General features: G+C 64.9%; 63 protein-coding genes (1 of these 63 cut by a window edge). 52 read left to right on the forward strand and 11 right to left on the reverse strand.

Going from position 1 to position 55,447, the window contains the following annotated elements; translation table 11 throughout:
- Positions 1–228: hypothetical protein (locus ACEK02_RS07995; RefSeq protein ID WP_371421255.1), on the forward strand; the 228-nt coding region annotated here is incomplete at its 5' end.
- Between the two features lie 378 nt (positions 229–606).
- On the opposite strand, the gene ACEK02_RS08000 is transcribed toward ACEK02_RS07995, so the two are convergent.
- Positions 607–993 (reverse strand): hypothetical protein, encoded by a 387-nt coding sequence (locus ACEK02_RS08000; RefSeq protein WP_209516744.1) that lies wholly within the window; start codon positions 991–993, stop codon positions 607–609.
- A gap of 166 nt (positions 994–1,159) precedes the next feature.
- On the opposite strand from ACEK02_RS08000, the gene ACEK02_RS08005 reads away from it, so the two are divergent.
- Positions 1,160–4,135 carry a TrlF family AAA-like ATPase gene (locus tag ACEK02_RS08005; protein WP_209516741.1) on the forward strand — a complete coding sequence of 992 codons (2,976 nt, stop codon included), beginning with the start codon at positions 1,160–1,162 and terminating at the stop codon, positions 4,133–4,135.
- A gap of 31 nt (positions 4,136–4,166) precedes the next feature.
- On the opposite strand, the gene ACEK02_RS08010 is transcribed toward ACEK02_RS08005, so the two are convergent.
- From ACEK02_RS08010 to ACEK02_RS08020, 3 genes are all read right to left on the reverse strand, one after another.
- Entirely contained in the window at positions 4,167–4,844 is a 678-nt protein-coding gene (locus tag ACEK02_RS08010) for a nucleotidyl transferase AbiEii/AbiGii toxin family protein (RefSeq protein ID WP_209516738.1), read from the reverse strand.
- A 4-nt stretch (positions 4,845–4,848) separates the two neighbouring features.
- Positions 4,849–5,115: a hypothetical protein gene (locus ACEK02_RS08015; protein ID WP_371421290.1), complete on the reverse strand. Its 267-nt coding sequence runs from the start codon at positions 5,113–5,115 to the stop codon at positions 4,849–4,851.
- Positions 5,116–5,225: 110 nt separating this feature from the next.
- Entirely contained in the window at positions 5,226–5,468 is a 243-nt protein-coding gene (locus tag ACEK02_RS08020) for a hypothetical protein (RefSeq protein WP_209516735.1), read from the reverse strand.
- A 314-nt stretch (positions 5,469–5,782) separates the two neighbouring features.
- On the opposite strand from ACEK02_RS08020, the gene ACEK02_RS08025 reads away from it, so the two are divergent.
- From ACEK02_RS08025 to ACEK02_RS08045, 5 genes are all read left to right on the forward strand, one after another.
- Positions 5,783–6,787, forward strand: coding sequence for a zincin-like metallopeptidase domain-containing protein (locus tag ACEK02_RS08025; protein ID WP_209516732.1), 1,005 nt, complete (start codon positions 5,783–5,785; stop codon positions 6,785–6,787).
- Positions 6,784–7,185, forward strand: coding sequence for a DUF2958 domain-containing protein (locus ACEK02_RS08030; RefSeq protein WP_209516729.1), 402 nt, complete (start codon positions 6,784–6,786; stop codon positions 7,183–7,185). Before ACEK02_RS08025 ends, ACEK02_RS08030 begins: the two co-directional genes overlap by 4 nt.
- Positions 7,185–8,417: a hypothetical protein gene (locus ACEK02_RS08035; protein ID WP_209516726.1), complete on the forward strand. Its 1,233-nt coding sequence runs from the start codon at positions 7,185–7,187 to the stop codon at positions 8,415–8,417. The genes ACEK02_RS08030 and ACEK02_RS08035 overlap by 1 nt, the downstream gene beginning before the upstream one ends.
- 206 nt (positions 8,418–8,623) lie before the next feature.
- The gene (locus ACEK02_RS08040; RefSeq protein ID WP_310066616.1) at positions 8,624–8,800 is read left to right on the forward strand and encodes a hypothetical protein; all 177 of its coding nucleotides are present in this window, start codon (positions 8,624–8,626) and stop codon (positions 8,798–8,800) included.
- Between the two features lie 57 nt (positions 8,801–8,857).
- Entirely contained in the window at positions 8,858–9,067 is a 210-nt protein-coding gene (locus ACEK02_RS08045) for a hypothetical protein (RefSeq protein WP_209516720.1), read from the forward strand.
- Here the strand turns inward: ACEK02_RS08045 and ACEK02_RS08050 are convergent.
- Entirely contained in the window at positions 9,051–9,215 is a 165-nt protein-coding gene (locus ACEK02_RS08050; RefSeq protein WP_371421256.1) for a DUF6771 family protein, read from the reverse strand. The two genes, ACEK02_RS08045 and ACEK02_RS08050, sit on opposite strands and share 17 nt — an antisense overlap.
- 216 nt (positions 9,216–9,431) lie before the next feature.
- On the opposite strand from ACEK02_RS08050, the gene ACEK02_RS08055 reads away from it, so the two are divergent.
- The 13 genes from ACEK02_RS08055 (at position 9,432) to ACEK02_RS08115 (ending at position 22,791) form a co-directional block, all read left to right on the forward strand.
- Positions 9,432–11,579 carry a ParB/RepB/Spo0J family partition protein gene (locus tag ACEK02_RS08055; RefSeq protein WP_209516714.1) on the forward strand — a complete coding sequence of 716 codons (2,148 nt, stop codon included), beginning with the start codon at positions 9,432–9,434 and terminating at the stop codon, positions 11,577–11,579.
- Positions 11,580–11,645: 66 nt separating this feature from the next.
- Positions 11,646–11,840 (forward strand): hypothetical protein, encoded by a 195-nt coding sequence (locus tag ACEK02_RS08060; protein WP_209516712.1) that lies wholly within the window; start codon positions 11,646–11,648, stop codon positions 11,838–11,840.
- A gap of 85 nt (positions 11,841–11,925) precedes the next feature.
- Positions 11,926–12,393 (forward strand): DUF6878 family protein, encoded by a 468-nt coding sequence (locus ACEK02_RS08065; protein WP_209516709.1) that lies wholly within the window; start codon positions 11,926–11,928, stop codon positions 12,391–12,393.
- A 10-nt stretch (positions 12,394–12,403) separates the two neighbouring features.
- Positions 12,404–12,787, forward strand: coding sequence for a hypothetical protein (locus ACEK02_RS08070; RefSeq protein WP_209516706.1), 384 nt, complete (start codon positions 12,404–12,406; stop codon positions 12,785–12,787).
- Positions 12,784–13,005, forward strand: coding sequence for a hypothetical protein (locus tag ACEK02_RS08075; protein WP_209516703.1), 222 nt, complete (start codon positions 12,784–12,786; stop codon positions 13,003–13,005). The genes ACEK02_RS08070 and ACEK02_RS08075 overlap by 4 nt, the downstream gene beginning before the upstream one ends.
- Before the next feature lie 78 nt (positions 13,006–13,083).
- Complete coding sequence (locus tag ACEK02_RS08080) at positions 13,084–13,830, forward strand: hypothetical protein (protein ID WP_209516701.1); 747 nt, start codon at positions 13,084–13,086, stop codon at positions 13,828–13,830.
- Positions 13,831–13,916: 86 nt separating this feature from the next.
- The gene (locus ACEK02_RS08085; protein ID WP_371421257.1) at positions 13,917–14,381 is read left to right on the forward strand and encodes a hypothetical protein; all 465 of its coding nucleotides are present in this window, start codon (positions 13,917–13,919) and stop codon (positions 14,379–14,381) included.
- Positions 14,378–14,668 (forward strand): hypothetical protein, encoded by a 291-nt coding sequence (locus tag ACEK02_RS08090; protein WP_209516695.1) that lies wholly within the window; start codon positions 14,378–14,380, stop codon positions 14,666–14,668. Before ACEK02_RS08085 ends, ACEK02_RS08090 begins: the two co-directional genes overlap by 4 nt.
- A complete protein-coding gene (locus tag ACEK02_RS08095; protein WP_209516692.1) occupies positions 14,665–15,468 on the forward strand; it encodes a hypothetical protein in 804 nt (267 codons plus the stop codon). The genes ACEK02_RS08090 and ACEK02_RS08095 overlap by 4 nt, the downstream gene beginning before the upstream one ends.
- Before the next feature lie 213 nt (positions 15,469–15,681).
- A complete protein-coding gene (locus tag ACEK02_RS08100) occupies positions 15,682–15,981 on the forward strand; it encodes a DUF4326 domain-containing protein (protein WP_209516689.1) in 300 nt (99 codons plus the stop codon).
- A 124-nt stretch (positions 15,982–16,105) separates the two neighbouring features.
- Complete coding sequence (locus ACEK02_RS08105) at positions 16,106–20,455, forward strand: strawberry notch-like NTP hydrolase domain-containing protein (protein WP_209516686.1); 4,350 nt, start codon at positions 16,106–16,108, stop codon at positions 20,453–20,455.
- A gap of 11 nt (positions 20,456–20,466) precedes the next feature.
- Positions 20,467–21,531, forward strand: coding sequence for a toprim domain-containing protein (locus ACEK02_RS08110; protein WP_209516683.1), 1,065 nt, complete (start codon positions 20,467–20,469; stop codon positions 21,529–21,531).
- 318 nt (positions 21,532–21,849) lie between these two features.
- On the forward strand, positions 21,850–22,791 hold the full coding sequence (locus tag ACEK02_RS08115; protein ID WP_371421258.1) for a DUF2493 domain-containing protein: 942 nt from the start codon (positions 21,850–21,852) through the stop codon (positions 22,789–22,791).
- 27 nt (positions 22,792–22,818) lie between these two features.
- Here ACEK02_RS08115 and ACEK02_RS08120 read toward each other — a convergent pair whose 3' ends face one another.
- Positions 22,819–23,106 (reverse strand): hypothetical protein, encoded by a 288-nt coding sequence (locus ACEK02_RS08120; protein WP_371421259.1) that lies wholly within the window; start codon positions 23,104–23,106, stop codon positions 22,819–22,821.
- A 91-nt stretch (positions 23,107–23,197) separates the two neighbouring features.
- Here ACEK02_RS08120 and ACEK02_RS08125 point away from each other — a divergent pair, with 91 nt between their 5' ends.
- The 3 genes from ACEK02_RS08125 to ACEK02_RS08135 all read left to right on the forward strand — a co-directional run bounded on the left by ACEK02_RS08125 (position 23,198) and on the right by ACEK02_RS08135 (position 25,075).
- Positions 23,198–24,061, forward strand: coding sequence for an HNH endonuclease signature motif containing protein (locus tag ACEK02_RS08125; protein ID WP_209516677.1), 864 nt, complete (start codon positions 23,198–23,200; stop codon positions 24,059–24,061).
- Positions 24,062–24,374: 313 nt separating this feature from the next.
- Positions 24,375–24,695, forward strand: a complete 321-nt coding sequence (locus tag ACEK02_RS08130) for a DUF736 family protein (RefSeq protein WP_209516674.1) — start codon at positions 24,375–24,377, stop codon at positions 24,693–24,695.
- Between the two features lie 71 nt (positions 24,696–24,766).
- Positions 24,767–25,075: a hypothetical protein gene (locus ACEK02_RS08135; RefSeq protein WP_209516667.1), complete on the forward strand. Its 309-nt coding sequence runs from the start codon at positions 24,767–24,769 to the stop codon at positions 25,073–25,075.
- A gap of 48 nt (positions 25,076–25,123) precedes the next feature.
- On the opposite strand, the gene ACEK02_RS08140 is transcribed toward ACEK02_RS08135, so the two are convergent.
- Positions 25,124–25,399, reverse strand: coding sequence for an HU family DNA-binding protein (locus tag ACEK02_RS08140; RefSeq protein WP_209516665.1), 276 nt, complete (start codon positions 25,397–25,399; stop codon positions 25,124–25,126).
- 452 nt (positions 25,400–25,851) lie between these two features.
- Between ACEK02_RS08140 and ACEK02_RS08145 the strand changes: the two genes are divergently transcribed.
- The 15 genes from ACEK02_RS08145 (at position 25,852) to ACEK02_RS08215 (ending at position 37,288) form a co-directional block, all read left to right on the forward strand.
- On the forward strand, positions 25,852–26,013 hold the full coding sequence (locus tag ACEK02_RS08145; RefSeq protein WP_209516662.1) for a hypothetical protein: 162 nt from the start codon (positions 25,852–25,854) through the stop codon (positions 26,011–26,013).
- Between the two features lie 142 nt (positions 26,014–26,155).
- Positions 26,156–26,605, forward strand: coding sequence for a hypothetical protein (locus ACEK02_RS08150; protein ID WP_209516659.1), 450 nt, complete (start codon positions 26,156–26,158; stop codon positions 26,603–26,605).
- Positions 26,606–27,109: 504 nt separating this feature from the next.
- Positions 27,110–27,427 (forward strand): DUF736 family protein, encoded by a 318-nt coding sequence (locus ACEK02_RS08155; RefSeq protein ID WP_209516656.1) that lies wholly within the window; start codon positions 27,110–27,112, stop codon positions 27,425–27,427.
- 132 nt (positions 27,428–27,559) lie between these two features.
- Positions 27,560–27,775, forward strand: coding sequence for a transcriptional regulator domain-containing protein (locus ACEK02_RS08160; protein WP_209516653.1), 216 nt, complete (start codon positions 27,560–27,562; stop codon positions 27,773–27,775).
- Positions 27,776–27,818: 43 nt separating this feature from the next.
- Complete coding sequence (locus tag ACEK02_RS08165; RefSeq protein ID WP_371421291.1) at positions 27,819–28,373, forward strand: DUF2285 domain-containing protein; 555 nt, start codon at positions 27,819–27,821, stop codon at positions 28,371–28,373.
- A 90-nt stretch (positions 28,374–28,463) separates the two neighbouring features.
- Positions 28,464–28,721 (forward strand): helix-turn-helix transcriptional regulator, encoded by a 258-nt coding sequence (locus ACEK02_RS08170; protein ID WP_371421260.1) that lies wholly within the window; start codon positions 28,464–28,466, stop codon positions 28,719–28,721.
- Between the two features lie 9 nt (positions 28,722–28,730).
- Positions 28,731–29,612 (forward strand): replication initiator protein A, encoded by an 882-nt coding sequence (locus ACEK02_RS08175; protein ID WP_209516650.1) that lies wholly within the window; start codon positions 28,731–28,733, stop codon positions 29,610–29,612.
- Between the two features lie 211 nt (positions 29,613–29,823).
- Entirely contained in the window at positions 29,824–30,594 is a 771-nt protein-coding gene (locus tag ACEK02_RS08180) for a site-specific DNA-methyltransferase (RefSeq protein ID WP_209516647.1), read from the forward strand.
- Complete coding sequence (locus tag ACEK02_RS08185) at positions 30,591–31,109, forward strand: DUF2840 domain-containing protein (RefSeq protein ID WP_310066599.1); 519 nt, start codon at positions 30,591–30,593, stop codon at positions 31,107–31,109. Before ACEK02_RS08180 ends, ACEK02_RS08185 begins: the two co-directional genes overlap by 4 nt.
- Positions 31,106–31,690 (forward strand): S26 family signal peptidase, encoded by a 585-nt coding sequence (locus ACEK02_RS08190; RefSeq protein WP_209516644.1) that lies wholly within the window; start codon positions 31,106–31,108, stop codon positions 31,688–31,690. The genes ACEK02_RS08185 and ACEK02_RS08190 overlap by 4 nt, the downstream gene beginning before the upstream one ends.
- Before the next feature lie 2 nt (positions 31,691–31,692).
- Positions 31,693–32,028 (forward strand): DUF736 family protein, encoded by a 336-nt coding sequence (locus tag ACEK02_RS08195; RefSeq protein ID WP_209516641.1) that lies wholly within the window; start codon positions 31,693–31,695, stop codon positions 32,026–32,028.
- Between the two features lie 102 nt (positions 32,029–32,130).
- A complete protein-coding gene (locus tag ACEK02_RS08200) occupies positions 32,131–32,790 on the forward strand; it encodes a lytic transglycosylase domain-containing protein (protein ID WP_310066596.1) in 660 nt (219 codons plus the stop codon).
- Between the two features lie 244 nt (positions 32,791–33,034).
- Complete coding sequence (locus ACEK02_RS08205; RefSeq protein ID WP_209516638.1) at positions 33,035–34,780, forward strand: DUF3363 domain-containing protein; 1,746 nt, start codon at positions 33,035–33,037, stop codon at positions 34,778–34,780.
- A 34-nt stretch (positions 34,781–34,814) separates the two neighbouring features.
- On the forward strand, positions 34,815–36,860 hold the full coding sequence (locus ACEK02_RS08210; RefSeq protein ID WP_209516635.1) for a conjugal transfer protein TraG: 2,046 nt from the start codon (positions 34,815–34,817) through the stop codon (positions 36,858–36,860).
- Entirely contained in the window at positions 36,857–37,288 is a 432-nt protein-coding gene (locus ACEK02_RS08215; protein ID WP_209516632.1) for a ribbon-helix-helix protein, CopG family, read from the forward strand. The genes ACEK02_RS08210 and ACEK02_RS08215 overlap by 4 nt, the downstream gene beginning before the upstream one ends.
- Positions 37,289–37,336: 48 nt before the next feature.
- Here ACEK02_RS08215 and ACEK02_RS08220 read toward each other — a convergent pair whose 3' ends face one another.
- On the reverse strand, positions 37,337–37,993 hold the full coding sequence (locus ACEK02_RS08220) for a hypothetical protein (RefSeq protein WP_371421261.1): 657 nt from the start codon (positions 37,991–37,993) through the stop codon (positions 37,337–37,339).
- 208 nt (positions 37,994–38,201) lie between these two features.
- Here ACEK02_RS08220 and trbB point away from each other — a divergent pair, with 208 nt between their 5' ends.
- The 14 genes from trbB (at position 38,202) to ACEK02_RS08290 (ending at position 50,654) form a co-directional block, all read left to right on the forward strand.
- A complete protein-coding gene (gene trbB / locus ACEK02_RS08225; protein WP_209516625.1) occupies positions 38,202–39,188 on the forward strand; it encodes a P-type conjugative transfer ATPase TrbB in 987 nt (328 codons plus the stop codon).
- The gene (locus tag ACEK02_RS08230; RefSeq protein WP_209516622.1) at positions 39,185–39,520 is read left to right on the forward strand and encodes a TrbC/VirB2 family protein; all 336 of its coding nucleotides are present in this window, start codon (positions 39,185–39,187) and stop codon (positions 39,518–39,520) included. The genes trbB and ACEK02_RS08230 overlap by 4 nt, the downstream gene beginning before the upstream one ends.
- Positions 39,520–39,792, forward strand: coding sequence for a VirB3 family type IV secretion system protein (locus tag ACEK02_RS08235; RefSeq protein WP_209516619.1), 273 nt, complete (start codon positions 39,520–39,522; stop codon positions 39,790–39,792). The genes ACEK02_RS08230 and ACEK02_RS08235 overlap by 1 nt, the downstream gene beginning before the upstream one ends.
- On the forward strand, positions 39,789–42,254 hold the full coding sequence (gene trbE, locus ACEK02_RS08240; RefSeq protein ID WP_209516616.1) for a conjugal transfer protein TrbE: 2,466 nt from the start codon (positions 39,789–39,791) through the stop codon (positions 42,252–42,254). Before ACEK02_RS08235 ends, trbE begins: the two co-directional genes overlap by 4 nt.
- Positions 42,251–42,973, forward strand: coding sequence for a P-type conjugative transfer protein TrbJ (gene trbJ, locus ACEK02_RS08245; RefSeq protein WP_209516614.1), 723 nt, complete (start codon positions 42,251–42,253; stop codon positions 42,971–42,973). Before trbE ends, trbJ begins: the two co-directional genes overlap by 4 nt.
- Positions 42,974–43,022: 49 nt before the next feature.
- Positions 43,023–43,217, forward strand: a complete 195-nt coding sequence (trbK-alt, locus tag ACEK02_RS08250) for a putative entry exclusion protein TrbK-alt (RefSeq protein ID WP_371421262.1) — start codon at positions 43,023–43,025, stop codon at positions 43,215–43,217.
- A complete protein-coding gene (gene trbL / locus ACEK02_RS08255; protein WP_209516608.1) occupies positions 43,214–44,515 on the forward strand; it encodes a P-type conjugative transfer protein TrbL in 1,302 nt (433 codons plus the stop codon). The genes trbK-alt and trbL overlap by 4 nt, the downstream gene beginning before the upstream one ends.
- A 3-nt stretch (positions 44,516–44,518) precedes the next feature.
- Positions 44,519–45,202: a conjugal transfer protein TrbF gene (gene trbF / locus ACEK02_RS08260; RefSeq protein WP_209516606.1), complete on the forward strand. Its 684-nt coding sequence runs from the start codon at positions 44,519–44,521 to the stop codon at positions 45,200–45,202.
- Positions 45,199–46,218 (forward strand): P-type conjugative transfer protein TrbG, encoded by a 1,020-nt coding sequence (trbG, locus tag ACEK02_RS08265; RefSeq protein ID WP_209516604.1) that lies wholly within the window; start codon positions 45,199–45,201, stop codon positions 46,216–46,218. Before trbF ends, trbG begins: the two co-directional genes overlap by 4 nt.
- Positions 46,215–47,459, forward strand: a complete 1,245-nt coding sequence (locus ACEK02_RS08270) for a TrbI/VirB10 family protein (protein WP_209516601.1) — start codon at positions 46,215–46,217, stop codon at positions 47,457–47,459. The genes trbG and ACEK02_RS08270 overlap by 4 nt, the downstream gene beginning before the upstream one ends.
- The gene (locus ACEK02_RS08275; RefSeq protein WP_209516598.1) at positions 47,456–47,680 is read left to right on the forward strand and encodes a DUF2274 domain-containing protein; all 225 of its coding nucleotides are present in this window, start codon (positions 47,456–47,458) and stop codon (positions 47,678–47,680) included. The genes ACEK02_RS08270 and ACEK02_RS08275 overlap by 4 nt, the downstream gene beginning before the upstream one ends.
- A gap of 314 nt (positions 47,681–47,994) precedes the next feature.
- Complete coding sequence (locus ACEK02_RS08280) at positions 47,995–48,129, forward strand: benenodin family lasso peptide (protein ID WP_209516595.1); 135 nt, start codon at positions 47,995–47,997, stop codon at positions 48,127–48,129.
- Positions 48,130–48,237: 108 nt separating this feature from the next.
- Positions 48,238–48,816 (forward strand): lasso peptide biosynthesis B2 protein, encoded by a 579-nt coding sequence (locus ACEK02_RS08285; protein ID WP_209516591.1) that lies wholly within the window; start codon positions 48,238–48,240, stop codon positions 48,814–48,816.
- A gap of 68 nt (positions 48,817–48,884) precedes the next feature.
- Positions 48,885–50,654: an asparagine synthase-related protein gene (locus ACEK02_RS08290; protein WP_209516588.1), complete on the forward strand. Its 1,770-nt coding sequence runs from the start codon at positions 48,885–48,887 to the stop codon at positions 50,652–50,654.
- Here ACEK02_RS08290 and ACEK02_RS08295 read toward each other — a convergent pair.
- The 3 genes from ACEK02_RS08295 to ACEK02_RS08305 all read right to left on the reverse strand — a co-directional run.
- On the reverse strand, positions 50,560–52,623 hold the full coding sequence (locus ACEK02_RS08295) for an Atxe2 family lasso peptide isopeptidase (protein ID WP_371421263.1): 2,064 nt from the start codon (positions 52,621–52,623) through the stop codon (positions 50,560–50,562). The genes ACEK02_RS08290 and ACEK02_RS08295 overlap by 95 nt on opposite strands.
- Positions 52,624–52,626: 3 nt before the next feature.
- Positions 52,627–55,230 (reverse strand): TonB-dependent siderophore receptor, encoded by a 2,604-nt coding sequence (locus ACEK02_RS08300; protein ID WP_209516582.1) that lies wholly within the window; start codon positions 55,228–55,230, stop codon positions 52,627–52,629.
- A gap of 96 nt (positions 55,231–55,326) precedes the next feature.
- Positions 55,327–55,447: the 3' end of a FecR domain-containing protein gene (locus tag ACEK02_RS08305; protein ID WP_209516579.1), read on the reverse strand. The gene runs 872 nt beyond the window's last position; the window shows 121 of its 993 coding nt (coding positions 873–993); its start codon lies off the right edge, out of view — the gene reads right to left on this strand; it ends in the stop codon at positions 55,327–55,329.

Consider the following 55,447-nt stretch of genomic DNA (forward strand, 5'->3'; position numbering starts at 1 on the left):
CTGCGAGTTTATAGTTTTGGGGCGTGGCTTGGCGTTGCGCACCTTCGCATCGGTAAGCATGGTTCGGTCTCCAAAAATACCAGACATCACTTCCACATGCATTATAACATACTGAAATCACGATTGAAATCCTCAATTTCTGGCAAGGCAATTTCGATCCAGCAATCATATAGCAAACATCGCAAAAGACTGCCGTATAGTGTCGCCCGCCGGGTCGTAGCTCCGTAAAGCGATTAGGCCTTTCCAGCGCGTTAGCCACCTAGATTGCCAACCGTTCAAACGGCGCAGGCTCGGGGGCGGGGGAAGCAGAGAGCGACGGGCACGCTCGCGGTTTGGGCATCGGTCGCCAACGCCGGGCGGCTCGCCTCCCGTCGGCACATGAAGGTCGCCCAGCAGACTGGCCAGGTCCAGCTTGACCATTTCGCTGACCGCTCCCCGATCGGCGGCAAGCCCGGTTTTCAGGCCGCCCAAGTGCTGCGCGTGGCCGACAGGACGCAGAGAAGGCACGACTGCCGAGGGCGAAAGAGTCGATCGGCCAAGGCCCCACGACGAAGCCCAAGGGCGCGCCGAAACCGCCCACAACCGCACAAGGTTGCGGGCCTGGCATTATCCTTCAGGCTGATCAGCAATCTGTTGGGCTTGTGCGCGCGCCACGGCCGCCAATTGCGGTGGCCGGAAAGCGCAGTCTCGCAACGTCTTGGCCCAACCGTCGTTGTGCGCGCACCACCGCGCAGCCCGCATAGGATCAATGCCGACATGGTCGAGCCAGAAACGGTTACTGATCAACGCGGGTAGCGCCCGGCTCAACCGACCACGATCCCGCCAATGGAGATTGCCGTGGATCACGATCGCCCAACCGGCCTCTTCGACGAGGCCGCCGGAAAGAAGCCCCGACACCTCATCCAGAGTCGCGCCGCAATGGCAGACGTATTGAGGAGAGCCGGCCTTCATTGCGGCAACTAGGATGCGCTGGATTTGCATCATCTCAGTCATAGGTAAGTCCTTCAATCGCACCGCGCGTCGATGCACGGCACAAGAAATTGAGAAGCTCGGTCGCGCTTCCGGGCCAAAACCGAGCAATTCAGACGACTTGCCGGTTTTGTGGGACGAGCTGATCCGCTACCCTGCGATCGATAATCGTTCCGGAGGCTGGTGGGGCATGGCGTCGAGAGGATCTGAATGGCGGCGATGGGAGCCGCATATCCACGCGCCCGGCACCGTTCTCAACAATCAGTTCGGCGGCCCCGATCCTTGGGAAACCTGGCTGGCGACGCTGGAGGGCGTTGCTCCTCGTATCGAGGCGGTCGCCGTTACCGACTATTATGTGACCGACACCTACGAGACGGTGCTGCGCCACAAGGCCGCAGGGCGGCTCGGCGCGATCGAACTCGTCTTCCCCAATATCGAGCTACGCCTCGATGTCGCGGCGCGGACGGGCTTCGTGAACATTCACCTGCTCGTCAGTCCGGAAGATCCCGACCATCTCACGAACGTGCGGCGGATCCTCGGTCGGCTCCACTTCCAGGCGTTCAATTCGCAATTCGACTGCACGCGCGACGAACTGATCCGGCTTGGCTGCACCGCCAACCCCGCGCTTACCGACGATCGCGCTAAGCTCGCGCATGGCGCCACCCAGTTCAAGGTGAACTTCCGCCAACTGCGCGAGGTCATCCACAGCAACGAATGGGCGAAGAAGAACATCCTCATCGCGGTCGCCGGCAGCGCTGACGATGGCACCTCGGGAATGCGGCAGGCGGCCGACGCGACGATGCGCCAGGAAATCGAGCGCTTCGCCCATATCATCTTCTCGAGCGCGCCTTCGTCGCGCGACTTCTGGGCGGGCCGTCGAAACCTGTCGCCCGAAGAGCTGCGTGTCCAATATGACGGCTGCAAGCCCTGCCTCCATGGCAGTGACGCTCACCAGCCGGCGCAGATCGGGCAACCTGCCGGGGATCGCTACACTTGGATCAAAGGTGCGCTTACCTTCGACGCGCTGCGCCAGGCCTGTATCGATCCCGAAGGGCGCGCCTTTGTAGGCACCCTGCCGCCGAGCACCGCCATGCCGTCCCAGGTGATCGCGGAGGTCAGCCTTTCAGATGCACCTTGGGCGGCGACGCCAACCATGCCCCTCAACCCGGGACTCGTCGCGATCATCGGTGCACGCGGTTCGGGCAAGACCGCGCTAGCCGACGTCATTGCCGCTGCGTGCGATGCGATCCCCGCCACCACCTGGAATGCCAATCCGGACCTCAGCCCATCCTTCCTGGTCCGTGCCCGGCCGCTCCTGGGCGCAGGCAAGGCGACACTGCGCTGGGGTGGGGGAGCTACAACCGATCGCTTCCTCGACGGCCGCGATGCCAATGGCGCCTTCGCCTTTCCTCGCGCACGCTATCTCTCCCAGCAGTTCGTGGAAGAGCTGTGCTCGGCCAAGGGAGCCTCGGACGGTCTCATCCGCGAGATCGAGCGCGTCATCTTCGAGGCGCATCCGCCGGCCGACCGCGACGGTGCCATCAGCTTCGAAGAACTGCGCGAACGCAAGACGCTGCGATTCCAACAAGCAAGGGCGCGCGAGGCTGAGGCGATCGCCGACATCTCCGAGCGGATCTCGGAGGAGTTCGAGAAGGAAGCGTTGATCGGCATGCTCGCCCAGCAGGTCAATCAGAAGAAGCAGGTGATCGCAGGTTATAATGCCGATCTTGCCAAGCTCGTGCTCAAGGGCACCCCCGCGCAGGCCCAGCGCCATGCGGCCCTAACGCAAGCCGTGCAGGCGCTCGACACGCGGCTCCAGCAGCTCGGCAACCAGCGGCGGGCTTTCCTCGCCATGCAGGATGAGGTTCGCAGCACGCGCGCAACCAAGGCACCGGAAATGCTGCGCCAGACCCAGGCGCGCCACCTCGCCAGCAGTCTCGATCAGGCCCAATGGCAGGAGTTCCTTCTGGTCTACCAGGGCGACGTCGATCAGAGCCTCGCCGGCTACGTCCGGTGGGCCGATGGCCAGATCTCGGATCTGCAAGGCGTGCCGCCGGTGCCTGGTGATCCCGCGACATCGCTGATCGCCGACGGCGCCGATCTCGCGACCGTGAAACTCGCCATCTTGCGCGCCGAAATGACCCGCCTCGAGGCGCTGTTCAGTGCCGACCGGGTCGTGCGCGAGCAATATAGCGCGTTGACCGCCCGCATCGCGCAGGAAAACTCTGCCCTCCAGACGCTTGAGGCCCGCCTTGCCGATGCTCAAGGCGCTGCCGCCCGGCGCAAGGACCTTCAGACCGAACGGGACGCAGCCTATGGCCGGGTGTTCGGCGCCGTAGTCGACGAGCAGAATGCGCTGGCGGCGCTTTATGCCCCGCTCATGACCAAGCTCGCGGCGGCCTCGGGTACGCTCCGCAAGCTGAGCTTTTCCGTCCGGCGCGCCGCCGATGTCGAGGGCTGGGGCGGCTTTGCCGAGGAGCAGTTGCTCGATCGGCGCAAGAGCGGTCCGTTCAACGGGCGCGGCGCGCTGATCGGTGTCGCCAACACGGCGCTTCGGCCCGCCTGGGAAACCGGCAGTGCCGCCCAGGTGCAGGCGGCAATGAGCGGCTTCATCGCGAACTATACCCAGTCATTGTTCGAACATGCCCCCTTCGCACCGACCCAGCAGACCGAGTTCCGCGCCTGGTCGAAACGCTTCGCCCACTGGCTTTTCCGCACCGATCATATCAGCGTGCGCTACGAGATCGCCTATGACGGTGTCGATATCGGCAAGCTGTCGCCCGGCACGCGCGGGATCGTCCTGCTGCTGCTCTATCTTGCGCTCGATGATGGCGACGATCGTCCGCTGATCATAGATCAGCCCGAGGAGAATCTCGACCCCAAATCGGTGTTCGACGAACTCGTTTCGTTGTTCATCGCCGCCAAGGCGAAACGCCAGGTTATCATGGTCACCCATAATGCCAATTTGGTGATCAATACCGACGCGGATCAGATCATCATCGCCGAATCCGGGCCGCATCCGGCTGGCGGGCTACCGCCTATAACCTATGTTTCAGGCGGTCTTGAAGATGCCGAGATCCGGCGCAGCGTCTGCGACATTTTGGAGGGTGGTGAACAGGCCTTTCGCGAACGTGCCCGGCGGCTTCGCGTCCACCTTGATCGATGATGGACGGGGTTTGCCGATGCAACCGCCCAATCTAGAAGGTCTCAATGGTGCGTTTAAGCAGGTCGTTGCTCAGTCCCTGAGCACGGCCGATCAGAGGGCGGGTCGTATCCCGTACCATCAGTTGGGCATTAATCGCCTCAACCGCTGCCGCCGTTGCCTTCTCGACGGTTTCGAGCGCCGTGCGGCACCGGTTCATGCCGCACGCGCGTAACGCAGCAATCACATAGTCCGCGCCATAGCTTTCAGCCACCGTCGCAAGGTCGAACATGTCGCGCGGCTGAAAATTCCAGCCGCGGAAGTAGACCTTCTTGGCGATGATCTCTGCAGGCGTTTCCAACCAGACCGTCCGCCCGCGGACGTCGCTCGAAGTGACCGGGTCATCGGTGATGCTGGGCGCGCAAATGAAGTCGATTTCGCCGAGATCCCGATAGGCCAGCTTCAGGACACCGCTGCCGTCGCTGTCATAGCTCTCCGGCCGCCTCTCGAGCTGCATCCCCTGCGTCTCGGGGTTGAGGAAGGGTAGAATCTGCGGGTCGTCGAGGAACAGATCGATATCGTGGCTTTCACGATGGTCGATCTGAAGCATCAGCGCGGTGCCGCCGCCAAAACTCCAGTCCGGTGCAAAGCCGTTGGTTTGCTCGAAATGATCGAGAATGGAGGTCGCCAGATCGAAAAGGACCGGCCATTCGCTTGGCCGCCCGGCCGACACCCGATCAGACCGCCAGCGGCAGCGTGTAGCCCGACAGCTTGGCGAACTGGCCGGCGACCTTGCTCGCCTGACCCAAATCCACGTCCATACCCTTCAGAAACTGCTTCTGAACAGCGGCGGGAACCTCGGAAAAGAACGAAAAGACCGGCGCATTGAACTCGACCGCGCTCTGGGGATCGGCAACCATCGCGGCGAGTTGATGCACGGACAGGTCCGCCCCATAAGGGGCGTTGACCGTCGTCATCACCTGTGTCGCCACATTCGTCATCATCGAACCCACAACGCGATCCGACATGGATCGTTGCCACTATATAGCCCCGAGGGCTTATCAAAACAAGAATCGGTGCCGGCGCGGTCCCTTCGCCCTTCCGGCCGCATTACTCAATCACCGGGTTCGAATGTCACCAGGACCAGATCGATCAGCCCGCGCCCGTGGTCGCTCGACGGATGCGCCTTATGGACGCGGTAACCATCGCCCTCATGGTTGTGAAGATCACGTACCACTGATTGGAACGCTTCGAGATCCGAAGATGAATCTCCTGCGGGCCTGAAAGATGCGCTGTTGGTCTTGCGATCGACCCGGAAATTGGTGCCGTTCGCGATGAGATTCTCGATATAGTTCAACGTAACCCCCTCCCGACGCCTCTTTATCACAGCTGATAAGGTAGCCGACACTCAGCTACCGATTTAATTCCGCTGCTGCGATGGTGTGCGCCAGCTGGCCGCGCAGGCTGCGGCCGCAGACAAACCTAAGGCAAGTGACTCGGGAGGGGAATGCCTTCCCCTGCCAGTGAGCCGCTCAGCTAGCGTCTCTCCGGACCCCTTCTGCCGGGCTGCCGCCTCGCGCCATCCCAGGAGAGTGAGAGGAATGCCGACCCGCCATGACGGGTTGAGGGTGGCGAGAGAGGCTCGGCGCCGGCCCGTCCTGGAGACAGGCCATGGCACGGACACGCCGCACCCGCCCGACCGAACGGGCGAACCTCTATGAGCAGATCACCCACCGCATCATCGCCGAACTCGAAGCCGGGCGCGTTCCCTGGGTCCAACCCTGGGGCTCGTCCCGCGCCTCGATCGGCATGCCGTACAATGCCGTCAGCAATCGCCGTTACAGCGGCCTCAACATTCTCACGCTCTGGAATGCCGTCATCGAACGCGGCTTCTCCGTGCATGCCTTCCTGACCTTCCGCCAGGCGGTCGCGCTCGGCGGCTCGGTGCGCCGCGGCGAACATGGCGTCGGCATCATCTACACCCGCCGCTTCATCCCCGGTGAAGAGCGTCGCCGCGCCGAAAACGAGGGCCGCGAGCCCTCGGGCGGCATTCCCTTCCTCAAGAGCTTCACCGTCTTCTCGGTCGAGCAATGCGACGGGCTTCCAGCGAATATCTGCGAACCGCCCCCGCCGATTCCCGAGGGCTTGATCCTCCCGCAAGCCGAGGCACTGATCGCGGCGACCGGCGCCGACTTCCGCATCGGCGGCGGACAAGCTTATTACTCACCCCGCCACGACTACGTCCAGGTACCGAGACCGGACGATTTCTTCGATCCCGTGAACTGGCACCGGACGGCTTTTCATGAGCTAGGTCATTGGGTTGGCGGCTCTGCCCGATTGAACCGTGACCAGACCGGCAGTTTCGGATCGGTCGCCTACGGGAAGGAAGAGCTGGTCGCCGAAATGACCGGCGCCTTCGTCTGCGCCGCCCTCGGCATCGTGCCGACCGTCCGGCATACCGACTACCTCGGATCCTGGCTGGAGATCATCCGAGAGGACAGCCGCGCGATCCTGCGCGCCGCCAGCGCTGCCTCCAAGGCAGCCGACCATCTCCTTGCCTTCCGGCCGGATGCGGTGCCGCATGCCGTGAATGATGACGATGATCCGGACCACGATCCGGCACCGGCGCTCGATGGGAGGCTGACCGCAGACACGCGGCTGCGGTCAGCGGCATGATCCTCCTCACCCCCGAGCTGCGCGAGCAGCTTCGTGCCAACGATCGTGCCCACCATGAGGCCCAGGCCCGCAATGGGCGCGAGCCCGATCCCGTTCCGGTCGTTCGCTTCTTCAACCCCGTGGGTCAGGCGACCTGGCTTGCAACCGAAATTGACCAGGACGGGATTCTGTTCGGACTTGCCGATCTCGGCTTCGGCTGCCCGGAATTAGGCAGCTTTGCGCTCGAGGAGCTGGAAGCGATCCGGCTCCCGTTCGGGCTTGGTATCGAGCGGGACATCCTGTTCGAAGGCGCTTTCCCGCTGTCGGTCTATGCCGAGGCAGCGCGTCGTGCCGGCTCTCTGGTCCTGGCGGAAGGAATTCTCCGCAAGGCGCAGGCGTCTTTGCGGGGAGGGCGGTGATGCGCTTCCGTAAATGGCCGAGGCCCGCCGCCTATGAGGAGACAGCGCGCAAGCGCGCCGCCTTCGCGACGAAACAGCGCCGCGAACGCGAGGCGCTGCCGCTGTTTGCCAACATGATCGCCGCGGGGCAGCATAGCGTGGAGGAAGAGATGGCCGACCGCGCCGTCTGGTGGCCCCAGCAGCAGCGGCGGCTCCGGGACGAACGCGCGGCTGTGTGGCGACAGGCGCGGACGCGATTGTTCGAGTTCTCCGAGCAAAAGCGGGGTGCAATCCGACGCGCTTGGCGGGATTGCCCCTATCCCGCCGACCCCTACAGCCTTGTCGACTTCCTCTATCAGATCGCCGTCGGCAAGGTCGATCCCGAGCGGCCGCCCTGGAGATATCATGCGCGCGCGCAGGCCCGCACGACGATCAATCCCACGAGCTTCGACGAAGCATTCAAGCGTATCGGGCAGCGCAAGATCGAAACCGCGCCGGGGCTGCCCGTCGTCGAGGTGCCCCACTATTGCGGCAATCTCGGCCACGGCATCCTGTTTCTCGATGCCATGCCGCCGCCGCGCGATGGCGATCCGATTGCCATTCATGTGCGCGGGGTCTGCACCGATGCCGACATCGCGCTGATCGGCCGGCTCGCAGAAGCTGCCGAGCAGCGCCCGGTGAAGGTGATCCGTGTCGACGTGCTGCAGACGCGCGCGACGGGCTTTTCGCACCGCCTGCTCATTCTCGGCTGCTCGGCGACCAAGCGGAATGATCCGGGCTGGATGCCGGCTTGGGAGCGCTACGACGGGCCGCTCTGGCGGACCTGGCGCACGGTCGACCCTGGTCGTCGGCTCGCCCGCGTCGGCTTCCTGTCCGCGCGCTACGGATTCGGTAGTGGCGATCGGCCGATCGAGGATTACGACGCCCGCCTGACCTCCGACCTCGCCGACCGGATGATCGCTGGCGGCATGACGACGCGCTGGCCGCGCCCGCCATCCGCGAACAGGCCCGACAATTATGGTTCGCATCCCGGCTGCGAGATTGCGAGCCTAGCCTACCACGGCACGCGGCCATTCACGGACGTCGCGCTGGTCGGGGGTGGGCTCTACCTCAAGGTCATGCGCGCCTTTCTCGACGGCTTTCGGGAGATGCGCTGCGTCGCGCCCGACGCGGAGATCACCGAAATCAACGCCGGGATCGGTGTCATGCGTCAGCGGCTGCGGGCATGGCTCGAAGGGGGACGCGGATCATGAGCGATCGGTCGCCAACCCTAGGCCACAATGGTGGACCCTCCCTCAATGACGATTCTGACCCGGCGCCGCCCGGCCCGCGCTATTGCAAGTATTGTTGCCACTGGTCGCCGCCCTCGGATTACGAGGTTCGCGATCATGAGGCGTTCCGGCTGGGTTTGTCGCGGCGTCGGGTCAAACGCCCGACCGGCACATGCGATCGAGTCCTCATGCGGCCTGGTAAGCCGCTCGCCTTTTCCGCCACCAGCGACACCTTCGGCTGCCTCAACTTTTCGGCCAAGCCGCCACCACCGATCACGCCAGGGCGCGGCTTCGTCACCGTCTATGAGGGTGACCGGATCGTCTGGCAGGGCCATGAGGAAGACCTGCCTGAAGAGCATCGCTGAATATGTCCGCTCCATATCATGCTATGAACGGGGCCTGTTTCGGATGGAGTCGCGCCGATGCCCAAAAATCGTCAGACCTTCCACGACCCGCTGGGTGAACTGGCGCCGGTTACGATCGAAATCCTCAAAGGCGATATATTGCGCTTCACCCAGGTCGACAGCAGCGGACGCACCAATGTCGTCACCTTCAGCGACCGTCTCGCTGTTCGACGCGATAGCCTCGCACCTGGACAGTGGAGGGATGTCGGGGTCAGAGCGGAAGCGTAAACTGGTTCACGTCGGCCTCCGGGCAGCCCTCCAGCTTCTCGATGATCGTTATGGCCAATGTCTCGGCCGCACGCTCGCGCATCCGCTCGTCCGGCATCGTCAATCCGACACGCGCCCAGCCCGGTGCCGCAAGCAGGATCGCGGACAATATTTGCGGCTCGATTCGTTCCATAGGCGCATGAGAACATAACGGGAACTTCTGGGCAAGGCCTCCGAGATGTGGTGGCGCGGCGTTGCGACGGACGCCGCCACCGCCGTCGCGGCCAGCCTGCGGCCGGCCGCAAGAGCTAGAGGGAAGCCGGGGCTTCATGACGGGCAAGGAGCCGAGAGAGAGTCTCGCGGCGGCCCGTCATGGAGAAGTCCCATGGCCAAAGCGCCTCAGAAGATCAGCCTCAGCGGTTCGCGCGACATTCCGTTCGACCGCTTGGCGCTGTCCCAGTCCAACGTTCGTCGGGTGAAGGCGGGCGTCTCGATCGGTGAACTGGCGGATGACATCGTCCGCCGCACCTTGCTCCAGAGCCTGAACGTGCGTCCCATCCTGGATGGCGAGGGCCAGGAGACCGGCCAATTCGAGGTGCCGGCCGGTGGCCGGCGGTTCCGCGCGCTGGAATTGCTGGTGAAGCAAAAGCGGCTCGCGAAGGATGCCCCCATCCCATGTGTCGTGAAGGCGGCCAATGACGTCGTCACCGCCGAGGAGGACAGCTTTGCGGAAAACACTTTCCGCGAGCAGCTCCACCCCCTCGACCAGTTCCGCGCCATGCAGGCGATGGTCGACAAGGGCGAGGGGATCGAGTCGATCGCCGCGCACTTCCTGGTGACCCCGGCGGTCGTGAACCAGCGGCTGCGACTCGCCAAGGTCAGCCCCAAGCTGCACGACATCTATGCCGAGGATGGCATGACGCTCGAGCAGTTGATCGCCTTCGCCGTCTCGGACGATCACGAGCGCCAGCAACAGGTCTGGGAGATGCTCGCCCATAGCTACAACAAGTCGGCCGCCTTCATCCGCCAGAAGCTCACCGAGGATACGGTGCGCGCGGCGGACAAGCGTGTGCGCTTCGTCGGCATCGACGCTTATGTCGCCGCGGGCGGCGCGGTCCTGCGCGACCTGTTCGAGCCGGACGACGGCGGCTGGCTCACCGATCCCACTCTGCTCGACCGACTGGTGGCCGAGAAGCTTCAGGCCGAAGGCGAGACGATCGGGGTCGAGGGTTGGAAGTGGGTCGCGACCGCGGTCGACATGCCGTGGAACGTGACCGCGGGCCTCCGCGAGATCGACGGCGTCGAGCTTGCGATGACCGCAGAGGAGGAAGCCACGCTCGCCAGGCTTCAGGCCGAGATCGAGGAACTCGAAGCCGAATGGGCCGATGCCCCTGAGGTGCCCGATGAAATCAGCGAGCGGCTGGACGCCATCGACGAAGCAATCGGCGCGCTTGTCGAACGGCCGATGATCTTCAGGGTGGACGACATGGCGATCGCCGGCGTGTTCGTGTCGATCGAGGTCGATGGCACGCTATCCATCGAGCGCGGCTATGTCCGACCCGAGGATGAGCCGGCGGTTGCTACGGAGGATACGGACACCGGTCGGGACCCCGACGCCTCGGACGAGGATCGCATCGACGGCGCGAGGGCTGCTTCGCCCCGGCCGCTCACGTCCAACGTCGTGCCGATCGGCGCGGCTTCGGACGATGATGAGGATGAAGACGGGGAGCTTGTGAAGCCGCTGCCCGACCGGCTCGTCGCCGAACTGACCGCTTGGCGGACGCTAGCGCTGCAGGATGCCTTCGCGCGTCAGCCGTCCACGGCTTTCGCGGCGGTCCTCCACGCTTTCGTACTCGATTGCTTCTACTCCTCGACGCGCGATTCCTGTCTCCAGATCTCGCTGCACGACGTGACGTTCGGGCATTCGGTCACGGGCTTGCGCGACAGCGCACCGGCGAAGGCGATCGACGAACGCCACAAGCGTTGGGCCGACCGGCTTCCCGATGACGACAAGACGCTGTGGGACGCGCTGCTCCTGTTCGACGGCAACGAACAGGCGGCGTTGTTCGCACATTGCGCGTCCCGGGTGCTGAACGCCCAGGTCGAAATGGTCCCGAAGTACGACAATGGCCGGGTCTCGAAGTCGATGGTCGAACGGCGCGTCGCGCATAGCCACGTGCTGGCGCGTGCGGTCGGGCTCGACCTGGTCGAGGCGGGTTGGCGCCCGACGGTCGCGGGCTACCTCGGCAGCGTCACCAAACAGCGGATCGTCGCCGATGTGGCGGAGGCGAAGGGCGCCAAGTTCGCCGGCATGATCGACCATCTTAAGAAGGCCGACATGGCCCGCGAGGCCGAGCGGCTGCTGGAGGATTCGGCCTGGCTGCCCGAGCCGATGCGCACGCCTGTCCCGCTCGACGCGCTCACGAACGACGACGGTAACGCCGACGAGATCGAGGCGCTCCCGGCCTTCCTCGAGGAGGAGCCTGTCGTCACCGGCGATGACGATGGCGAGGCCTTGCCCGAGGCCGCCTGACTTCCACGGCGGGGCGGTTTCGGCTGTCCCGCCACCTTCTCCATTCTGCTTCCAAGGGATCGACCGATGAACGTTTCCAACATTGAATCCGCCTCCGCCGCCGATCTGGCGCCGGTCCTGCTCTCCTGCCTCCAGCGTCTTGGTCAGCTCGGCCGGGAAGGCGCCGTGGCGCTCGCGCGTCTGGTCGAAGACGACGATGCCGATTTCGACGAGGCCTCCGAGTGGATCGCCGATATCGCGTCAGGCGGCCTTCGCGAATGAGGCGAAGATCGCGCCCAAATCCCCATCCCAACTTCACAGAAAGCCCGGCCATCACGCCGGGCTTTCGCGTTTCAGGAGATTCGCAATGACGGATGCACCACAACCAGCCATCGACATGGCCGCTCTCAGCCGGAAGTTCGCACTCTGGGAGGCCTCGGCCACAGCACTCGTTCCCCAGAACAAGGCCAGTCTGTTCGCCTCCCTGGCCTCGGCGAATATCACGCGCGTCACCGTCATCTTCGATGGCGAAGGTGACAGCGGACAGATCGAGGACATCCAGGCCTTCAACGGCGACGTACCAGCGTCACTTCCAGAGCAGCAGATCGACATGCTCGACTTGCCTTATGGGGAGAGCCAGGCAGTGACCCGCCAACAAGGCGCCGCAGTGGCGATCGAAACGCTCGCCTACGATCTGTTGCGCGAAAAGCATGAAGGCTGGGAGAACTCGGACGGCGCCTATGGCGAGTTCATATTCGATGTCGTCGCCGGCACGATCACGCTCGACTATAACGAGCGCTTCATGTCGTCCGAAAACCACGTCCATGAATGGTGAGGAGCCGGCGATGGGACATTGTTATCATCACGCCCTTTCCTCAGTGCGTAAATGGGGTGGCGCGCCTGAAGATTTTCTGCCGCTCCACCAGTGGTTCGATGAATCGAAGGCGATCACCGCCGACTTCCGCCACCGGGCGCTCCGCCATCACGCCGAGGGCATCTTCATGCTGGAGCGCTTCTTCGGGGCGACGATCACCATTTCGACGGGGCGCGTCGTGCCGGTGCGGCTGATCGGTGAAATGCACGTCCGAGAGGATTTGGGTTTCATCCCCAGCTTCGCCGATTGGGTACGTTGCATCCGGCCGGAGCCCTGGATGGGCCGAGCCCAGCCCATCCACCGCTACGTCGATCCTTTTGCCGCCCAGCCGGCCGTCGCGATGGAGGCGGTATGAAGGTCCAGGCAGTCCTCGAATTCGATCTCGAGGCGGACGACCGAACCCCGATGGTGATGGCCGAGCAGCTCCATCAGGCGGCCGGCGATACCGATCATGCCATCCGCAACCGGCTGATGGGCGGCGGCTTCCTCGCCTATGACCTGCTGGTGAGGAGCTGGACGCTTCGAACCCAAATTCTCGATGGGACGCCTGACGATCGAGATCTGCCTCCCTGATCCGCGTCGCGCATCCGTTCCCTTGTTCCTGCGAAAGCCCGGCCGCGTGTCGGGCTTTCGCGTATCTGGAGACTTGTCATGGCTGATTATTATTCCCCGACCGTCGTTCGTCCGAGCATCCCGGGGAGCGCTATCACGCGGCTCGAATGGGCCTTGCTCACCGGTATGTTCGAGCATGAACGCGATGGCGAGGCCGTCTACTTCTTCGCAAGCGAAGGACCCTCAAGCACGATCTGGCTCGACATCGCGGAGGTGAAGGGCATGCTGCGCGATGAGGATGCGCCTTCCGGCATCGTCGTCGAGATGGTCCGCGAGAAGCTGAAGACGACCGATCCCGACGAACTCGAACTGGAACTCGACCTCTCCGATCTGGGCGAGGCCGCGATCTTCCAGGAAATCGTGCGTCGCAGCGCGACGCTCGACCATGTGGTCATCACCTCCGCCTGGACTTGCAGCAAGATGCGGCCGGACGGCTTTGGCGGTGGTGTCACTGTGGTCACAGCCGACCACATCCTCTCCAGCTCGACGACCGAGATGGAAGGCCGCCTCCTTGACCAGGCGGACTATGGCGACCTCGGTTGCGCGCCCGGGCATGGGAAGCATCCCGCGCTGGTGCTCGGCGAAGAGGATGTGCGCTCGATGGTGGCCGACATCCAGCATGCCTATGCCGGAACCGACACGGCGGCGGTCGCGGTCAGCGATGATCAAATCCGCGCAGCCTGTATCGAGGTGATCGGTCGGCTCGATCCCGACGAGCAACTCCACAACATCGAGTTCGCCGCCGCCGTCGCCGCGATCGGGATCGCACGCGGCACGCCCGCCTGACCCGTTCTTCACCCCATCGCCAACACCTCGAAAGCCCGGCCACCGCCGGGCTTTCGCGTTTCAGGAGATATGAAATGTCCGCTCCGTTGATCTACGAAACCGCGCCGCTCGGCAGTCTGATCCGCTATTCCAACGGCGAGCCGCGCCCGCCCGAGCGCTTCACCCGCAAGGTCAAAGCCTGGACCAACGACAATGGCGTCGGGCGGCTCACCGAGCGCCGGCCGGAGGAAATCCGCCCCACGTATCGATCGCCCGCCGGCTTCTGCCTGCATCTTGGCGACTATGGCAGTGGCGGGATCATCGCGGTCATCGTGCATCGGCATTATTCGGTCGAAAGCGCGCTCGACTTCGAAATCGTCGAGACGCCGACGCCCGGCATGGTCCGCGTGCTGACCAGCTTTGGCGGGCGCGACGAACTGCGTTTCCTCGCGCCCGACATGGCGTCGGCGGAAGCCTGGCTCGACCGCAACCGCTACAGCAACGCCCGGTTCGAGGTCGTTGGCGATCCCGACCCGGTGCTGCTGCCCTCCAATCTCGGGAGGGCGGCATGACCGTGCGGCGCCATTTCGTACATGTCTATACGACCATCCGGATCAAGGTGGCGGTCGATGCGACCGATCACCGCGCGGCGATGCAAGCCGCCGACGCGGTGGTGTTCGGCGACCGGCACGCGGTCGAACTGTTCCCGGACCATCCGGCGGTCATAGACGCCGACTATGCTGAGGAGGTCACCGAATATCTGGTCGATGAGGCCGATGACCCGACCTTCGAGCACTCACGCAATTATGGTCCGGATTTCGCGCCTGCTCTCCACCAAAACGACAGGAGGGCGGCATGACCCGGATCGTGATCGAATATGGCATGACCGCCGCCGGCATGATGGCGGCGCGGGTCGTCGACTTGGGCTATATCGCCATTCCGGCGCGGGACGGCTTCCGCCTCGCATCGGGCTGGCGGCTGTCCAGACCCCTTGCCGAGTGGGACGAGAAAGACGTCTTCGGGAGCGAAGGCATCGTCGCCGACGAAGCGGGCTTTCGCGCGCACGTCGAGGTGATCGCGGCCCACCTCCGGCAGCGCGAAGCGCTCGGCCGCAAAGATGTCCGAATGCGGCTCTCCACACCTTGGGGCATGTCGCAGGGCGCGACTGTCTATGCGCAAGGCGTGGTGTTCCATTCGACCGCTTCGCATGGCGGCTTCAAGCTCGACCGCGCCCGCAATGCCGCTCTCCATCCGGCGCTTCGGATCAAGGGCGGCTGGTATGAGGAGGACGGTGACTGGGCACGTGTCGCGGTCGGTTATCCCGATCTCTTCACGGATCGGGAAAGGCACAAGGCGGATCGGACGCTTCGGGACTGGGAGCCCGATGCTTGGGAAGCCGTGCATGGTCGGACGCTGACGGCGGAAGACTCCTTCACCCGCGATCGAGAGCGGTTCCAATACGAACACGCCGAAGACTGGGTGGTCATCTCGGCAATGCGATCGGATCGTTATCCCGGTCTCGTAGAAACGGTGGCTACTATCGGTGGCCGCCGAGATATTTCCCAAAGCCGGAGCTATCTCGTGTCCGCTGATGAATATAGTGCAGGGCGGCACGGGTTCGTGATCGATCCCATACGGCATCGTCCGCTCGCCGCTTGAAACCGGGCCCGTTCCGCTTGTCGGAACGGGCTTTTTCATGCCCGCATTGCAGAGCCCTGCGCCGTCTCCGCAACCGCTACGGGTCGGCATCGCTCCTCCTTGCACGGTCTCCTCGCCCGTCAACGGGCAGCCCGTTCCCCGGTGGTGACGGCCGAGTGTCCCGACCGTGCTGCACGTCCGCATGCCGCCAAGGGGCGGTGCGGAGAAGTTTCGATGTGCAGGGTGCTCAACAAGCGTGCGACGAAGGACAACGCGAATGCGGTCTATATCGGCCGTGGCTCCAAATGGGGTAATCCATTCGTCATCGGTCGCGACGGCGATCGGGCGATGGTCATCGCCAAATATGCGCGCTGGCTCCGTACACAGCATCATCTGCTGCGCGCGCTGGACGAATTGCGCGGGCGCGATCTCGTCTGCTTCTGCGCGCCGCTGTCCTGCCATGGCGACTTGCTGCTCTGGCTGGCGAATGCCAGCCGGGAAGAGCGGATCGCGTGGTGGCGAGGCGCGGCCTGATCGGCGCGCCCGGCGAGGGGAGCCCAAGCGAGAGGGAAAGGCGGGCCGAGATCGGGCGAGCTTCGCTGGTTCGAGAGAGCGCCGGCGGCTCACTCCGTTCCTGCTCTCCCGGAAGGCTTGCCTGATGACCCAGACCATGTCCGACGCGGCGCTGCGCGCCGCGCCGCTTCCCGCCGCATCCGGATTCGCGGCCGCTGCCGCTTCCATCCACGCGGCGGGCGCTCGGCTCCTGCCCATGATCGAGGCCGGGCGCCCGATCGACGCATCGGACCTACGTCTCGCGATGACCACTGCGTTCGGCGGCACTGATGCCGAAGGCGCCTGGGACTGGAAGACCGCCTATGATGCCTGCGAGGCGGCGGAGATCCTGTTCCTGCGTCGCTATGGCCAGACGATCGTCGGCCGTGCGCCCGCCAGCGCCCTCGCGCTGATCGAGCGCGTCGCCGGGCTCCTGCCGACCCATACGCGCCGTTCGGAGACCTCCCAGGCGCTCCAGCAATTCTCGACGCCGCCGGGACTCGCGTTCGTCGCGTCGGTCGCCGCCTCGCTCCATCCTGCCGATCATGTGCTGGAGCCTTCCGCCGGCACCGGCATGCTCGCAGTCCATGCCATGCTGGCGCGGACCGGCATCACGCTGAACGAGCTTGCCGAGACCCGCGCCGCGCTGCTCGGCCATCTCTTTCCCGGCGTCGCCGTCTCGCACCACGATGCCGCGTCGATCGACGACCGGCTGCCGGCCGCGATCCGCCCGACCGTGGTGCTGATGAACCCGCCATTCTCGGCGGTCGCCCATGTCGAGCGCACGATGAAGGACGCCGCGCTTCGCCATATCGCCTCGGCGCTCGCCCGGCTCGAACCCGGTGGCCGGCTTGTCACCATCACCGGCGCATCCTGCTCGCCCGACGCGGCCACCTGGCGCGAGGCGTTCGTCCGGTTGCAAGAGAGCGGCCGCGTCGTGTTCACCGCCGCGATCGACGGCAGGGTCTATGCGAAGCACGGCACCACCATCGACACCCGGCTGACCGTGATCGACAAGGTGCCGGCTGACGATCCCACCGCACTGCCCGCCAGCGCGGGAACAGCGCCCGACACCGCGACGCTGCTCGGCCGGGTGCTGGATCAGGTGCCCCCGCGCTCGCCGATCACCCCGTCGCCGGTAACGCCGCTCGCCATCTCCACATCGGCTTCGCCAGCAGATGCCAAGGCGCGAAGAGTCGCCTCGCAATCCACATGCAGCGACGCCGAGTCCGAAGCGGTCGAACTCGTCTATCAGACGATCGACTGGACCCCGCCCGCCGATCGGCTCGGCGACAGCATCTACGAGCCCTATGCACTCCAGTCGATCGTGATCCCGGGCGCGACCGCGCACCCGACGCCGCTCGTGCAATCCGCCGCCATGGCGTCGGTCGCGCCACCCAAGCCGTCGTACCGGCCGCACCTGCCGCCGCAGCTTGCGGTGCTGGGGATCCTGTCGGACGCGCAGCTCGAATCCGTGATCTATGCCGGCGAAGCCCATTCGGGGCATCTCTCCGGCGCATGGAAAGTCGATGCGACCTGCGACGTCGTGACCGCCGCGCGGCCCGACGCGGACGACAGCGTGACGTTCCGCCGGGGCTGGTTCCTCGGCGACGGCACTGGCGCCGGCAAAGGCCGGCAGGTCGCCGCGATCATCCTCGACAATTGGTTCAAGGGCCGGCGCAAGGCCTGCTGGCTGTCCGTCTCCGATCGGCTCCTGGAGGACGCTCAGCGCGACTGGTCCGCGCTCGGACAGGAACGGCTGCTGGTGACGCCGCTCTCACGCTTCAAGCAGGGCAGTTCGATCCGCCTCGACGAAGGCGTGTTGTTCACGACCTACGCCACGCTGCGCTCGCAGGAGCGCGGATCGAAGAAGTCTCGTGTCGAACAGATCGTCGAATGGCTCGGAGCGGATTTCGATGGCGTGATCGTGTTCGACGAAGCGCACGCCATGGCCAATGCCGCCGGCGGCAAGGGTGAACGCGGCGACGTCGCGCCGTCGCAGCAGGGGCGCGCGGGCCTTCGCCTCCAGCACGCGCTGCCCGATGCCCGGATCGTCTACGTCTCGGCCACGGGTGCCACCACCGTGCAGAATCTTGCCTATGCGCAGCGCCTCGGCCTCTGGGGCGGCGACGATTTCCCGTTCGCGACACGCGGGCAGTTCGTCACCGCGATCGAGAATGGCGGCGTCGCCGCGATGGAAGTGCTCGCCCGCGACCTGAAGGCGCTCGGGCTCTATGCCGCCCGCTCGCTGTCCTTTGACGGCGTCGAATATGAAATCCTGGAGCACAAGCTGACGTCAGAGCAGGTCCGCATCTACGACAGCTACGCCTCAGCCTTCGAGGTGATCCACAACAATCTGGACGCGGCGCTCGAAGCCTCCGGCGTCACCAGTGCAAGCCACGGCACCCTGAACCGCCAGGCGAAGGCGCAGGCCAAGTCCGCCTATCAGGGGATGCTCCAGCGCTTCTTCAATCACCTCATCACCAGCATGCAGACGCCGAGCACCATCGCCAGCATCGAGCGGGACCTCAGCGCGGGCAACGCATCGGTCGTGCAGATCGTCTCAACCGGCGAGGCCATGCAGGAACGTCGCCTGGCCGAGATACCCGCCGACGAGTGGAATGACGTGTCAGTCGACATCACGCCGAGAGACGGCGTTCTGTCCTACCTACAACACAGCTTTCCGATGCAGCTCTATGAGCCGTTCACCGACGGCGAAGGCAATCTCTCGTCCCGGCCGGTCCATGATGAGGAGGGCAATCCCGTCGTCAATCGCGAGGCGGTTCGCCGCCGCGACGCGATGATCGAGCGGCTTGCGGCCTTGCCGCCCGTTCCCGGCGCGCTCGACCAGATCGTCCAGCATTTCGGGGCTGATGCGGTCGCTGAGGTAACGGGGCGTTCGCGCCGCGTCGTCCCGAAGACCCGCGATGACGGCACCGCCCGTTTCGCGGTCGAGAACCGGCCGACGTCGGCCGCGCTCCATGAAACCGACGCCTTCCAAAGCGATCAGAAGCGCATTCTCGTTTTCTCGGAAGCCGGCGGCACGGGCCGATCATATCATGCCGATCTTGGCGCGGTGAACCAGCGCCGACGCATCCATTATCTGCTCGAGGCCGGCTGGAAGGCCGATGCCGCGATCCAGGGCTTCGGACGCACCAACCGCACCAACCAGAAGCAGCCGCCGCTCTTCCGGCCCGTCTCGACCGATGTGAAGGCGCAGAAGCGCTTCATCTCGACCATCGCCCGGCGACTCGATTCCTTGGGTGCGATCACGCGTGGCCAGCGCCAGACCGGCGGGCAGAACATGTTCCGGCCCGAAGATAATCTCGAAAGCTGGTATGCGCGTGATGCGCTACGCCAGCTCTATGTCCTGCTCGCACGCGGCAAGGTCGAAGGCTGTTCGCTCGCCCGCTTCGAAGCGGCAACCGGCCTGTCGCTGCTCGACAGCGACGGCGGGCTCAAGGATGAGCTGCCCGGCATCAACATCTTCCTGAACCGGATGCTGGCGCTGACGGTCGCCATGCAGAACCTCTTGTTCGAGGCGTTCGAAGGGCTGCTTACCGCCCGGATCGAGCAGGCGCAGGCATCGGGAAGCTATGAGGTGGGGCTCGAGACCCTGATCGCCGAGAGCTTCCGCATCACCGGCCGCGCGCCGATCTACACCCATCCGGGCACCGGCGCGCAGACCGCGCTCATCACCATCGAACGCAAGGATCGGCTGAAACCTCTCGCGCTTGCCGATGCTCTGGCCATGGTCGATGATCGCGGGGCCAAGCTGCTGGTCAATGCCCAGACCGGGCTCGGCGCGGTCCAGCGCCGGGCGCGCAGCGTCACCGATGATGACGGCGCGATCCATCCCCGCGTGCGGCTGATCTCGCCACTGATGGATATGGTCGTTGCCGCCGATAAGCTGGCGGTGAACCATTGGGAAGAGGTCGACAGGGGGACGTTCAGCACCGCCTGGGCCGCCGAACTCGCCCGACTGCCGGATCACCAGGTCTCGACACTGCACATGGTGTCGGGCCTATTGCTGCCGATCTGGAAACTGCTCCCGAACGAATCGACCCGCGTTTACCGCCTTCAGACCGATGACGGCGAGCGTGTGATCGGCCGCCGCGTCTCTCCGGCGTGGGCAGCGAGCGTCACCAACGATGACGGCCCGGTCAAACTCTCAGGCGAAGAAGCCCTCGCGATGCTGATCTCGGGCGAAGCCTCGCTGTTCCTGGCGGGCAGCCAGAAACTCCAGCGTGTCCGCTCGATGAACGACTGGCGGATCGAACTCACCGGCTTCAACGATCTCGGCGTCGAGCGCCTCAAGGCCATGGGCTTGATCTCCGAGATCGTCTCGTGGAAGCTGAAGCTCTACGTGCCGACAGGGGCTGTCGGCGTCGACGTGTTGGGCCGTCTGCTCGATCGTTTTCCGGTCGAACGGATCTCGGCGCGTCAGGCCGCCTGAGGAGCCCCACGATGCCCGCCACGGATACCATCAGCCCCGCCAGCCAGATCGCCGCGGCCTTGGCCGACCATGCCGAGGCGGTCTGCCGCTGTTACTTGTCCAAGGGACGCAAGGAGGGCCGGTACTGGCTGGTGGGCGACGTCCACAACACACCCGGGCGCAGCCTCTATGTCCGTCTCTCCGCGTCGCCCGACGGGCGCGGAGCGGCCGGCAAATGGACCGATGCGCAGTCGGGTGATCATGGCGATATGCTCGACATTATCGCGGCTGCCCGGAATTGCCAGACCATGCGCGAAACGCTCGACGAGGCTCGCCATTTCCTCAGCCTGCCCATGCCGCCGCCGGTCGCGAACGAGCCGTACAGGAAAAGCAAGGCACCGTCCGGCACGCAGCAGGCGGCGCGGCGGCTCTGTGCCGCCTCGAAGCCTGTCGGGAGCAGCCTGGTTCGGACCTATCTTGCGTCACGGCACATCACCGACCTTACCGGCTGCGAGGCGCTGCACTTTCATGCCTCTTGCTGGTATCGGGCATCCGACGAAGATGACCCAGATGTCCGACCCGTATGGCCGGCGATGATCGCGGCGGTCACCGACCTTGATGGCAGCGTCACCGGCGTGCATCGCACCTGGCTCGCGCTCGACGGCTCCGGCAAGGCGCCGGTCGCTTATCCTCGCCGCGCCATGGGCGATCTGCTTGGGCATGGGGTCAGGTTCGGACGACATGGCCCGATCATGATGGCGGGCGAGGGCATCGAAACCATGTTGTCGCTGCGTCAGGTCATGCCTCTGATGCCGGCGATCGCCGGGCTCTCCGCCGCCCATCTTGCCGCCATCCTGTTCCCGGCCGGACTTCGACGTCTCTATGTCGCGCGCGACGATGATCCCGCCGGTGCGGGCGCGTTGAAGACGCTCACCGAGCGCACGATCCCGATGGGTATCGAGGTGGTGCCGCTCGAGCCCAGGCACGGGGACTTTAACGACGACCTGTGCGCGTTCGGGCGTGAGCGTCTCGCGGTGGCGGTGCGGTCCCAGCTTTTCGAAACCGATGCGGCGCGGTTCCTTGGCGGACGGGGATAGGCCGGAAGGCAGGGGCTCAGTCCTGCACGGACCGGATGGTCGCATCCGCATGATCCGGACGATCCCGGCGAGACGCCACGCTCTTGCCTTCGATAGAGGGCGACTGCGGCAAGCGGCCCGGGCCGGCAATGGCTGCGCGACGGCTATTTTCCGCCGGGGCTGAAGCCCCTTTGCAGCGCGAAACAAAATAGCCGCCGCTCCGCCATCCTCCGCTGGGCGCTTCGGCCGCGCCCTGTCGGGCGCGGTGCAAGCCCGCTCCGCCCGCCGCCGGTCGTCGCCACGAAGGCCACGAGAGGCGTGGCTCACAGGATCCGGAGCATGGCGATGACGAGCGACACCGATCACCCCGAACAGGACGAGCCCCAACCCGGCTCCACGGCTTATCTCCTTCAGGAAATGCAACTCTATGGCTATCGCCCCTTCGACGACGAACCCGACCATCGCCCGCTGCCGGACGACCGTATCGCCGGCGGCGCGGTCGCTGAAATGTTCGACGCCTTGGTCTCATGCCTGATCGACACCCGGATCGAACCCGACCTCGAGGATCTCGCCTGGGGCGTCGTCAACGTCTTTCACCGCGCCGGCGAACGGGTCGAACGCGAGCTCGACGACAACGAGCAGGCGCAGAAGCGCATGCAGCGCGAACAGGATGGCAGCGAGGTCAAGTCGGTCGAGCTGGAACGCACGATCGCCGAAGGCATCACCATGATCGAGCGCCGCGACACGATGGAATTCTTCCGCGACGCCGCCGCTGATCAGTTCCGCATCCATCTGCGCAAACCCTGGCTTCCCCGTTCCGGCCCCATGGTCAATCGCAAGGCGCTGACCTCGGCGGTGCTCGACAGCCGCAAGCAGATCGATGGCCGGGCCTATCGCGATGCCCTGGTGCTCAATCCCGACGGCGTGCGGATCGCCTTCACCGGCGGCGCCGACTGCAACGATCATGACCGAATCTATGCCGTGCTCGACAAGGTTCATCAGCAGCTACCGCAGATGATCCTGCTCCACGGCGGCACGCCGACCGGCGCCGAGCGTATCGCTGCCTGCTGGGCACGCGACCGCAACGTGCCGCAAAAGCCCTATCAGCCCGACTGGAACCGCCACAAGAAGGCCGCGCCGTTCAAGCGTAACGATACGATGCTCGAAGCCTGCCCAAAGGGCGTGATCGTCTTCCCCGGTACCGGCATCCAGGACAATCTCGCCGACAAGGCCCGGAAGATGGGCATCCGCATCTGGGACTTTCGCAATCGACCCGGATGACCGGTCGTGCGCGCGGGGCTAATTCGGTCAGTCCAGCGGCGAGTTCGACAACCGCATATACTCACTCTCCGTCACAAAGGCAGAAAACTGCCCTCCTCTAAGATCCTTTTCCACCCCCGTCGGGTATGTCTCGATCCCATGGAGGATCGTGCCGCCGACAATCACATGACCGTCATGGGTAGAGTCCTGGACATCGATGCGGAACGTCAGAACGCCGCTCTGTCCATGATAGACGAAATGCTTGCCGAAATGCGGCAGCTCGGGCGCGAAGTTGCGCTGGATCAGCGGCTCGGGTTCGGGATCGCTCATCGCCACAGCATTTCATAATGGCCGCTCGCTTCAAGAGCGAATGAACGAGAGAGATCAATATCGGGCAATTTTAACGTCGACATGACGAGATAGGTCTATGTCGATGTCGATGCTCGACGATATCCGGCCCGCTCGAAAATATTTCGTCCATGACCTCGTTCGCGAGGCGGGGCTCGACGTCTCCGATTGGTCGAACAGTAAACGCGGCGCGGCCGGTGCGCGGACGAACCCCAAATATTGCTACGAATGGGTATTCGTCGAACCCGGCAATGCGATCGTGCTGAACCTCTGGCATGTGCTACTGAGGCAAGAGGACGGCCTCATCGTCCATCGCGGCAATTTCCGCGAAGATGCCGACGTCCAGTTCGCGCGCGGGCGCGGCAATCCCTGGGGGCGCCGCGCCCGCAAGCTGGATGATGCGCTCCAGCTCGCGCAGCGCGATGGTCTCTCGATACGGGTCATTCTCAATGCCGGCAATCGCCGGGATCGCGATGATCCGGAGGCCAAGGCCTCGCAGGTCTCGGAACGCGAACTCGATCCCGAGCCCTGGACGCTCGCCTCTTATGATGCGGCGACCGGCGCGCACGTGCTTGTGCGCGGCACGGCTTGCCTGTTCGTCGACCAGTTCGCCCTGATTGAGCCGGACGGTTCAGAGGAGGTCCGGCGGCGCGAACAGGCAGGTCTTGTCTATGTCCGCGATCCGCGCATTCGGAACCGTGCCCTGCTGCGCGCTGCGGGACGCTGCGAATATTGTGGCTCGCCCGGCTTTGTTCGAGCCGGTGGCGCGATCTATCTGGAGACGCATCATATTATCCCGCTACACGAAGGCGGCCCGGACGCGGTGGCAAATGTGATCTGCCTTTGCCCCAACCACCACCGGGAGGCGCATTTCGGAGCCGATGCCGTCCGCTTGCGGGAAGCATTCCGGAAGCGCCTGTCTTCGAGGACCGTGCCTGCTTGATCCGGCCGGGGTGTGGATCGCAAATTCGCCTCGGGGCGGGAAACACGGGATCACGCGGGATTTACGCAGATAGCCGAACGCGACGGCCGCCCCTGACGTTTCATGAGGAAAGCGGTGGCCAGGACAGCCGCATCCCTCCAACTGCTGGAGACCGACCCCTCATTTGTCGCCTGCATACGATCCTCGGCATGCCTCGTGCCGTCAACCCCGCAAGGGGGTTCCCTTCCGCTTACGCTCCAGTGACGTCGGCAGACCGGGCTCTCCTTTGGGCGCCATCGGGGATGGTCCCCGAGCAACCGAAGGAGTTTTGACCATGGCCACTATCGCAAACCTCACCGTGAAGTCCGACGGCAGTCTCGAAGGCACGCTCGCGACGCTCAACGTCACCGCGCCGATCGCGATCATTCCCAACGCCCGCAAGGCGAAGGACAGCGAACCGGACTTCCGGATCATCAGCCGCAAGAACGGCTTCGAGCTGGGCGCCGGCTGGAACCGCTTCTCGCAGACCACGGGCGCCGAATATGTTTCGGTCTCGCTGTCTGCGCCGGAATTCGGCACCATCTACGGCAATGTCGCCAACGCGCCCGGCGATGACCCTTCGAAGAAGGTCATCATCTGGAACCCGCCGGCCTGACACGCCGCCGCCGGCCCCGCCCCCCAGGCGGGGCCGGTATCTTCTTTCCCAGATAAGAAAGGACGCTCCGGATGAGCCGTCACGCTGTTACCGTTCGGTCGGCCACACGGACCGACGACAATGCCGTCATCGGCTACGACCCGCCGATGCGAACCTACTTCCTCCAGGCGTTCGAGGACGAAGAACGCGACGAACCCGGCCTCTGGTTAGGGATACGCTTCGATGAATATCCCAGCCTCGCCGCGCTGATCGCGGCGGCCGAGCGGCAAGGCTATGCGCTCGAAGATCTCGCCGAATGCGATATAGCCGACATGGCGCGCGAGGCGGCCCTGCCGGCACGGCAATCACTCGCCGAACGAGCGGGCTGGCCGATCCGCTGATCTGAAACTTGCGGGGACAGGTCGATACCTGTCCCCGCTTCGCCATGCTCAACCGTTCAGCTTGTCCTTCAAGGCCTTGGCAGGCGTGAAGGTCAGCTTCTTTGATGCGGCGATCTGGATCGTCTCGCCGGTCGACGGATTGCGTCCCTCGCGGGCCGGGCTGTCCTTGATCTTGAATTTGCCGAAGCCGTTCAACGATATTTCCTGGCCCTTGGCGGCCGCCTCCGCGATCGCCGTCAGAACGCCATCGACCAGCTTACGAGCATCGGCCTTGGTGGTGCCGCTCGTGGCGGCAATGGCATCGGCAAGATCATTATTGTTCACGAATATCACTCCACTTCCCAATCCTGTCCGCGCAGAGGCGACTCGCATCGTCCAACGCAGCCGGTCACCGTAGGCAGACATCGCCTCCCGGTCATCTCTCTTCCATTTGCAGTGTTCGGGCCTTTCTGCGGCCGCGACTGTCACAGCAGACTTCATCGCGGCATCGAACCTCGCCCACGACCAATGTCACCATCAGGCAATCGAGGTTCCAGACAAGCGACTGATCGGTAGGGGCGGCGGAGCAAAGCGCGGGATCGGGCCATCCCCACTCGCAAGGCGCTGATCCCTGTGGCCGAAGCCTGAGCCTCCTTCAATCAACCCGTAAAGGGTCCACTACGCTGGCGCGTGCGGCCGCTTGGGACAAGTCCCGGCGCGGTGATTGCGGCCAGGCCCCGGCCGCCGGGGCCCCTGTCGAGCGGGGATGGCCCCGCTCCCGGACAGGAGTTTTCATCATGCCGCTCAACACCGCTCAATCGCTCGCCTGGAGCCTTGCAAGGACGCTGATGACCCTCATCGTCCTCGTCAGAACCGACAAGGGCTATGTGGTCATGCCGAGCCAGGAATATGACGGCAATCCCGACCAGGTGGTCCGGGAATATGATCCGTGGGGATGACCGCTTGCCCATCGGCGGGCTTTCAGCCCTCTGCGCGTTTCCGCTTTTTCACGGGCCGCCTTATGCTATGCTCTCCCGGCAGATCGCGCTGTGGAGGTGGTGGCGGGCGCGTCCGATATCCATGTTGCTATGGAGGACGCCGATGACCATCCTGCTCCTATTTGGCCTGTTCGCCGCACTCTACGTCCTTTGGCTGCTAATCGGCCTCGCCGTGCACGCCCTCCCGCTTTATGCCGGCCTTGCAACGGGTTTCTGGCTTCACGCGCACGGCCAAGGTCTGCCGGCCTCGATCCTCGGCGCGATCCTCGTCGGCGCGGCGACGCTCGCGATCGGGCGCATCCTGTTCGACACGGTACGCTCGCCGCTGCTGCGCCTCGCCATCGCCGCGCTCTTCGTCATCCCCGCCGCCTTCGCGGGCTATCACGCGATCTACGGCATCGCCGGGATGGCGCTGGGCTCCGGCGTCACCCTGACGATGCTCAGCTTCATTGGTGCGATGGCGATCGCCGCCAAGGCATGGACCGAGATTACATCAGCACCAGTGCGTCAGGTTCTGCTGACGGGACCAACCCAGACAGGGTGTTCCGACTGATCCTCCCTTGGCGGTCAGGCTGAATGTCGGTACGAGCACGGTGATCGTCCGACTGCCGCTCGGGCTCGGCCAGCCTCGACGCGGCGGCTCCGGGCCTCGACCAACACGCCGATCCTCACGGGCCATTGTAGCGGGCGGCAGGACTGTCGCACCCGATCCACCACCCGCGGCACTCTTCGCTATTCTCCGCGAAGATCACGATCGCCCACCCAAGCGCGTTCCGGACCTCATAGCTAAGCTTTCCGGTTCGCTGCCGAGCCCCGCGACCTCTCAATAGCGCGCATTTGCCAGCAGGCCGCTCCGCTCGCCGGCCTGGCCGCAACGGCGGTCCTGGAACTTTCTTCCCCCGGCGTGCCGCCGTTCCTCGCGCACCAAGAAAGTCCCATGCCCGCCGTCCTTCGCTGTCGCTGCGGGCCTGACGGCTGCGGCGTCCGGCACCTGCTGTCCGGTCATGCGCATCGAGGTCGCAAGGGCGCGGCCCGAGACGCAAGAAAGGACTGTAACATGAGCAAGATTGGCAGCTTCAAGAAGGTCTCCGGCGAACTTCGCGGCGAGATCATCACCCTCTCGGTCCAGGCCAAGTCGGTACGGATCGTCCCGGTGGACAGCAACGGCGCAAACGCTCCCAGCCACCGCGTGATGGTCGGCGAGGCAGACGTGGGCGCCGCCTGGAGCAAGCGCACCAGCGATGACCGCGGCTTCCTCTCAGTCAAGCTCGACGATCCGAGCTTCGTCGCACCGATCTTCGCCCAGCTCTACGACAACGGGGATGGCGGCTTTGACCTTGTCTGGAGTCGGCCTTCGCGCCGCAACAACGACTGACGCGCCACCGACCCGCCTCGCGCTCCACGCCTGGCGGGTCTCCCCATTTCGGGGGATAAGCCCCTCAAGAAGTTGGAATATCCCCGACGCACAACAGTCCGCAGGATGCCGGCCCACCTAAAAGGGGCGGCGATGTCCGACGAACGCAGGGGAAGAAGCTCGGCGCGGCGCAATCTGGATTTTGCCGGATTTGCACAGGAGTTCCTGCGCCGCAACCCTGATTACCGGCGAGACTTTCTCGCGCTGTCAGCAAACGCGCCCTCGGCAGCGCCAGCGACCGAAGCGGAGGTGATGGCCCGTCGTTGGGGCCTCTGCTTTCCCGTTCGCGCCGGACGCTTCGCCCCCTAGCGATCCGGCGCTCTGGTCGCCGTTCCTATCGCCCGTAACCGTCATCCTCGACGCTGCGCCGCCCGGCTTCGCCGGCGCGACGCCGTTCGACATTACCGGCTGGCCCATCATTCTCGCCGATCGCGCGCTGTCGGATGGGCGCCACCTCGTGTTGGGCGACGTCGATGGTCCGCATCATCTCTGGCTTCGCGACACTCTTCCCGGGCAACCGCTGGCCTTTGTGATCGTGCGCGACGCAGCCATCGAAACCCGCCGGAGCGCCGCCTCGCGGCTCGACCGGCGCCTGGCCGGCGCACCGCCATCGCGCAAGCTGCGCGGTTTCCGACCCACCGCGTTCCAGCGCCAGCGTCTCAACCTCCTGCTTGATATCCTCGACGCGCTCGAAGGCGCGCATCGCGCGCCGACCTCGCACGAGATCGCCCGCCGCCTGGTCTATCCCGGCATGACGCTCGGGCGCGGCATGGAGTGGAAATCCTCGACCGAGCGCCGTCGCACCCAACGCCTGATCGGCGAGGCGCTCGCGCTCATGCACCGCGGATATCGAAACCTGCTCCGCGGAACGCTCGGGGGGGCGACAAAAACCAGCGCGCCAAAATAGCCGCTCCGGGGCGCCGGTTGTTCTCCGCCACGGTCCTCCCAATGGCTCTGCAAAAGCCGGGGCCGGCACCGTCAAGCAAGGAGGACGATCGTGCAGCCTGACCTATCCGCCGTGCGCCCGCGCTATCTCAAGACACCCGACGCTGCGACCCACCTCGGACTCAGCCCGCGGACACTCGAAAAGCACCGCTGCTACGGCACTGGCCCGGTCTATCGCCGGCTCGGCGGTCGAATCGTCTACGCGATCGATGACCTCGACGCCTGGGCAACGCGGGGCACGCGCAAATCGACGTCCGATCCGGGCATCGGCGTCGTCTATCCGGCCCGGCGCCGCCCTACCGAAGACTGAGCGCCCCCCGTGCGAAACACTTCCTTGCGCATCGGCGAGCGCGCGCAGCTCGACCTGTTCAGGTCAGTGCCCGGCGACATCGCGCCGCGCGATGCGCAGGATCTGATGACGTGGCCCTTCTTCAGCCTCGCAAAGTCGCGGCGCATCGCGCCAATCGACTTCCGCATGGGCGAAACATGGATCTCGGTAGAGGCCGTGCCTGAGCATGGCATGGCCACCATCTGGGATGCCGACGTCCTCATATGGGCGGCGAGCCAGCTCATCCAGGCACGCGACGCCGGCCGGCCGACCTCACGGCTGATGGCGACTACGCCACACGAAATTCTCGCTTTCACCGAGCGCGGCACCGGCAAGGCGAGCTATGATCGCCTTAAGGCGGCGCTCGACCGGCTGCAGTCGACCACGGTCGCCACGTCGATTCGTCAGCAGCATCAGCGCCGTCGCCACCGCTTTTCCTGGATCAACGAATGGCGCGAACTCGCCGACCATAACGGCCGCGCATTCGGCATCGAGTTGATCTTGCCCGACTGGTTCTATGCCGGCGTCCTCGATCGCGCGCTCGTGCTGACGATCGACCGCGCCTACTTCGCGTTGACCGGCGGACTGGAGCGCTGGCTCTATCGCCTCGTTCGCAAGCACGGCGGCCGCCAGTCAGGCGGCTGGAGCTTCGATGTCGAGCACCTCCATCTCAAGTCCGGCGTGCTGTCGCCGTATCGGCGGTTCGCGTTCGAGCTGCGCGGCATCGTCCAGCGTCAGCCGCTTCCCGGTTATGCGCTCAGCATCGAGCACCAGCTCGGCCGCGAGCGGCTGATCTTCGCGCCATTGCCGGCTGATTCGTTCGACCGTGCGATGCGCCGCGTGCGTCTTGCGTCTGTGGATAACCGGCGATGAGACACGGACTATCGGGAACAGCCGGGTTCGGACCATCGGGAACGCGATGTTCGGACTATCGGGAACGCGGGGGCCGTGTAACCTCAAGAAAACGCTCGGCGAATCCTGCTCTCTCTAACTGTCCTAATAGAGAAGAATCCTTCGGATTCTTGCTAACGGATGGTGCGTCTGTGGACAGCGCCGCTCGGCTGCTCGACGCGCGGAGGTCGCGATGAGCGTGCTCATTGGTGACTGCCGCGCTGTCATGCCGGCGCATGCGCCGTTCGACATGATCCTTGCCGATCCGCCCTATGGCGACACGTCGCTGGGATGGGATCGCCGCGTCGAAGGATGGCTCGCGCTGGCACGCCAGGCGCTCGCGCCGACCGGCTCGATCTGGCTATTCGGTTCTCTGCGGAGCTTTCTCGGTATCGCCGGCGACATTCGCGCGGCGGGTTTGCGCTACGCCCAGGAAATCGTCTGGGAGAAGCAGAACGGTAGCGCGTTCCACGCCGATCGGTTCAAGCGCGTCCACGAACTGATTGTTCAACTCTACCGCACCGATGCGCGCTGGGACGATGTCTATAACGACGTTCAGACCACGCCCGATGCCACCGCGCGCACCGTTAGACGCAAACGCCGCCCGCCGCATACCGGCCATATCGAACGGGGGCATTATGCCAGCGAGGATGGCGGGCCGCGGCTGATGCGCTCAGTCATCTACGCGCCGAATTGTCATGGCCGAGCGACCCACCCGACCGAAAAGCCGGTCGGTATTCTCGAAATCCTGATCCGCACCAGTTGCCCGCCTGACGGCCTGGTCGGCGATTGGTTCGCGGGTTCAGGTGCTGCGGGCGAAGCCGCCCGCGCGACCGGAAGGCGCTATCTTGGGTGCGAGATCGACGCCGATATGGCCGCGCGCGCCGACGCCCGCATCGCGGCCGTCCTGCCGTTCGGCGGGGTGCCTCTCGCATCGGACCCTCATTTTGGAGACCTACCATGAAGCAGCCGCCGCCCGGCGAGCGCGTGAGCACTGGCGTCGTTCCACCGCTCCGCGACGCCATGACCGACGTCGAACTGATCTGGATCGAGAAGCGTCTTGAGCATTGGATCCGCTTCGGGCGGATAGCCGCCGAACGAATCGTCAGCCGTCGAACCCGCGTCGTCTCGTTCCGCGCCAATGCGGTGTTCTCGTTCGTTCGCTGGGCTTCGAACGACTATGGCACGGTCCATTCACGGATCGACGTTCTGCGCGCCGTTGGCGCGCAAGAGGGCTATACGACGGTGCCGTTCGTGCGGCCGGGCGGCGAACTCCTGCTTTCGATCCAGGGCTGGCCGAAGGTCCGCGCCGTGCTCGCCGCGATCGACGCGGTGGAAGCCGCCGGCGTCGATCCGTGCGACGCCTCGCCTGATCACTGGCGCCATATCCAGAACCGTCTCTCCGCAGGCGAGCGGCCGAGACTCTATACCGCCCAACGCCATGCGGCATGGCTCAAGCGCAAGGCGATCGAGTCATGAGCCGGCTCGGTTATGTGCTGGTGACGCTGCTCGTCGCCGAACTTTTCACGACGCTGTTCGTCGGCGTCGCGTTGCTCGCGCCGCGTCCCCGGCTCATCTGGAACGCGAGCGCCAGCGCGCCGATCGGCCTCTATCGCCTGACGGCCACAGCGCATCCCGCTACCGGCGACCTGGTTGCGATCAAGTTGCCCCACGCGCTCGCGCGCTACATGGCGGACCGCAATTATCTCGCGATCGGCGTGCCGCTATTGAAGCATGTCGCGGCACGCCCCGGCGCGCGCGTTTGCCGCACCGGCCCGCGCGTGACCGTTGACGGCCGATTGACGGCGACGGCCTTGCCTCGCGACAGCCATGGCCGGCCGCTGCCGGTCTGGCATGGCTGTCACATCGTCGGCGGCGACCAGCTCTTCCTGCTGAACGACACGCCGGACAGCATGGACGCCCGATATTTCGGCCCGATCCCGGCCGCCGGCCTGCTCGGTCGCGCGACGCCGGTCCTCACCCGCGATGCTCCCGACAAGCCACTACACTGGCGCGGCCTTGGCGGCAGCGCGGCTTCCACCCCCAGCAAAGGACATTGATCATGCAGATTGGCCGCTTTCACCGTGTCGGCGACGTCTATGTCGGCCGGCTCCAGACCGCGCTTCTCGACGTGCCGCTCCGGCTTGTTCCCATCGCCGAACGTGCAAGCGACAAAGCCCCTGACTGGCGTGTTCATCTTGATGGCGACGAACCGGCGCTGGAGGTCGGTTCGGGCTGGACACACCCGCGCGAGGGCGGCGGCAGCTTCATCACCGTGCAGATCGACTGCCCGAGCCTTGCCCAACCACTGCGCGCGAATCTGCTCCCGTCTCGCGACGGGGAGGATCAGTATCTTCTGCTCTGGTCACGCGTGCCGCGCCGCGCGCGGGAGCAGTGAGCGATGACTCCGGTACGCGGGCGTCGGCGTGCGTGCTTGCTCCGCTCGATGCTGCCGATGCTCCTTGCCTGCGCCGCTACTGCGTTTGTCCCGGCAGGAGTCATGGCAAGGACCGGACCATCGGCAGCCGCAGACGCGCCGTCCTACGTCGCCATCGTTGCCGAAGCGGCGCGGCGCTTCGGCCTATCCGAAGCCTCGATCTGGGCGGTGATGCGCGCCGAAAGCGGCGGCAACCCGCGCGCGATCTCCGCAGCCGGTGCGATGGGTCTGATGCAGCTTATGCCGGCGACCTGGCGCAGCCTCACGGCGCGCTATGGTCTCGCTGCAGACCCCTTCGATGTCCATGCGAACATCCTGGCCGGCGCGGCCTATCTTCGCGAGATGCTCGATCGCTACGGCGATCTGCCGACCGCGCTGGCCGCCTATAACGCGGGACCGGGCCGCGTCGACCAATGGCGGTCGGGGACGAAAACGCTTCCGGCGGAAACGCTTTCCTACGTCGCGCGCATCACCCCATCGCTGGGCGCATCGGACACCGCATCGCTCGCTGCATCGACCGTACGCGCTCTTCCGATCGCCCCTACTTGGCGCACCTCCGTCATCTTCGTTGCGCGCAACGACCGGACTTCCGTCTCTGCAGCGCCCTCCTTCGGCGCCCAACCTGGCAGCGGCGAAACCGCGCCCCCGTCCAGCGCTCGCACCCCCTCCATCCCTTCAGCAGGCTCCCTCTTCATCCCGCTTTCCGGTCGGAGCGAACAATGAACGTCCACAGCGTCTTTTCGCGCGAGATGGGACGTGGCGGCGTAGTGCAGCATAGGGAGCAGGCGATTGATTCCGAAGGCAAAAATCGATGGCGAGATAAAAGGCGCGCCAGCCTGTGGGGCGCATGTGGTTGTGAGATAAAGGTTTTTTCGTCTGGCTCGCGGGAAGGCCGTCTGGCACGATTTTCACTTTATCCCGTCTTTTCAATGCGTCGCCGTCTGGCATCGGCCATGGGAGGCCGGCGGTGACCTCCGACGACAACGATTTCACGATCCGGCCGGGAAGGAGCGGGGATGCCGGACAGGCATCCGGGCGTCGGGCGCAAAGCCTCGCCGCACAGGTGCGGCGGGCCGCGGCCAGGGCAGGTCACGCCCGGCGAGGACCGTCGAGAGGCCGAGGCACCGGCAGTCGAGGACGCGGCCGCATTGCCCGGCTGCGCACGACGGGCAGCGTCACCAACCGTCGCGTCGTCATCAAGGCACGGGTCGTTCGTCACACGGGCGCACGGTTTCGCGCAGCACCGCTCGCCCGGCATGTCGCCTATCTGAAGCGCGATGGCGTCACACGCGACGGGCGCGATGCCGACCTGTTCGACGTGCGCTCGGACCATGCCGATGGCGATAGCTTTGCCGGACGCTGCGAGGATGACCGGCACCATTTCCGCTTCATCGTCAGCCCCGAGGATGCCGGCGACCTCGCCGACCTCAGGACCTTCACCCGCGAGCTGATGGCCGATGTCGCGCGTGATCTCGGCACCGAGCTTGATTGGGTCGCCGTCGATCACTGGAACACCGACAACCCCCATGTCCATGTCCTCGTGCGCGGTGTCGCCAGCGACGGATCGGACCTTGTTATCGACCGCGACTATATCCGGGAAGGCATGCGTGCCCGCGCCGAGGAGCGGGCCACGATCGAGCTGGGGCCGCGCAACGAGCGGGATATCCATCAGGCAATCGAACGGGAGGTTGAGGCCGAACGCTGGACCAGCCTGGATCGATCTCTCCAGCGCCTCGCCGACGAACTGACGGGCACCATCGACCTCCGTCCCGATACCGGCGACGATCCCCAAATGCGCCGGCTGCTGGTCGGGCGGGCCGCCAAGCTCGAGAGGCTCGGACTGGCCGATCAACAAGGGCCGGGGGTATGGGCGATCCGACCGGACGCCGAGCAGGTCCTACGTGACCTTTCGATCCGCACCGACATCATCAAGACCATGCACCGCGCCATGGCGGGCGAAGGCCGCGCGCCGGATCCTGGCGCGTTCGCGCTCCATCGCGATGCGCCCCCCGAACCGATCATCGGGCGGCTGGTTGAGCGCGGTCTGCACGATGAACTCGCCGGCACCGCCTATGCCGTGATCGACGGTGCCGACGGCCGACTGCATCACCTGACCTTCGACGATATCGACATGACCGGCGACGCCCGGCCAGGCGCCATCGTCGAACTCCGGTCGTGGCAGGACGCGCGCGGGCGTCATCGTCTCTCGCTGGCGACACGGTCGGATCTGCCATTGACCGCACAGGTCGAGGCACAGGGCGCAACCTGGCTCGATCGCCAGTTGATCGCGCGCGATCCGGTCGCGATCGACAACGGGTTCGGGATCGAGATCCGCGACGCGATGGAGGCCCGATCGCGACATCTCGAAGGCGCTGGCCTCGCGCGCCGGCAAGGACAGGGCTTCCTGTTCGCCCGCGACCTGATCGACACCCTCAGGACGCGGGAACTTGAGGCCGCGACCGAAGCGATCGCCGCCCGCACCGGCCTTGCGCACCGTCCGTCCGCAGCCGGCGACTATGTGAGCGGCATCTATCGCGAGCGCGTGACGCTCTCGTCCGGCCGCTTCGCCATGATCGACGATGGCTTGGGCTTCCAGCTCGTGCCCTGGCGACCGGCGCTCGATTCGCATCTTGGCCAACACATCGCCGGCACCATGGGACCCGGCGGCGGCATCGACTGGTCGCTCGGCCGCGGCAGGGGGCTTGGCCTGTGACGCCCACCCATCAATCCGAACCGGAGATCACCGCATGAACGCTACCAAGATACTCTGGGGCCAGGTCCTGACCGTCATCACGATCGTGCTCGGCACGGTCTGGGGCGCCACCCAATGGACCGCCCACGCGCTTGCCTACCAGCCCGAACTCGGGCCGCCCTGGTTCGTGCTTGCCGGCATCCCCGTTTATCCGCCACCCGCCTTCTTCTGGTGGTGGTTCGCCTATGACGCCTATGCGCCGAAGATCTTCGTGCGCGGGGCGTTCATCGCCGCCTCGGGCGGCATCCTTGCGATCATCGTGGCGATCGCCATGTCGGTGTGGCGCGCCCGCGAGGCGAAGAAGGCCGAGACCTATGGCTCGGCACGATGGGCAACAGCGGCCGAGGCTAATCGTGCCGGACTGCTTGGCGATCGCGGAGCGGTGCTGGGTCTTCTAGGACCACATTACCTCCGTCACGACGGGCCCGAGCATGTGCTGTGCTTCGCGCCGACGCGATCGGGCAAGGGTGTGGGGCTCGTCGTGCCCACGTTGCTCGCTTGGCCGGAAAGCTGCATCGTCCATGACATCAAGGGGGAGAATTGGCAGCTCACCGCCGGCTTCCGTGCTCGCCACGGCAGGGTGCTGCTGTTCGATCCGACCAATCCGGCGTCGGCGGCCTACAACCCGCTGCTCGAGGTCCGGCGCGGCGAGTGGGAGGTGCGCGACGTGCAGAACGTCGCCGACGTATTGGTCGACCCGGAAGGCAGCCTCGAGAAGCGTAACCACTGGGAGAAAACCAGCCACGCATTGTTGGTCGGTGCGATTCTCCATGTCCTTTACGCCGAGGCCGACAAGACGTTGGCCGGGGTCGCTTCCTTCCTTTCCGATCCCCGGCGGCCGATCGAGACGACGTTGCGCGCCATGATGACCACACCGCATCTGGGCGAAGCCGGCGTGCATCCGGTGGTCGCTTCGGCCGCGCGCGAGCTGCTCAACAAGTCGGAGAACGAACGCTCGGGCGTGCTATCGACCGCAATGTCCTTCCTCGGACTCTACCGCGATCCGGTCGTGGCGCGGGTGACGAGGGCTTGCGACTGGCGGATCTCCGACCTGGTCAGCGGCCCGCAGGCCGTGACGCTCTATCTGGTCGTACCGCCCTCCGACATTAGCCGGACCAAGCCGCTCATCCGTCTGGTCCTCAATCAGATCGGCCGACGCCTGACAGAGGAACTTCATCCGAAAGGCAATAGGCACCGGGTGCTGCTGATGCTCGACGAGTTTCCGGCGCTCGGCCGGCTCGACTTCTTCGAGAGCGCGCTCGCCTTCATGGCGGGCTATGGGCTGAAGGCTTTCCTGATCGCGCAGAGCCTCAACCAGATCGAGAAGGCCTATGGGCAGAACAACGCGATCCTCGACAATTGCCATGTCCGGGTGAGCTTTGCGACCAACGATGAGCGCACCGCCAAGCGGATCTCCGACGCGCTCGGCACCGCGACCGAGATGCGCGCGATGAAGAACTATGCTGGCCATCGGCTTTCGCCGTGGCTCGGACATCTGATGGTGTCGCGTACCGAGACCGCGCGGCCTTTGCTCACGCCCGGCGAGGTCATGCAGCTCCCTAGCGATCAGGAAATCGTCATGGTGTCGGGCGTGGCGCCCATTCGGGGAACCAAGGCGCGCTACTATCTTGATCCACGGTTTTGCGAGCGGCTATTGCCTCCACCAGCACCACAGGCCATCGTGCCGAAATATCGCGCGCGCGACGACTGGTCCGACATGGTGCCCGTTGCCGCACCGCCAGCCCCCGAGCCGGCGCCGCAGCAGCCGTCCCCTCCGGGAACGGAAGCTTCTGCTTCGGACGGGGCCACAAAACCCACCGACACGATCACCGACAATGCCAATGCCGGCATCAGGCGGGAGCCGGAGCTTGGCGTCCATGAGGACATCGCGCCAACACCTAAAGCCCCCGAAGGTGAGTTCGATTTCGATGGCGACGCGGCGCAAGAGGATGCGGCGCAGGCTCGTCGCGCCGCGGACCGCCTCGCGGCAGGCAACGCCAGGCGGGCGTCGCTCGATCCCAATGATGGTATCGAGCTATGAGCGGGCCGCGGGTCAAATATACCGTCCGGCTTCCGGCGGATCTGACGCGACAGCTTGCCGATCATGCGCGATCTCGCCGGGCCTCGCAGACCGCGATCATCGAGGCCGCATTGCAATCATTCCTCTCGCCCGATGGCGCCGACCGGCTCGAAGCCGCGGTCAGCCGCCGGCTCGATCGACTGACCCGGCAACTCGAGAGACTGGAATGGCATGTGGAGCTGTCGAACGAGACGTTGGCGCTGTTCATTCGCTTCTGGCTGACGAGCACGGCACCGTTGCCTGATACGGCGATGAAAGCCGCCCAGGCGATGGGCAGGGAGCGGTGGGAACGGTTCGTGGAATCGCTCAACCGACGAATGGAGAATGGCCCGCGCCTGAAGACCGAGCTGTCAGTGGATGTAGCCCGTTCAAACGGTGACGGTATCTGACTCGAATCAGAACGGCCGATCTGGCGTTACCGAGGCTCCCGGGCGAGCTCAAGATATCGGCGTCCAGAACAGATATTTGTGCAAGATATCGGTGGCGGACATCAGGACGTCCAAGTCGGACCGCCGATCAATATAGCACTCGCGAAGTTTGGACAGCGCAAGCGATATCTGGTCGGTGAAATAGCGCGGATTGACCAGGGTGAGAGTATCGTCGCCGAGGTCGCCCGATGAACCATCCCAGGGTCGCTTGGCGAGCTTGATCGAGGCTGCCATCTCTCTGTCATATCGGAAAATATACCAGTCGCCAGACTTGGTACGACTGGTCAACGATGCGTCATGAACCAGTCCGTTGCGGAGCGCGTAGAGTGCCTTCACCTCATCGCTCATCGGTGCGAGACTCATGAAATAATAGAGCGCCCGATGAATTGACGCTCCGCCGATAGGGTGGTGCGGTTTGCTCTTGTCGCGATAACAGGAGCCGATTTGGTCCAAAATGGCGAAGCCTGCCAGGAGTGGAGCATAATTGGACGTGAGCTGGATGCCGCGGGACTGTCGCATCTCGTGCTCAATCCCTTCGAGACACGACGTCACTCGAAAGTCCTTGGTCCTCTCCGGCTGTCGCGAGGAGAGATGGCAATACACGATGTCGTCCAGCATCAAACTCTGAAGGCGCTTGGCCGACAAGTCGCGAACTCGATTCGACACGACAAACTCCCCTTCAACAATCCATTGTCATTGCCGCGCGGAAGGGGTTGACGCAATCACCGTTGAAGCAGGCGCCTACGCCATCCCCTGTATTACTTCGCCACGCTGCTACGCCGCTAAATATCTGTTGAACTTCGACTTTTCCTGCGTCTCTTAATCATCCCCATCGCGCCAACGGCATCGTGCCTGCGCCGGAACGGGGATCAAGATGGGCGCGGAGCCAGTCCGATCGGAAGCTACCTTGCGCGGCGCGCGTATGCTGCGCACGGCGATGGGTGCGTCGATCTCCGCCTGGCTCGCCGAGCCTGACGTCATCGAGGTGATGCTCAATCCCGACGGCCGCCTCTGGGTTGATCGCCTGGGCCAGGGTATCACCGATACTGCCGAACGTCTCGCGCCCGCCGACGGTGAGCGCATTATCCGGCTTGTCGCCCACCATGTCGGTGTCGAGGTTCATTCCCGATCGCCGCGCGTGTCGGCCGAACTGCCCGAGACAGGTGAACGGTTTGAGGGGCTGTTGCCTCCGGTGGTGACGGCGCCGGCCTTTGCCATTCGCAAGCCCGCTGTCGCTGTGTTCAGTCTGGAGGACTATGCGCGCAACCAGATAATGTCCCGGCTGCAGGCCGCGGTCTTGCGCAAGGCCGTCGCCGATCGCGCGAATATCCTGGTCGCGGGCGGCACCGGTACCGGCAAGACCACGCTCACCAACGCGCTGCTCGCTGAGGTCGCCAAGACCGGCGATCGCGTCGTGCTGATCGAGGACACGCGAGAGCTGCAATGCGCGGCACCCAATCTTGTCGCGATGCGCACCAGGGATGGCGTCGCCTCGCTGTCCGATCTGGTCCGCTCCAGTCTCCGCCTGCGTCCTGACCGCATTCCGATCGGCGAGGTGCGTGGTGCCGAGGCGCTCGATCTCCTGAAGGCCTGGGGCACCGGCCATCCCGGCGGTGTGGGCACGATCCATGCCGGCAGCGCGATCGGAACGCTCCGGCGCATGGAACAGCTTATCCAGGAGGCGGTGGTGACGGTGCCCCGCGCGCTTATCGCTGAGACGATCAACCTCGTCGCGGTCCTGGTTCGTGATGGCTCCGGTCGCCGTCTCGCCGAACTGGCGCGCGTCGACGGGATCGACCCGGCGACCGGCGATTACCGCCTGACTTTGCTTCCCGCCTTTCAAGAAGGAGACGTTTCATGATCGCTGTTCTTCGGCGTCGCCTCGTGCGCGCCCGTCATTTGGGAATCGGCCTGGCGCTTTGCGCCCCGCTGTGGACGAGCCCGGCTTATGCTTCGGGTTCCTCGATGCCGTGGGAATCGCCGCTCAACTCGATCCTTGAATCGATCGAGGGGCCGGTCGCCAAGATCATCGCGGTGATTATCATCATCGTGACGGGCCTGAGCCTTGCCTTCGGCGAGACCTCGGGCGGCTTCCGCCGGCTGATCCAGATCGTGTTCGGCCTGTCGATCGCGTTTGCGGCCTCGTCCTTCTTCCTCTCCTTCTTCTCGTTCAGCGGCGGAGCGCTGATCTGATGGAGGGCAGCGGCGACATCGTGCCGGGCTATTACGCCCCGGTTCACCGCGCGCTGAGCGAGCCGATTTTGCTGGGCGGGGCGCCGCGCGCGGTGGCGATCCTGAACGGGACGCTTGCCGGCGCGATCGGCCTCGGACTGCGGCTTTGGTTCGCAGGGCTCGCGATCTGGGCCATCGGTCACGCGCTCGGCGTATGGGCGGCGCGGCGCGATCCGCGCTTCGTCGATGTCGCTCGCCGCCATCTGCGGTATCCGACCTGGGTGCGGCCATGATGAGCTTGCGCGAATATCGCAGCCACGCCGCCTGCCTTGCGGATTTCCTTCCCTGGGCAGCCCTTGTCGCGCCGGGGATTATCCTCAACAAGGACGGCAGCTTCCAGCGCACCGCGCATTTCCGCGGCCCCGACCTCGACAGCGCGACGCCGGCCGAGCTGGTCGCGGTGACTGCCCGCCTCAACAACGCGCTGCGGCGGCTCGGCACGGGCTGGGCGATTTTCGTCGAGGCGCAGCGAACGCCGGCGCTTGACTATCCCGGCGGCGACTTTCCCGATCCGACATCGGAGCTGGTCGATCTCGAACGGCAGGAGCAGTTCCGCGAGGAGGGCGCGCATTTCGAGAGCCGCTATTATCTGACGCTGCTGTGGATGCCGCCTGCTGAGGATGCGGCGCGCGCCGAGAATTGGCTCTATGAGGGCCGCTCCAGCACCGGCATCGATCCGAAGGAATTGCTGCGCGCGTTCGACGATCGAACCGACCGCCTGCTGCACCTGGTCGAAGGATTCATGCCCGAGATCGGCTGGCTCGATGATGCCGCTACACTGACCTATCTGCACAGCACGGTCTCGACCCGGCGCCAGCGCGTTCGCGTGCCGGAAACACCGATGCACCTCGACGCGCTGCTCACCGACGAGCCGCTGACCGGCGGCCTCGAGCCGAAGCTTGGCGCGCACCACCTGCGCACGCTCACGATCACCGGCTTCCCGACCGAAACCTTTCCGGGCCTTCTAGACGAGCTCAACCGCCAGGCCTTTTCCTACCGCTGGTCGACCCGGGCAATCATGCTCGACAAGACCGATGCGACCAAGCTGCTCGGCAAGATCCGGCGGCAGTGGTTCGCCAAGCGCAAGTCGGTCGCGGCCATCCTCAAGGAGGTGATGACCAACGAAGCGTCGGTCCTCACCGACAGCGACGCCGCAAACAAGGCGGCCGATGCAGATCTCGCGCTTCAGGAGCTGGGCGCCGACCAGGCCGGCATCGCCTATGTGACGGCCACCATGACCGTCTGGGACCGCGACCCCGCGCTCGCGGCGGAAAAGCTGCGGCAAGTCGAGAAGGTCATCCAGGGCCGCGATTTCACCTGCATGGCCGAGGGGCTGAATGCGGTCGAAGCCTGGCTCGGCAGCTTGCCAGGGCAGGTCTACGCCAATGTCCGCCAGCCCCCGATCTCGACCCTCAATCTCGCCCACCTGATCCCCCTGTCAGCTGTATGGGCGGGGCCGGAACGGGACGAGCATTTCGGTATGCCCCCCTTGCTCCATGCACGGACCGAAGGCTCGACCCCGTTCCGGTTTTCCCTTCATGTCGGCGATGTCGGCCACACGCTGATTGTCGGGCCAACCGGCGCCGGAAAATCGGTATTGCTGGCGCTGATGGCGCTTCAGTTTCGGCGCTACCCCGACAATCAGATCTTCGCGTTCGACTTCGGGGGCTCGATCCGCGCCTCGACCATCGCCATGGGCGGGGACTGGCAGGATCTTGGCGACGCCCTTGGCGACAGCGAGGCACAGGCACCGGTCGCCCTTCAGCCGCTTGCCCGCATCGACGAAGCCGGCGAACGCGCGTGGGCCGCGGAGTGGCTTGCAGCGATCCTCGCCGGCGAAGGCATCCGCATCGATCCCCAGGTCAAGGAGCATCTCTGGTCGACGCTGACGTCGCTCGCGACAGCGCCGACGGCCGAACGGACACTGACCGGCCTTGCGGTCCTGCTCCAGTCGAACGACCTGAAGCAGGCGCTGGCACCCTATTGTGTCGGAGGGCCTTGGGGCCGGCTGCTCGACGCCGAGTCCGAGCATCTGGGGGCCGCCACGGTCCAGGCTTTCGAGACTGAAGGGCTGGTCGGCGCGGCATCGGCCGCGGCGGTGCTCGCCTATCTCTTCCATCGCATCGAAGGCCGCCTTGATGGCCGGCCGACGATGATCATCATCGACGAGGGCTGGCTGGTGCTCGATAGCCCGGCGTTCGCTGCCCAACTGCGCGAGTGGCTGAAGACACTGCGCAAGAAGAATGCAAGCGTGGTCTTTGCGACCCAGAGCCTCGCCGACATCGAGACGAGCAGCATCGCCCCGGCGATCATCGAGAGCTGCCCGACGCGCATATTCCTGCCCAACGAGCGCGCTGCGGAGCCCCAGATCGCCCGGATCTACGAGCGCTTCGGGCTCAATGCCCGACAGATCGAGATCCTCGGACGCGCCACGCCCAAGCGCGATTATTATTGCCAGTCGCGTCGCGGCAACCGGTTGTTCGATCTGGGACTCGGCGAGATCGCTCTCGCATTCGCCGCTGCCTCTTCCAAATCGGATCAGCGGCGTATCGCCGAGCTGGTCGCCGAGCACGGCCATGCCGGCTTCGCCCGCGCCTGGCTCCAGCATCGCGGGCTCGAGTGGGCCGCACGGCTCCTTGCCGAGATCCCGGACACGGCATCCGACCACCCCCAACACGAGGAGAATTACCCATGACCATCTTTCGCACGCCCCGACGCCTGAGGATCGTCGCGCTCGTCTTTGCTTCCGCCAGCGCGCTATCGTTCAGTCTGCCGGCCCACGCCCAGTTCGGCTTCGGTGGGATCGTCTATGATCCGACCAACTACGCCCAGAATGTGCTGACCGCGGCGCGTAGCCTCCAGCAGATCAACAACCAGATCCGGCAGATCGAGAACCAGGCGCAGTCTCTGATCAACGAGGCGAAGAACCTCACGAGCCTGCCGGTATCGACCCTCTCGACGCTGCAATCCCAGATTCAGCAGACCCGTCAGCTTCTCACCCAGGCCCAGCGCATCGCCTATAGTGTGCAGGACATCCAGAGCGCGTTCACCCAGCGCTACAATGGCGCCAATCTGACCGCGTCGCAGTCCCAGATGGTGTCCAATGCCAATGATCGCTGGCAGGACAGCGTCGGTGCGCTCGAAGATGCGCTGCGGGTCCAGGCCGGTGTGGTCGGCAACATCGACGGGGCAAAGGCATCGATCGACACGCTGGTATCGGCCAGCCAGTCGGCAAGCGGCGCGCTCCAGGCCTCGCAGGCTGGCAATCAGCTTCTCGCGCTTCAGTCGCAGCAACTTGCTGACCTGACTGCGGCGATCGCCGCTCAAGGGCGGGCTCAAGCGCTACAGGCAGCGAACAACGCCGCCACCGAGGCCGAGGGGCGCGAGCGTTTCCGGCGGTTTCGCGGCAACTGACATGAAGCCGGGGCGCAAGATAATGTTCGGCGTGGGGCTAGGCGGGATCATGCTCGCCCTAGCTGTCGCATCGGCGCTGCGGCCTCCATCGGGCGCCCCTCCGCATGTCGCCAGGCGGGCGGTAAACGCCATGCCGGCTGATGCGATCCCTGACCGATGCCGCAGCATTACCATGCCCGATAGCGGTTGCGATGCCGCCTGGGAGGCGCGTCGGCGCCATTTCTTCACCGGAGAGAACCGATGAACGATACAGGGGTGATCGACACCTTCCTGTCGGTCTTCACCAGCTATATCGACAGCGGCTTCGGCCTGCTCGGCGGCGAGGTCGGATTCCTGTCCTCCACCCTGATCGCGATCGACGTGACGATCGCAGCATTGTTCTGGGCATGGGGTGCGGACGAAGACGTGCTCCAGCGCTTGGTCAAGAAGACGCTCTATATCGGGGTCTTCGCCTATATCATCGGCAACTTCTCGAACCTCGCCAACATCCTGTTCCAGAGCTTCGCCGGCCTTGGTCTCAAGGCGGCCGGCAGCCCAATGTCAATCGGCGATTTTCTCAAGCCCGGCACGGTCGCCGCGACGGGGCTCGATGCGGCCAAGCCGTTGCTCGACGCCACGGCTGATCTGCTTGGCCCGATCGGGCTGTTCACCAATTTCGCCCAGATCCTGATCCTGCTGCTCGCCTGGGTGATCGTCGTGCTCGCCTTTTTCGTACTCGCGATCCAGGTCTTCATCACCATCATCGAGTTCAAGCTGGTGACGCTCGCCGGCTTCGTGCTGCTGCCCTTCGCCTTCTTCGGCCGTACCGCGTTCATGGCCGAACGCGTGCTGGGGCACATCATCTCGTCCGGCATCAAGCTCATGACCCTCGCGGTCATCACCGGTATCGGCACGACGCTGTTCAACCAGTTCACCAATGCCGGGCTCGGCACCGAGCCGACGATCGAGCAAGCGATGTCGATCGCGCTCGCAGCGCTCACGCTTCTCGGCCTTGGCATCTTCGGACCTGGTATCGCCAACGGCATCGTCAGCGGCGGCCCCCAACTCGGCGCTGGTGCGGCGGCCGGAACCGCACTCGCCGCCGGCGCGACCATTGCGGGGGGTGCTGCGGTCGTCGGTATTGCCGGGGGGGCGGCCGCTGGCGCAATCGGCGGGGCTGCCATGGGCGGCGCCCGCACGGCCGGCGCCGCATCCGCCGCCTATCGGGCCGGTGCCGCCGGCAAGAGTGGCGGCGCTGCTGTTGCCAGCGGCCTTGCCAATGTGGGCAGGAACGCAGGCGGCGCCGCGATCTCACCGCTACGTCGGGCGGCCGGCGCGATGCGATCGAGCTTCGCCAGCGGCGAGGCTGGCGGCTCTGCGACTGCCGGTGCACCCCAGGGTGCAGGCGCCAGTGCTGGCGGCACCGATGGCGCACCGTCCTGGGCAAAGGCGATGAAGCGGCGGCAAGCGATCAGCCACGGCGCGACCATTGCCTCCCAAACCCTCAAGTCCGGCGACAGCCATGGTGGTGGTGCCGGCCCCGACGTTTCCGACAGGAGCTGAGCCATGTTCCGACGACCCTCGACCCGTTACGGGAAGACGCCCGAGCCCGTTACGCCCTATCAGCGCGCGCAACAGATCTGGGATGACCGGATCGGCTCCGCGCGCGTACAGGCGAAGAACTGGCGCCTGGCCTTTTTCGGTTGCCTGGCGCTGTCCGCCGGGCTTGCCGGTGGCTTGGTCTGGCAATCGGCACGTGGAACGATCGTGCCCTGGGTGATCGAAGTCGACAAGCTAGGCGAAGCACAGGCGGTAGCGCCGGCGAGCGCCGATTACCGGCCGAGCGATCCCCAGGTAGCGTTCCATCTGGCGCGCTTCATCGAAAATGTGCGCTCAATCCCGGCCGATCCGATCGTGCTGCGCCAGAACTGGCTGCGGGCCTACGACTTCGCAAGCGATCGGGGTGCCCTCGCGCTCAACGATTATGCCCGTAACAACGATCCATTTCCCCAGGTCGGCAAGGTGCAGGTGGCTGTGGACGTAGCGAGCGTCATTCGCGCCTCGCCCGACAGCTTCCAGGTCAACTGGACCGAGCGCCGCTATCAAGACGGCTCCCTCGCTTCGACCACACGCTGGTCGGCGATCATGACCGTAACGATCCACACGCCCCGCACGCCCGATGAGCTTCGCAAGAATCCCCTCGGCCTCTTCGTCGACGCCCTCAACTGGTCAAAGGAACTCAGCCAATGACACCGTTTCATCCGCCTGGCCGCGCCCGCTCAGCTCCCCTTTCCCTGCTTGCCGCCATTCTCGCCACGGCGGCCTCGACATCATCGCTCGCACAGAGCGCGCCGTCGACATCCTCGCCGGCATCGCCGACGCCATCGGACCAGCCATCGCCCAGGATTCAGATCGTCGCGATCCCGACGCCGCTCCCGTTGCCCGGCCAGCTGAAGCCGATCGATCCGCCTGCAGCGCAGCCCGCTCCGCCCGGCGACCCGAAGGATCGGGTCGGTCGCGCCAACGCCGCCGCGCGGGTCGAACCCGACCGAAGCGCCTGGCTGAACGCGATCCAGCAATTTCCCTATGCGGACGGCGCGCTCTACCAGATCTACACCGCTCCCGGTCGCGTCACTGACATCGCACTCCAGCCGGGCGAGCAACTGGTTGGCCCTGGGCCAGTCGCAGCCGGCGATACCGTGCGATGGATCATCGGCGATACGGTGAGCGGCAGCGACTCGGCGAGGCAGGTCCATATCCTCGCGAAGCCCACCCGCGCCGATCTGGTCACGAATCTCGTCATCAATACCGACCGGCGGACCTATCATCTCGAATTGAGGGCCACATCCGGGGTCTATATGGCGGCGATCTCCTGGACCTATCCGCAGGACATGCTTGTCGCGTTGCGCACCGCCCGGGCCGAGAGCGAGCGCGTCGCACCGGTCGCCACTGGCATCGACCCCGCCGCGCTGAACTTTCGCTATCGCATAGAAGGCGACACGCCAGCCTGGCGCCCGGTTCGGGCATTCGATGACGGCCGCCAGACCTATGTGGAATTTCCGGAAGGGATCGCCACGACGGAGATGCCGCCGCTGTTCGTCGTCGGTGCCGACGGCAAGGACGAGCTGGTCAATTTCCGGGTGCAAGGCCGCTATCTGGTGGTCGATCGCCTGTTCGGCGCCGCCGAACTGCGGCTGGGTGCCAGGAAGCGGATTCAGCGCGTCCGGATCACGCGCGATGATACACGCCGCCGGAGGCAATCATGACCGACGGGCAGGACAAGACCCCCCCGGAGCAGCCCGCCTCTCCCGAGCGCGACGATACATCCAATATGGAGGCATTTCAGCTGCGCGGCCCGACGCCGCGCGTGACACGGTTATCCCGAAAGACGCTGGCCGTGATCGGCGCAGCCGCCGGCATGGGGATCGGCGGGTCGCTCATCTATGCGTTGCAGCACCAGAAGCCCGCCTCGCTGCCACCAAACCTCTACAGCAACGAGCACAGCGCCAAGGCTGCCGCAGTCACCGGTGCACCGGCCGATTATTCCAGCGCGCCGAAACTCGGCCAACCTCTTCCGGGCGACCTCGGCAGACCCATCCTGAACGCGCAGACCAACGGCCAGCCAGTCTCAGCTCCGCCGATGGGCGCCGGTGGCTCCGACCCTCGCGCCGTCGCTGCCGAACAGGCCCGCCAGCATCTAATGCAGGAACGAGATTCAGCACGCACCAGCACGCTCTTTCTCGCTGGACAGAATGCCAGCGCTGTAGCCGGTCCAGCCACATCCGCAGCAGCCGTCCAGCCAGCGGCTCTCACCGGCTCGGTCGGCCTGGCCACGTCGGGAGATACGCCGCCCACCACCGGGCAAGCCGGTAACCGGGCGTTTCTTGCGGCGTCGCCGAACCGCGTGAGCGTAAGCGCCGAGCGTTTGTCGGCGCCTGTTTCACCCAATGTCCTACAAGCCGGCAGCATCATCCCGGCTGCACTGATCACCGGCATCCGGTCCGATCTTCCCGGCCAGATTACCGCGCAAGTGACCCAGAATGTCTTTGACAGCCCAACCGGCCGCATCCTGCTTATCCCGCAGGGATCGCGACTGATCGGCGAATATAGCAGTGAGGTGTCGGCCGGGCAGAACCGTGTGCTGCTTGCTTGGGATCGCCTGATCCTTCCCGATGGCCGCTCGATCCTGCTCGATCGCCAGCCCGGTGCCGACACCGCTGGTATGGCCGGTTTGCAGGACCGGACGAACTACCATTGGGGCAACATGCTGCGCGCGGCGCTCATCTCGACATTGCTGGGGGTCGGGAGCGAGTTCGCGACCGATAGCGACGACGAGCTGACGCGCGCGCTTCGCTACGGGACGCAGGACACGATCAATCAGACCGGGCGGCAACTCGTCCAGCGCGAGGTCGGTGTTCCACCGACCCTCACAATCCGCGCCGGTTTTCCATTGCGCGTGATCGTGACGCGCGACCTTGTCCTCGAAGACGTGGGAGGCAGGCAATGACCAAGCTGCGGCTGGGACGCATCGAGGATGACAGACCCGTCAAACTGACGATCGAGCTTCCGGGAGCCGTCCATCGTGAACTGCTTCGCTATGCCCAGGAGCATGCCCGCGAAACCGGGCTGGACCGGCCACTTGCGATCGAGCGGCTTGTGCCCCCTATGCTGGAGCGTTTTATGGACGCGGATCGTGGATTCGTCAGGCGCAAGCGCGGCCAGGCTTGATCTTTCGCGCAAATGACACATTCGGCCCCTTGAAGCGGCAAGGCACTCTTAACACATGGAATCCGGTCTGCGGGCTACGTCCAAAACGGCGCGACCGGGCGACTGGTGCGTATGTCCAGGCCCAAAGCTAAAGGTGCCAGTGCGTGCCCCAATGCACGTTCTCACTGCTCGGTCACCCAGGACCATTTTGCAGATAATGATCGCGCGGATGAGCGCCCAAGCGATTATAATTGGATTATAAAATAGTCGGCGCGGTGCGCCGTTCATAGCCTTCCAAAGCGGCAATCGAGTCGCGTATTCGGAAGGACGTCATCATGACACAGCGCAATGAAGTGAGCGAGGAACTCATCGACCTCGGCGACGTCGTCGTCGAGACCAAGGGGCCGGTCGGCATCGTCGCCGATAGCCTGACGTCGCTGCAGCAGCCGTTCGGCATCTCCAACGACTGACGGCAACGGGCGCGCGTGGCTTGGCCGCGCGCGCTTCGCCGAGGCATTATGTCCTTAGGAATCCGCGAGGGACTCTCATACTGCCTGTGCGACGGGCGCCCGATCTTCATGGATCTGGATTCGCGTCGCTATTCGACGCTGCCTGCGCAACTTTGCGGTCCGTTCGTGGCGTTCATGGCTGGCGAACAGGCGATTCCCCAAACCGACGTTGATCGGCTGATCGCATTGCGGGTGATCCAGCCGGGAACGGGGACGCATCAACCGCGCGAGATCCTTCCTCTCCCTACTCACGAGATAATGCCCGCGAGGCAGGCCAGCTCTACGGTTGTAGCACTGGCCGCGCAGGGTGTCGCTACCTGGCAGGTTCGGAGTATCTCCCTTCGCCGCCTTCTTACTGACGAAGCAGCACGACGGCCCAGCGATCACCAGGATGCCAATGAACAGGATCTTGGACGGTTGCGCAGAGCCTTCGAGCGTATCGCGAGTTTGTTCGGCGAGGCGAACGAATGTCTCCCACGATCGCTGGCGTTTCGGCGTCTGGCGCTCCGCTACGGCCACCGGCCGTCGCTAGTGATCGGGGTCAAGATCAATCCATTCGGCGCGCATTGCTGGGTGCAGTCCGGAGCACGTGTCGATAACGACAGCCTTGAGCGCGTCCGCCTGTTCACGCCTATCCACGTCGTCTAATGGGACTGAGATACCTCCTTGTTGTCGCGAGGGCCGGGCAAGTCTGCCCGGCCTCTCTGGACGCTATCATGGCGACCGCTGGACTGGTCGCGGCGGTACGGACTTCCCGATATTGTCTTTATCTCAGCGAGCCGGATCATTGGGCTCGGCTCGACGGCGGGCGCGGTATCGTTGTCGGCGATCTCTTCGCGCGTGATGATGTAGCGGACGTTGCGGCACTTTCGGGCGGCCGGGTGGCCGCCTCTGCCGGCGACTTTGCCGGGCTCTTGCGAAACTATTGGGGTGGCTATGTCGCTATGTCCCAGGAGGATCGGCATATCCAGGTCTTGCGCGACCCATCGGGCGCGCTTCCGGCCTATTATGTCGAGCGCGACGATGGCTGGTATGTGGCATCTGACGCGCCGCTCCTGGCGGAGGCGGGGTGCTACTCGCCTGTGATCGACTGGGATGAGATCGCGTGGTTCTTCTACACCAACGGGTTCCCGGGCGAATCCACCGCGCTCGCCGGGCTTCGGCAAATTATTCCCGGTACGGCGGTTTCGTTGCCGCCTGATAAGCAGGGCACCAGCCTGTTGTGGTCTCCCTGGACGCATATCGCCGCGCCCGACAGAGGGCCGGACGCCCTGCGATATGTCGCGACGCAGTGCATGCGGGCCTGGCAGATTCGCCATGGCCGCATCGTTGCCGGCGTTTCCGGCGGACTCGACTCGTCGATCGTCGCCTGCGGCCTTGACCGGGAAGAGGTGACGGCGCTGACGATCTCGACCGGGGACGCGCAGGGCGATGAAACACCGTATGCGGAAGCTCTTTGCAGCGTGCTCGACATTCCGCTCGAGCGCGCCCGCTACGCATTAGAGGCGATCGACATTGCTCGTCCGAGCCTTGCACATCGCCCTTTTCCAGGCGGCATGGCGCAACTGCAAGCCTATGACGCCGTCGTGATCGAGAGCGTGCGCCGACAAGGCGCGGCGGCATTCTTTTCGGGCGTAGGCGGGGACAATATATTTCAACTAACCCAGTCGGCTCGGCCTCTGGTCGACCGCCTGATGACCGACGGGCTGACTAGCGGGCTTTTCTCGACCCTTCAGGATATCTGCAAGCTGACCGGCGCCAGGACGACAACGGTGCTGCGAGAGGCTGCTCGCGTGCCGCGGCGACCCGGCCCGAAGTACCGATGGCCAACCGATCGGCGATTGCTGACACCTGAAATCACCGCGCGCCTCAATGCGCGTCCATTCGATCACCCATGGCTGGAGGCGCCGCAAGACTGCCTTCCCGGCAAGCACGCGCACGTCGCGATGATCCTTCGCGCGCATGCCTATCTGGAATGCCACGACCGCCGCTGGCCATTTGCGTCCGTACACCCGTTGATGTCGCAGCCTATCCTCGAACTGGCGCTTGCCACGCCAAGCTGGGTGGCCTGTGAAGGCGGCGTCGATCGGGCCCGCGCAAGGCGCGCGTTCATGGACGTCATTCCCGCCTCAGTGCTGCATAGGCGTCTCAAGGGCGGCCCAGATGGTTTTGCATCGCAGATCATGCAAATCCATCGCGAGGCCATTCGTGAGATCCTGCTGGATGGCCGATTGGTCCGCGAGCATCTGGTCGACCGCGATTCTCTGGAGCAAGCATTGACGGAAAGTGCCCTGATGCGGGGCCACAATTATGCCCGCCTGCTCCAACTTCTCGATGCCGAGGCTTGGGCACACCATTGGCTGTCAGTGGCGAACCGATCGAAGGCCATGTTCAGCGCGTGGCCCCCGATTTCATCGCCGCCCATCGCTTCACCTCAGCCTCGCGCCGCGGATCCTCCGGTCGCTTGTCCCGTAACCAGAACATGAACCAGTCGAGACCACGCTGATACGCGGCAAGCCGGTGCGCGGGTTGCCATTTGAGGTGGAACTCGCCCGGAAATACGAAAAGGTCGGCGGGCTTGCCGGCCTCGCGAAGGGCCGTGACGCTGTCGACTGCCGCGCGCAATTCGTCATCCGCCGCCTCGAATAATAGCGGCATATGCACGCGGTGCGCGTTCTGGATGAGCGACATCTGCCGCCAGAAGGCCGGCACCTCTGTCGAGACGCCTGGCCAGCCGATCGCGGCGAAGCGGGCGGTGTAAGCGGGACCGACCCAGCCGCTCTGCTGGGGCTCCCAACAACAGCCGCTCAGGATACCCGCCGAAAACCGGCTGCTGTTGACCGCCGCATATTGCACGGTCGAGGAGCCGTCGCTCAGCCCGGTAATGCCGATCGCACTGGGTTCGACGACCCCGCGCGCAATCAGTGCATCGATTCCTTTATCGATAACGGAGAGCACGTTGCGGCGATCGGCGAAGCCGATGAGATTGCGGCGATCGATGTCGATGGGGTCGGTCGCGTCGGCGACGGCCCCGGCCGGGGCCGGGCGTTGAAGGCTGAGTACCGCAAAGCCGTTGTTCGCGAAGAGCTGGATCGGGAATTCATCACCCACCCCGCCGCGCAGGAATCCGCGTGACTGATATTGGACGACGATAAGCGGATAACGCTGGCCGGGCTGGTAGTCGGTCGGCAGGACCGTATCGACATAGGCTGGGATACCGAGGCTGCTGGTGAGCTTGATCCGCTCGACTGCGCCCAAAGTGAGCTGGGCGAATTCGGGATTCGGGTCGGCGATTTCGCGCACTCGGCCCCGCGCAAGGTCGATGGCGACCAGATACCGCGGGCGTAGGGACGTCTCGCGCAGACAGATCAGGTCCTGCGTCTGGCGTGGCTGACAATCGATCAGGGCGTCGCCGGTCGAATAGAGGCGGCGAACGTGAGCGGTTCCCGGCCACCACTCATAGATAGCTGTGGTCATATGCGCCCAGCCTTCGCGTCGAATGAACCGCACGCGCTTGCCCGAAAGCCAGAGTGGACCATAGCTATCCTGACATGCTGTTGCATCGCACAGGAGCGGCGATGCACCACCGCAGCGCAGCTCGATCCGGGTAGGCGCGATGAATCCTTGGCCCGCAGGCGACCGGAACGGTGTGCAGGGTTCCCCGGTTGAGACACTGCCTACGCGTGCATCAAACAGCGCAATATCCGACTTGCCTGCCTCGCTCTGCCGTCCTGTTGCACTGTCGAACACCGCAAAGTGGGCCTCGGTCTTGCCAAGGATCGGCACGCTGGCGCGCATGGGCACGAAGCGCTCGTCATAATGATAGCCGGTGCGGCTTTCCGCATCGAACTCGGTCGTCACGGCAGGCGGAAGCGTCACGAACCGAACGACAATCCTCGCATTGTCGATGATGCGGAAATCCGCGACATCGAGCCCTTCGGGCGTGACCGGCGCGCTGCGTGCGCCTGCGATATCCGTGCGCCAGACGCGATCGCCACCCTTGGTCCGCTTGAGGAAGGCGATGGCGCGTCCATCCGGGAACCAGCGCGGCGTGATCGTTCTGGCCGTGCCGATGGCGGTTGCGGGGACCGTCGGCACACCGTCGGGCGCGAGCATGAAATCGCCGCCCTCATCGACGAACCGCGCCTCGCCACCGTCAAGCGGCTGAACGACCATCGCCAGGCAATAACGATTGGCGACGGGGTCAGCCTGACGAATCTGGAACGCGACCCATCGTTCGTCGGGCGACAGCGTCATGACGTGCTCGGCCGGTTCCATGTCGCCGGCCTGGCCGATATCGCGAAGCCGGACGAGGTCTTCGGCCGTCAGGGCGCGCTTGACGATGGATTGCTGTGCACGGCGCCAGTCGAGATCTTGGCACGCATCCGTTGCGTGCGCAGACGCGATAGGTGCGGCAAGGCCTGCCAGTGCGAGGGCAATGCGAAGATTGCGCATGGCTCACCAGCGCTTGGCGACAGTGAGGGACAAAGCCCGGCCGACCGCGGAATAGTTGGTTGAATCATAGGTCGGGTCGATAACCGTCGACTGCCGGATCGCCGCGGGTTTCTCATTCAGGAGGTTCGTCGCGGCGATCGTGAATTCGAGGTTGCGCATGAAGCCTAATCTGCCCGGCGGAGCGAAGCGCAGTGCGAGATCGACGGAGGTGAAGGAGCCAATATGCGTGAAGGGCAGCGCCCGCTGGTCTTCGACCCCGCCGACATAGTTCACGAAGGCGGACAGCGACGTCGAGTCCGTGTCCCAGGTGACACCGCCCCGCGCACGCCAGTGCGGCGGCATGAAGATGACACCAGAGGCCGGCGTGGTCGGCTGGCCAGCGATGAGGCGCCGGTTGCTGTCGAGATAGCTGCCAGCGGCATTGATCAGGATGCGATCGCCATCGCCCAGATCGAACCGATACTGGCCGGAAAGGTCGACGCCCTCGATCGTCTGATAGGCAGTATTCTGCGACCGCGCGTCCACAACCGCATAGACCCTGGACGGGTCGTAGGGTTGGCCCGTGACGTTCTGAAGCCCAAAAGCGCCGACGGCCGGGGCAATCAGTTGATCGAGCAGCGCCGGGCTTGGATTCACCGTGATCAGGCTGCTGTAGATCGGGTTGGTGAAGAGCCCGAGGACCGACGTGATCGGGTTCACAACGCGGTTGCGATAGCGGATGTTGAAGTAATTGGCCTCCAGCTTGAGTGCCGGAATCGAGGGCGGCGCATAGGCGACCGAGATATTCCAGTTGGTGGAGCGCTCGGGCTTCAGGTCCGGATTGCCGCCGGCGAGATAAAGAACCGGACTGGCGGCTATGGCACCGGTCCCGCCCAAAGCCCCGGCGGGCAGCAGGATCGCCTGATATACCTTGTAGCGCTGGTAGAAGGTCGGCGCCTTGAACGATTTGCCCCAGCCGCCCTTGATCGTAATCGAGGGGATCGGCCGATAGATCATTCCCAGCTTGGGCGAGGCGACGTCGGCGAGGCCCTGATAGCGCTCGTAGCGCACGGCAGCGGAGAACTGGAGCAGATCGGCGAACGGCTGGTGGTTGCCTTGGCCGAAGACCGGCAACGAGAGTTCGCCATAGGCAAAGGATACATTCTCGGTGTGATCGATGTTGAGCAGCGTCGTGCTCGTCCCGGCCGCGTTGATGAAGGATTTGGCGCGAAGCGAGAAGCCGCGATATCCTGCGCCGACTGCAATCCCGAGATTGCCGCCCGGCAGGGTCAGGAGCGAGCCGTCGCCCCGAAGCTCGACCGCGCGCAGGCGATTGTCGTAGAAGCCCCCGGTCGTCGAGGACAGGGCGCCAACGGTATAGCCTTGGGACGTCACGCCGGTTTTGCTCCGGCCCGCCGTGCCGGAGAGTTCGACACGCCAGTCGCCGGCGAGGTCGAGTTTCGCCGAAGACGTGATCGACCAGCTCGTCACCCGCTGCTGATAGAGCGACCCGTTGATCCGAACATCCGAGGTCGCTGTGGTGGGCAAGGCCGTGTCGCTGTTGCGCCGGCTATATTGCGCATCGAGATTGAAGCTGAGCCGCGACGACACATCCTGATGGCCGCTCAGCACTCCGCTGATCTGGCGCTGGGCCGGAATGAGGCTGGTCGAGCCGTCGATCGTCTGCGTATAGGAGCGGTCGCGCGCCAGAAGCGCGCTGGAGCGATTATAGTCGCCGGCGACCATGACGCCGCCGCCCTGCCATTTGCCGCCGGTGACGGCGTTATATTCCTGCTGGAAATCGCCGCCATCGGTCGTTCCGGCGATCCGGGCCGACGTCCATAGGCCAGTATAGTCCTTGCGCAGAAGGACGTTGGCGACACCGCCGACCGCGTCAGAACCATAAAGCGCCGACGAGCCATCCGCGACGATCTCGATACGATCGAGCGCGGCGAGCGGTATCGCGGAAATATCGACGCCCTGGACCGCGCCGTCATAAGCGACGCGGTGGCCATTGATCAGCGTCAGGGTCGCATCAGGGCCCAGCCCGCGCAGGTTGAGCGCGGAGGTCGATCCCAGATTCTCGTTGCCGCCCTGCGAGCCGCCGCCGGCGATCCCCGGATTCTGGCCCCCGCCGAAGTTCTGCGGCAAATCGCGGATATAATCGCCGAGATTCGAGAGACCGCTCCTCTCGATGTCTTCGCGCGAGGCGCTGATCACCGGTGTCGTAGGCTGGCTATGGCGAATGTGCGTGCCGGTCACCACGATGTCGGCTTGGACGTTGTCCGGGCTGCTTGTCGTCGCCACGGATGATCGCCCCCGGATGATGACCGCTCCCTTCGCGAAGTGCGCCGAGAGGTTGGTGCGGGCGAGGAGTTGTTCGATGGCCTGGCGCGCGGTCAGCGCCCCTCGCAAACGCGGTGCGGCGATGCCGTTGATGTCGTCCGCGGATGCATAGAGTTCCCAGCCTGCTCTTGCCGCGACGGCCCGCAGCGCATCGCCCAGATCCTGCGCCGGCAGGTCGAATTGATAGACCTCACGATCCTGTGCCCAAGCTGGCGATGGTGCCACGGCGACCACCGCGCATGCCAGCACCATGGACGCCCCGAGATTCCGCTTCCCCACCATCTTGCCCCCAATGTCGTTCAACGGCGGGCCTGGCTGGCTCGCTCATGGGGTGCTGCTGACGAGGAAGAAGGGGCGACCTTAGTCGCCCCGGCAAAATTATTTGCGCCTGAGGTGAATTCCGTCCGGACGGCGCTCAATCTTGAGGTCGAACAATTCGGCAATGCGGGAGACAAACGATGCGGTGTCGGTCAGCTTGAAGCGGCCGGATACGGTCAGG

It is taken from the genome of Tardiphaga sp. (assembly GCF_041424195.1).
Lineage (GTDB): Bacteria > Pseudomonadota > Alphaproteobacteria > Rhizobiales > Xanthobacteraceae > Tardiphaga.

Excerpts from the sequence above, each read along its gene's own strand:
- ACEK02_RS08000 (WP_209516744.1), bottom strand. The coding sequence starts at position 993 with ATGACTGAGATGATGCAAATCCAGCGCATCCTAGTTGCCGCAATGAAG.
- ACEK02_RS08005 (WP_209516741.1), top strand. The coding sequence starts at position 1,160 with ATGGCGTCGAGAGGATCTGAATGGCGGCGATGGGAGCCGCATATCCAC.
- ACEK02_RS08015 (WP_371421290.1), bottom strand. The coding sequence starts at position 5,115 with ATGATGACGAATGTGGCGACACAGGTGATGACGACGGTCAACGCCCCT.
- ACEK02_RS08025 (WP_209516732.1), top strand. The coding sequence starts at position 5,783 with ATGGCACGGACACGCCGCACCCGCCCGACCGAACGGGCGAACCTCTAT.
- ACEK02_RS08030 (WP_209516729.1), top strand. The coding sequence starts at position 6,784 with ATGATCCTCCTCACCCCCGAGCTGCGCGAGCAGCTTCGTGCCAACGAT.
- ACEK02_RS08035 (WP_209516726.1), top strand. The coding sequence starts at position 7,185 with ATGCGCTTCCGTAAATGGCCGAGGCCCGCCGCCTATGAGGAGACAGCG.
- ACEK02_RS08040 (WP_310066616.1), top strand. The coding sequence starts at position 8,624 with ATGCGGCCTGGTAAGCCGCTCGCCTTTTCCGCCACCAGCGACACCTTC.
- ACEK02_RS08045 (WP_209516720.1), top strand. The coding sequence starts at position 8,858 with ATGCCCAAAAATCGTCAGACCTTCCACGACCCGCTGGGTGAACTGGCG.
- ACEK02_RS08055 (WP_209516714.1), top strand. The coding sequence starts at position 9,432 with ATGGCCAAAGCGCCTCAGAAGATCAGCCTCAGCGGTTCGCGCGACATT.
- ACEK02_RS08060 (WP_209516712.1), top strand. The coding sequence starts at position 11,646 with ATGAACGTTTCCAACATTGAATCCGCCTCCGCCGCCGATCTGGCGCCG.
- ACEK02_RS08065 (WP_209516709.1), top strand. The coding sequence starts at position 11,926 with ATGACGGATGCACCACAACCAGCCATCGACATGGCCGCTCTCAGCCGG.
- ACEK02_RS08070 (WP_209516706.1), top strand. The coding sequence starts at position 12,404 with ATGGGACATTGTTATCATCACGCCCTTTCCTCAGTGCGTAAATGGGGT.
- ACEK02_RS08075 (WP_209516703.1), top strand. The coding sequence starts at position 12,784 with ATGAAGGTCCAGGCAGTCCTCGAATTCGATCTCGAGGCGGACGACCGA.
- ACEK02_RS08080 (WP_209516701.1), top strand. The coding sequence starts at position 13,084 with ATGGCTGATTATTATTCCCCGACCGTCGTTCGTCCGAGCATCCCGGGG.
- ACEK02_RS08090 (WP_209516695.1), top strand. The coding sequence starts at position 14,378 with ATGACCGTGCGGCGCCATTTCGTACATGTCTATACGACCATCCGGATC.
- ACEK02_RS08095 (WP_209516692.1), top strand. The coding sequence starts at position 14,665 with ATGACCCGGATCGTGATCGAATATGGCATGACCGCCGCCGGCATGATG.
- ACEK02_RS08100 (WP_209516689.1), top strand. The coding sequence starts at position 15,682 with ATGTGCAGGGTGCTCAACAAGCGTGCGACGAAGGACAACGCGAATGCG.
- ACEK02_RS08105 (WP_209516686.1), top strand. The coding sequence starts at position 16,106 with ATGACCCAGACCATGTCCGACGCGGCGCTGCGCGCCGCGCCGCTTCCC.
- ACEK02_RS08110 (WP_209516683.1), top strand. The coding sequence starts at position 20,467 with ATGCCCGCCACGGATACCATCAGCCCCGCCAGCCAGATCGCCGCGGCC.
- ACEK02_RS08115 (WP_371421258.1), top strand. The coding sequence starts at position 21,850 with ATGGCGATGACGAGCGACACCGATCACCCCGAACAGGACGAGCCCCAA.
- ACEK02_RS08125 (WP_209516677.1), top strand. The coding sequence starts at position 23,198 with ATGTCGATGTCGATGCTCGACGATATCCGGCCCGCTCGAAAATATTTC.
- ACEK02_RS08130 (WP_209516674.1), top strand. The coding sequence starts at position 24,375 with ATGGCCACTATCGCAAACCTCACCGTGAAGTCCGACGGCAGTCTCGAA.
- ACEK02_RS08135 (WP_209516667.1), top strand. The coding sequence starts at position 24,767 with ATGAGCCGTCACGCTGTTACCGTTCGGTCGGCCACACGGACCGACGAC.
- ACEK02_RS08145 (WP_209516662.1), top strand. The coding sequence starts at position 25,852 with ATGCCGCTCAACACCGCTCAATCGCTCGCCTGGAGCCTTGCAAGGACG.
- ACEK02_RS08150 (WP_209516659.1), top strand. The coding sequence starts at position 26,156 with ATGACCATCCTGCTCCTATTTGGCCTGTTCGCCGCACTCTACGTCCTT.
- ACEK02_RS08155 (WP_209516656.1), top strand. The coding sequence starts at position 27,110 with ATGAGCAAGATTGGCAGCTTCAAGAAGGTCTCCGGCGAACTTCGCGGC.
- ACEK02_RS08160 (WP_209516653.1), top strand. The coding sequence starts at position 27,560 with ATGTCCGACGAACGCAGGGGAAGAAGCTCGGCGCGGCGCAATCTGGAT.
- ACEK02_RS08180 (WP_209516647.1), top strand. The coding sequence starts at position 29,824 with ATGAGCGTGCTCATTGGTGACTGCCGCGCTGTCATGCCGGCGCATGCG.
- ACEK02_RS08185 (WP_310066599.1), top strand. The coding sequence starts at position 30,591 with ATGAAGCAGCCGCCGCCCGGCGAGCGCGTGAGCACTGGCGTCGTTCCA.
- ACEK02_RS08190 (WP_209516644.1), top strand. The coding sequence starts at position 31,106 with ATGAGCCGGCTCGGTTATGTGCTGGTGACGCTGCTCGTCGCCGAACTT.
- ACEK02_RS08195 (WP_209516641.1), top strand. The coding sequence starts at position 31,693 with ATGCAGATTGGCCGCTTTCACCGTGTCGGCGACGTCTATGTCGGCCGG.
- ACEK02_RS08200 (WP_310066596.1), top strand. The coding sequence starts at position 32,131 with ATGGCAAGGACCGGACCATCGGCAGCCGCAGACGCGCCGTCCTACGTC.
- ACEK02_RS08210 (WP_209516635.1), top strand. The coding sequence starts at position 34,815 with ATGAACGCTACCAAGATACTCTGGGGCCAGGTCCTGACCGTCATCACG.
- ACEK02_RS08215 (WP_209516632.1), top strand. The coding sequence starts at position 36,857 with ATGAGCGGGCCGCGGGTCAAATATACCGTCCGGCTTCCGGCGGATCTG.
- trbB (WP_209516625.1), top strand. The coding sequence starts at position 38,202 with ATGGGCGCGGAGCCAGTCCGATCGGAAGCTACCTTGCGCGGCGCGCGT.
- ACEK02_RS08230 (WP_209516622.1), top strand. The coding sequence starts at position 39,185 with ATGATCGCTGTTCTTCGGCGTCGCCTCGTGCGCGCCCGTCATTTGGGA.
- ACEK02_RS08235 (WP_209516619.1), top strand. The coding sequence starts at position 39,520 with ATGGAGGGCAGCGGCGACATCGTGCCGGGCTATTACGCCCCGGTTCAC.
- trbE (WP_209516616.1), top strand. The coding sequence starts at position 39,789 with ATGATGAGCTTGCGCGAATATCGCAGCCACGCCGCCTGCCTTGCGGAT.
- trbJ (WP_209516614.1), top strand. The coding sequence starts at position 42,251 with ATGACCATCTTTCGCACGCCCCGACGCCTGAGGATCGTCGCGCTCGTC.
- trbK-alt (WP_371421262.1), top strand. The coding sequence starts at position 43,023 with ATGCTCGCCCTAGCTGTCGCATCGGCGCTGCGGCCTCCATCGGGCGCC.
- trbL (WP_209516608.1), top strand. The coding sequence starts at position 43,214 with ATGAACGATACAGGGGTGATCGACACCTTCCTGTCGGTCTTCACCAGC.
- trbF (WP_209516606.1), top strand. The coding sequence starts at position 44,519 with ATGTTCCGACGACCCTCGACCCGTTACGGGAAGACGCCCGAGCCCGTT.
- trbG (WP_209516604.1), top strand. The coding sequence starts at position 45,199 with ATGACACCGTTTCATCCGCCTGGCCGCGCCCGCTCAGCTCCCCTTTCC.
- ACEK02_RS08270 (WP_209516601.1), top strand. The coding sequence starts at position 46,215 with ATGACCGACGGGCAGGACAAGACCCCCCCGGAGCAGCCCGCCTCTCCC.
- ACEK02_RS08275 (WP_209516598.1), top strand. The coding sequence starts at position 47,456 with ATGACCAAGCTGCGGCTGGGACGCATCGAGGATGACAGACCCGTCAAA.
- ACEK02_RS08280 (WP_209516595.1), top strand. The coding sequence starts at position 47,995 with ATGACACAGCGCAATGAAGTGAGCGAGGAACTCATCGACCTCGGCGAC.
- ACEK02_RS08285 (WP_209516591.1), top strand. The coding sequence starts at position 48,238 with ATGGATCTGGATTCGCGTCGCTATTCGACGCTGCCTGCGCAACTTTGC.
- ACEK02_RS08290 (WP_209516588.1), top strand. The coding sequence starts at position 48,885 with ATGGCGACCGCTGGACTGGTCGCGGCGGTACGGACTTCCCGATATTGT.
- ACEK02_RS08295 (WP_371421263.1), bottom strand. The coding sequence starts at position 52,623 with ATGCGCAATCTTCGCATTGCCCTCGCACTGGCAGGCCTTGCCGCACCT.
- ACEK02_RS08300 (WP_209516582.1), bottom strand. The coding sequence starts at position 55,230 with ATGGTGGGGAAGCGGAATCTCGGGGCGTCCATGGTGCTGGCATGCGCG.